A 57,343-nucleotide genomic window follows, 5' to 3' on the forward strand; every position below is an offset into this window, starting at 1 on the left:
GGGTGGATGTCGGACATCGCGTGGCATAGGTGCTAACCAAAGCTGGGACGCACCGACCGGAGTTATGATCTTGAGAGCCCTTGGCATAGCCTTGGCAAGTCTGGCCGTGCTGTCGATCAGCTACGGAACGGCATCCGCCCGGAAGTGCGTCGAGATTGGCCCCCTAGCTATCCGAGAAGGATGGACAGCCGAGTTTCGATCCGAATTCCAAAATGCGAATGCTGTATATCTCGTCCGAGTGTCTGAACCTGGACCTCCCCGAGGTTGGGCCATGCCGTGCGACTATCTTCGCGCACCGCCGCCTCCATTGGCGCCTGGAACAAGCAGTGGTAAGGCGCTTGAGGATTATCGGAAGAAACAAAACGCCGCCGCACTATTAAATGGGTCCTGCAACCCTTCGTCGTCGGTCCGGTTTACAGTTTCAGAAGTCATTAAAGGTCCGCCAAAGCGAACCTGGGTGGAAAAATCCGCGCTTTTCGACGTTCGCAATGGACCGCCCCCTGAGCCATTTGACGTTTGGCCAGCATTTTCACTGTTTGCACGGCATGTTGCCGTCTCAAACGATTTCGAATGTGGGGTCAGAGCCAGACGCCTCAGCTTGAGCGCCTCCTACCTCGTGTTTGGTTGGGTCAATCCATCGCCGTCTCCTCAAGACCCACGCGAATTCCATGTGTCGCGGGTCTATCTGGCTAGCTCGGCTACCCCCTTCCTTGCGGAAGCCCGCGCTCTTGGCCGCAAAAGAAGATAGCCGGTCAGTGTCCGCACAGGGTCGTGAGCGGTCATTGTTGCCTGTCTGAGGACCGGACCTAGATCATCGCCGAGATCGAGTGTCGGTCTTGGTGACTTCCCGCCCCTGTGGCGTGAGCCCTCGCGGGGTGAAGAGAGCCCTCGCCACAAGGGCCTGAAGCGAGAACCCTAAACCGACACGCAGACTGTTTGTCGGTCTGGGAAACTGTGCGACCCCTCATCCGTCGGCTTCGCCGACACCTTCTCCCGCAAGGGGAGAAGGGTTGAGAAACGGCCTCTATCCCCGCACTTCGCCGACCAGACCTCAGCCTTATCAACGCCCTACACAAAAACGCACGTTTCCTGTCCCCACCCTCCAGGACGGCCGCACACTAGCGGCATGACCCAAGCCCAAGACATCCCCGCCTGGTGCCTGAACTTCCAGCTCAAGCTGATGGCCGCCCTCGACGCGGCCTGGAAGTCCATCGAGGCCACCAACGATCCCGCCGCCATCCGCCAGGCCCGCGACAAGGCCCGCGCCATCGGCGACCTGGCCGCCATGGCCCGCAAGGTCGCGCTGATCCTGCCGACGCCACGCGGCAAGCCGCAGCTGGCCGAAACGGCCGCCGCCGGCCTGCACGCCGCCCAGGGCGTGGCGAACGTGCGCGAGATGCTGATGGCCTCCAGGGCGGCCGCCGCCCCGGTGGACACGCCCGTGGCCGCCCCCGTCGCTGCTCAGGCCGAGCACGCCCGGCGGGCGCTGGACAAGCTCAAGGCCAAGGGCCGGCGCGGGCGGCTTTGAAGTCCACCCGTCAGGTCGGCGCATAGACCAGCCGGATCACCGACTCGTCCATCCGATCGCTGGCCACCAGGCGCAGCGGCGGCCGGGGGCCGGCGAAGAAGGGCGTGCCGCCGCCCAGCACCACGGGGTGGAGATAGATCCGGTACTCGTCGATCAGGTCCAGCTCGCCCAGGCTTCCCGCCAAGGCCGGTCCGCAGACGTCGACCACCCCGGCCACCTCGGCCTTCAGCCGGCGGATCGTCGCCTCGATGTCGTCCCCGACCAGCGTGGCGTTGGGGCCGACCGAGGTCAGCGTCCGCGACACGACCCATTTGTGCTGGCCCCGCCACGCCGCCGCGAAATCGCGTTCGTCCGGGGTCCACTCGGGCTGCTCGTCGTCCCAATACCGCATGATCTCGTACATCCGGCGGCCGTAGAGGCTGCCGGCCAGCCCGCCCACCTGATCGACGAAGTGCCGGAACAGAATGGGCCCCGGCGCGAACGCCGTGTGGTCGACGTAGCCGTCCAGCGACTGGTTCATGCCGAAGACGAACTTGGCCATGGCGGATCTCCTTTCGGGGTTCTGGACAGCCTGGACCGAGGTCGAGGCGGCTGTCCATCTTGACGAGGTCGCGCCTCTGACCCCCTCTCTTGGAGAGGGAGGGGTTCAGCCCCTCATCCCCTCGGCAACCCCACCTCGAACGCCGCGCCCCGCTCCGTCTCGACCAACCCGATCCGCCCCTGGCTCGCCGCCAGCAGCGACCGGGCGATCGACAGTCCCAGCCCCGTGCCGCCCGTCTCGCGCCGGCTGGTGAAGAACGGCTCGAACAGGCGGTCGCGGTCGGCGGCCGGGACGCCGGGGCCGTCGTCGCCGACTCGCAGGACGACCTCGTCGCCGACCGCCTCGGCCCGGACCGTCACCGTCCGCGCCCCGGCCTGGCGGCTGTTCTCCGCCAGGGTCGTCAGCACCGTCTCCACCGTCGCCTCGGGCGCGGCGACCAGCGGCAGATCGTCCGGCAGGTCCAGCACCACGGCGATGTCGCGCCCCTGGGCGTCGGCCACCCGCCGCGCCGCCGGCGCCAGCTCCGACGCCACCCCCGCCTGCGGCATGGCCATGTCGGCCCGGGCCAGGTCCATCAGCCGGCCGACCAGCTGCGACAGCCGGGCGCTGTCGGCCGAGATGTTGCCGAGGAACCGCCGGCGCTCGTCCCGGGTCATGGTGTCGAAATGGTCGTCCAGCAGCTCGACCGCCCCGGTGATGCCGGCCAGCGGCGTCTTGAACTCGTGGCTGACCGCCGAGGCGAAGTCGCGCAGGTAGCGCGAGCGCACGGCGATGGCCTGGGCCATCACCCGGAAGTCCTGGTAGAGGTCGCGGATCTCGACGGCGGCGGTGGCCGGGGTCTCCGGCACCGTCCCCTGCCCGCTGGCCACGCCGCGCGTCGCCGCGCTCAGCGCCTCGATCGGCCGGGTCACCCCGCGCGACACCAGGCCCGACAGCAGCACCAGCAACAGGATCGTCGCCCCGCCCCCGATCAGCAGCTTGCCGCGATCCTGGTAGACGCCGCGGAACAGCGCCCGGGGCGAGCGCGACAGCAGCAGCGCCCCGACCACCTGGCCGTTGACGACCACCGGCCGCGCATGATGCAGGCGCACGGCCGAGGCGCGGCTGAGCCACTCGAACGAATAGCGCGGGTGATAGGCCCCGTTGCGGCGCAGGACCGTGCGCGAACGGCCCTTCAGCGCCGCCTGGATCTCCGGCAGGGCCGCCAGGCTGCCGCCCTGCCCCAGGCCGCGCACCACCACGCCGTGGCGGTCGACGATCAGGATCGAGGCCAGGGTGCTGCGGCTGGTCTGGTCGAAGATCGGCTCCAGCACCTCGGCGGCCGCCTCGGCCTTGGGGTCGGCGGCCGGGCCGGGCGTCGCGGCCGGGCGCTCGGGCAGCAGGGGCGAGCTGCGCAGGTCGATGCTGGTCGACTCGGGACGGTAATAGCCGGGATCGTCGCGGGCGTCGGGATCGGCCGGGGTCAAGTCGCGCACGGCGCCGGGCCACAGGTTGGCGGCGGCCGAGGCCAGGGCCGCCCCCTGCGAGGTCAGCTCGGCCTCGGTCTGGCGCACCAGGGTGTTCTCGTAGGTCCGCAGGAACACCGCCCCGATGGCCGGCATGGCGGCGGCGAACAGCAGCACGGTCAGCAGGATGGTGCGCAGGCGCAGGGCCGGCCACCAGCGCCGCAGCCAGGGGCTCATCCGGCGACGCCCGTCCCCGGCAGACCCTGGCCCTGGCAGGCGCCGAGCCGGTAGCCGATCCCGGCCCGCGTCTCGATCAGGTCGTGCCCGCCCGCCGCCGCGAACTTGGCCCGCAGGTTGCGCACGTGGCTGTCGATGGTGCGGTCGGTCACCGCGAAGCCCGGGCCGCGCAGCCGGTCGATGATGGCGTCGCGGCTGAACACCTTGGTCGGGGTCGTGGCGAGGGTGCGCAGGATCGTGAACTCGGTGACGGTCAGCGACACCTCGCCGCCCGCCCAGGCCGCGCTCCAGGCCTCGGGATCGAGGCTGAGCTTGCCGCGCGCGATCAGGCCGTCGGCCGGGGCGGCCTCGGCGCCCTTGCCGCCGGCGCGGCGCAGGATCGCCTGGACGCGGGCCACCACCTCGCGCGGGCTGAACGGCTTGACCACGTAGTCGTCGGCGCCCAGCTCGATGCCCAGCACGCGATCGATCTCGTCGTCGCGCGAGCTCAGGAACAGGATCGGCAGGTCGCCCTGGGCCCGCAGCCGGCGGCAGACTTCCAGCCCGTCCAGGCGCGGCATGTTGATGTCCAGCACCACCAGGTCCGGCGCGCGCTCCGCAACGGCCGCCAGGGCCGCCTCGCCGTCGGCCGCCTCGCGGGTCTCCAGCCCGACCTTGGCCAGGGCGAAGACCAGAAGCTGGCGGATGTGGGGATCGTCGTCGACGACCAGGATCGTACGCGGCTGCATGGCGCTCATGTTCAGTGCTCCGGGCCTTGGGTCAACGGGGATGGGGTCAACTAGTCGGGGACGGGCTCGGCGGGCGTCAACGGCTCCGCGGGCCCGTAGGTGATCGACGGGGTGAGCTCCGGCGGCGGCGGCGCGACGGGACGACCGTCGCATTCGCGCTGATAGGCCGGCGCGCTGCGGACCAGGGGCCGCTGGCGCTCCAAGGCCTCGACCCGGGCCAGCCGCAACGCGTCGCGCGCGGTCCAGGCGCGCCAGTCGCCCTGCTGCGCCCGCAGGTCGATCAGCGCCCGCTCGCGCACCCAGGCGACGCGGTCGGTCAGCTCCGGCGAGGTCGAGCGGCGCTCCGCCTCGACCAGCGACACCAGGGCCGAGGGTCCCAGCCGCTCCAGGTAGCAGACGTCCAGCTCCGGCCCCCGGCCGCCGACGTCGCGGGCGTGGCGGACGTTCCAGGCGGCGGCCACCGCGCCGAGGTCGACGACGCTGGCGGCGACCAGGACCAGCACGGCGGCGGTGGCGTTGGCGTTGATCAGCCAGGCCCCGCTCTTGCCGCGCAGCATCCGCCAACAGATCAGCACCAGCCCCAGGGCGACCAGGCCCATCCAGACCAGGGCGGCGATTCGCAGGCGGGTCAGGGAATAGGCCTGCACGTAGTCGACGGTGCGCAGGATGCTGGAGGCGACCAGGAACAGGTTCTGGGCCACCCAGGCCACGACCAGCACGCGGATCAGCGGAACCTCGGCGGTCGGCCGGCGCGGGTCCAGGGCGACCAGCACGAACAGTCCGGCCAGCAGGGCCGTGGCGATCAGCGGATAGGCGCCGCGATGGGCGTACTCGGCCAGGGTCAGGCCGGCCGGCGGTCCGGCCCCGCCCCACAGGATCACCGCGTCCAGGCCGTTCTGCAGGGCGAACAGGGCGTTGAAGACGATCAGCGACAGGGTCATCGAGGCGACCGAGACGCCGGCCAGGGCGGCCGCCGGCCGGGTCTTGCCCGCCGGCAGGGCGCGGCGGCGGCGCGGCCGCAGCACGCCCCAGGCCAGGGTCCCCGCCGCCAGCCAGAACAGCGCCCGCCAGAACAGGTCCGCTCCGGCGTCGGGGAAGCGCAGGGCCGACAGGGCCCGGCCGATCACCGGATTGGCGGCGGCGAACAGGGCCAGGAAGATCGCCCCGCCGGCCACCGGCAAGGCCAGCAGCGGCGCGATCCCCCGCCAGGTCCAGCCCCGCGTCGACCGCCCCGCCTTGCGCGCCCGGCCAAGGTCGAGCCACGGCCCGGCCAGCCCGACCGCCGCCTGGGCGACCAGGCGCTGGCTCCAGCGCCAGGCGTCGTCGAAACGCGCCGTTCGGGGCAGCAGGACCGCCAGGCTGAGCGCCGCCCAGAACAGGATCCAGGCCAGCGGACTGGGCGCCCAGGCCAGGACCAGCGCCAGGACGGCGGCGAACGCCAGCGCCAAACCGGCCTTGCGGTCGCGGCGGACGGCGGGATGCAGGGCGGCGGCGGCCAGGGTCAGCAGCAGGGCGAAGCCGCCCAGGGTCGCGCCGATGTCGTGGCCCCAGAACAGCTGGTCGGCGACCGCCGCCAGGGCGAGCGCGGCGCTGACCTTGAGCGCGAAGGACAGGTCGCGCGGGCGACGGGAAAGCGGCATGGCGGGCTCCGACTGCGGGAGCCTGTCGAATGCCCGTGCGGGATGGAGACGCGCCGGGCCGAGCGGCGCTTTTCGCGTGCAGTTTCAGTGCAGACGAAAAGCCCTCTCCCGCCGGGAGAGGGAGCAAGTTTCCTAAGTCCCTCGCGCCGTGTCGGTCCACTTGGCGAACGGGGTGTCCGGCTCCTCGCCCAGGCTGGGCTGCAGCGAGCGCAGGTCGCTGGGACGGATGTTGAACGCCTTGCGGAAGCTGCGGCTGAAATGGGCCTCGCTGCTGAAGCCGCACTGGAAGGCGATCTCGCTGATCCGCCGGGCCCGCTTGGGGTCCAGCAGCGCCGCGCGGGCCAGGTGCAGGCGGCGCTCCCAGATATAGGCCGTCACTCCGCCCAGGGGCTCGAACAGGCGGTAGAGCGTCGAGCGCGACACGCCCAGCGCCTCGCTGATCCTGGCCGGGTTGAGGCTGGGCTCCAGCAGGTTGTGCTCGACATAGGCGCGGGCCCGCAGCAGCACCGGCGACTCGCGCGTACCGAGGTCGGCCCGCCCGGCCTCCATGGCCAGGCACGCCCCCAGCAGCTCGATGGTGGCGCGGGTGATGCCCGGCAGGGTCTCGGGCAGCAGCTGGGGGAACCAGCGGGTGACCGAGGTCAGGTGCTCGATCAGCAGGCCGGCGCGGTTGCCGTCCAGCACCATGCCGTGCAGCTCGATGTCGGGCACCACGGCCTTGACCTCGGCCCGCGGCAGGAAGGTCGACAGCACCTTGACCGCCGTGCTGTGCAGCAGCATCGGCCGCGACAGGTCGCAGATCCCGACCTCGCCCGGACCGAACGCGAACGGCACGCCGTCGAAGTCGCCGGTGTGCGAGCCGGCGATATTGAACTGGACGATGTAGTGGTCGCGGCCGTCGGCGGCGATCATCTCCGGCGTGCGGAACATGGTCTGGCCGCCGGTCTCGGTGACGTAGAAGGCGTGCGGCCCCAGGCGCAGCGCGGTGATGTTGGCGGTGAAGCCCGGTTCCGGATCGCGCGCGTCGAGCGCCGTCAGCACTTCCCGGCGATAATAGTCGTGACGTTCCTCGGGCGGGACGCTCCGAGTGCTGAAGTTCGTCCGCCCCAGCCGAAACACCGTTTCGGCAGGCGGGTCCAAAGGTTCATTCATGTGGCCTCCCCCAAGGCACAATCACGCATTCACTCTATCCGCCAATGCGGGCGTTCGTCGCACCAAGCGAGGGGGGCGTTTTCCTTTGAGACAAGGGATCAAGAAAATGGAACCGGCATGTAATGGTTGCGGCGCGCAAAGCCTTACTGGTGTCGGCTCCCGCGGACGAACGCCGGTCGACGACCGGCGCCGTCCGCGACTCTGTCCGCCGACGCCCGGGCGCAACGCCATCGGCTCGGAGAACGGCGCACCGCGAGGCCTGGGAGGCCGCGCGACCAGCGCCGCCCATGTCCCGAGGGGACCTAAAACTGAAGGCGGGCCTTGGGGGAGGCCCGCCTTTTATTTTGCCGATCCAAGTTTCGCATGCGCCTGGAAACCCGTCGCTCGTCAAGGCGCCTAGCTGGATCCTTACTCCCAAGAAAAGATTGTCCGCAGACCGCAGTCTGGAGGCGTCTCCCCTTCCTCGAACAAGGTCACTCGCCGGATGGCTTTCATCTGGCGCGCGGTGAGCGGCGCCGCCGAACTGAAATAGGCCGCGCCATGGCCGCCGTTCCAAAGGGCGACCACATAGCGCCCATCCTCGTCCCGGCGTTGCGCGAACCTCGCCGGCCTCGTGCTCGTCCGAGCCTCGACGATCTGTCCATTCGGCCGGGCGCCCCAACCGATTCCACGAACGTCGAGCATCCCGAACGGTCCCTCCCAACGGAAATTTCCCGCGTGGATGCCGCCTTCGAGCGTCGTGACCTTCTCGCCAGGCAACAGGTCGATGATCGGCGAGTAGCCGCAGAAGCGCGCCGGTCCCTCCAGATCAGCGGCTTGGACCGGCGTGCAAAACACCATGACCAGCGCCGCCGCCCCAATCAGCGCTCTCATGCCGGCGCCCCTAGTGCTCGCGGCCCATTCTCCAGAAGGTCTGGAACATCGGCTCGACCAGATAGGCCAGGGCCGAGCGCTTGCGCAGGGGGATCAGCACCTCGACGGGCAGGCCGGGCTGCAGGCCCGACTGGGCGCCGCGCACCTTGCGGACCTTGTCCAACTCCTCGGGCGGGGCGGCGACCTCGGCGCGGAAGTACTGCACGCCGGTCTTCTCGTCGGTGAAGCTGTCGGCCGACAGCTCGGTCAGGGTGCCGTTCAGCAGCGGCAAGTCGCGCTCGTGCAGCGAGGTGAAGCGGATCTGCGTCCTCTGGCCGGGCTTGAGGTCGTCGGCGTCGTTAGGCGAGACCTTGGCCTGGATCACCAGCCGGCGGTCCTGGGGCACGATCTCCATCAGGGTCTGGCCCGGGGCCACCACCCCGCCGACCGTGAAGACGTTGAGTCCCACCACCTTGCCGCCGGACGGGGCGCGGATCGTGGCCCGGGCCAGCTGCTCGCGGGCGGCCAGCACCTTGGGCTGCAAGTCGTCCAGCCGCACCTGCACGTCGCGCAGCTGGCCGGAGACCTCCTCCATCATCTGGCGCTCCAGCGACAGGGTCTGCAGCCGGGTCTCGCCGATCTGTTCGGCCGAGCGGGCGATCTGGGCGCGATAGGCGCCGTCCTCGCCGGTCAGGGAGGCGGCGCTGCGCTGCAGGGCCAGGACCCGGGTCTTGGGCGCGTAGCCCTTGGCGGCCAGCTCCTGCACCCCCTTCAGCTCCTCGTCGATCAGCTTCTGCTGCTCGCGGTTGGCGTCCAGCTGGCGCTCGGCGCCGCTGCTCTGCTGGCCCAGCTGCAGGATCCGCTGGTTCAGCACGCCGCGCTGGGTCTGCAGCGAGCTGCGGCGAGCCTGGAACTGCTGGCGCTGCAGTCGCAGGGCGTCCTCGGCCAGCGGCTTGTCCTCGGGCGCCAGGTCGGCGAACTCGGGCGGGGCGGCGAAGCTGGGCAGGCGGTCGCGCTCGGCGATCAGGCGGGCGCGCTGGGCCAGCAGGGTCAGGACCTCGCCGGTCATGCCGCGCTCGCTGGCCCGCAGCTCGGAGGCCGACAGCTCCACCAGGATCTGGCCCTTGACCACGCTCTGGCCCTCGACGACCCGGATGCCGGTGACCACCCCGCCTTCGCGGCTCTGCACCGACTGGCGGTTGCCCGCCACGGCGATCACCCCGTGGGCGTAGGCCCCGGCGTCCAGCGGCGCCAGGGCCGCCCAACCGAGAAAGCCGACGAAGAACAGCCCCGCCACCCCGGCCCCGACGCGGATGACCATGGCCGGGTCGTCCGACAGGCGCGGCGGGAGCTTGGCGGCCGCCTCGCCGGCGGCCCCGGCGGTTTGGCCAGCGGCCTGAAAGGTCGTGTCGGTCATGGCTTGGCGGCCTGCAGGGCGGTGGCGGTCGAGCCGGGCTTGGCGCCAGCCTGGGAAGCGGACTGGGCGGCGGCCATCTTGGCCACCACCTCGGCCCGGGGCCCGATCAGCTCGACCTGGCCTTCGCGCAACACCAGCAGGCGGTCGGCGATGTTCAGGATGCCGGTGCGGTGGGCGACGATCAGGATCGCCGCGCCCCGCGCCTTGGCGGCCAGGATGGCGCCGTTCAGCGCCGTCTCGCCGTCGGCGTCCAGGGCCGAGTTGGGCTCGTCCAGGATCAGCAGCGACGGCTGGCCGTAGAGGGCCCGGGCCAGGGCCACGCGCTGGGCCTGGCCGGCCGACAGTCCGCGCCCGCCCGCGCCCAGGGCGGCGTCATAGCCCTTGGGCAGGCGCAGGATCAGCTCGTGCACGCCCGCCGCCTGGGCGGCGGCCACCACCTCGGCGTCGACGATCGCCGGATCGGCGCCGGCCCAGATGGCGAAGCGCGAGATGTTGTCCCGGATCGAACCGGCCAGCAGGCCGGAGTCCTGGGGCACATAGCCGATATGGCGGCCCAGCCGGTCGCCGTCCCAGTCGGTTAGGTTGGCGCCGTCCAGCCGCACCGTGCCCAGGTCGGGGGTCAACGCCCCGGCCGCGACCCGCGCCAGGGTGGTCTTGCCCGCCCCGCTGGGACCGATGACGCCCAGGACCTCGCCCGGGGCCAGCTGCAGGCTGACGCCGCGCAGCAGCACCGGCCCCTCGCCAGGGGCGCGCACCGCCACCTGCTCCAGGGCCACGGCCCCGGTCGGGGCCGGCAGCTGGGTGCCCGAAACCTCCAGGCCCCGGCCGGGCGGGAACAGCTTGACCAGGTTGTTCAGCGCGCCGCGCGCCTGGCCGACCACGGCCCAGGAGCCGACCAATTGCTCGATCGGCTGCAGGGCCCGGCTCATCAGCACCGAGGCGGCGATGATCGCCCCGGCCGAGATCTGTTTGTCGACCGCCAGCCAGGCGCCCAGGCCCAGGGCCGCCGACTGCAGGAACATGCGGGTGAACTTGGTGGCCGCCGAATAGCCGCCGCCGGTGAACTGGGCCTTGGCCGACAGGTCCAGGCCGTTGCGGCGGTCGGCCAGCTGGCGCTCGCGCAGCGCGCCGCGCATGCCGAGCGCCCGCACCACCTCGCCGTTGGCGGCGGCGGCTTCCTGCGAGGCGTAGGCCTGGGCCTGGGCCAGGAACGCCTCGCGGGCCCGGGTCCGCGTGGCTCGTTCGTTGAGCACCGCCAGCGCCACCAGCAGGGCGCCGCCGGCGATGGTCATCGCCCCCAGGGCCGGGTGGATCATGAAGGCGACCAGCACGTAGATCGGCGTCCACGGGATGTCGATGGCGGCCGCCGCCACCGGACCCGACAGCGCCTGGCGCACGATGTCGAACTCGCGCATGCCCTGGGCCGAGGCCCCCGGCGCCATGGCGCTCATCAGCTTCTGCAGGATGCCGCCGGCCAGCAAGCGGTCCAGCCGCAGCCCGGCCAGGGTCAGCAGCCGCGAGCGCACCATCTCCAGCACCGCCTGGGTGCCCAGGGCGAAGGCCACCACCAGGGTCAGGTACAGCAAGGTCAGCCGCCCCTCGGTCGGCACCACCCGGTCATAGACCTGCATCATGTAGATGGTCGGCGCCAGCAGCAGGATGTTGATCAGGGCGCTGAACACGGCCGCAGCCATCAGGTGCGGCCGGCACGCGCGCAGGGCGGCGGCCAGCGGCGGCGGCAACGGAGCGTCCAGGAACTTCACGCGTCTCTCCTATGGGCCCACTTCGCCGCACGAAGGCCCCATACCCCCTGGCCATTACCTAACGTCGCGGCCCGCGATTATGCAAGAAGGTCGTTGCGCCGAAAGGTCAAGACCGGGAGCCTACTCCACGAAAGCGGGCGCCGCGACCCGCCGGCCCAGCAGGAAGGCGTCGACCACGTGGCGCAGCGGCGTGATGTCGACATCGGACGCGCCCGCCGCGATCAGCTCGGCGAAGCGGGCGTAGAGGCCCGGATACTCGGCCTCGGGCTGCTCGTGGACCAGGGCGCCGTCGATCCACAGCCGGGCGCCGCCGTGCGACAGCCGCAAGGCCCCGCCGTCGGTGTCGACCTCGATGTCCCAGCTCTGCGGGCCGGTCTGCAGGAAGTCGAACGCGGCGGTGACCGGCATGCCGATGGTGTCGACGAAGGCCAGCTCCGCCTGGATCGGCGACTGGCGGTTCTCGGGCACGTGCAGGGTGGCTTCGGTCAAAAAGAACGGTCGCGGCAGCACCGCGGTGGCGATCGACAGGGCGTTGATCCCCGGATCGAACACCCCCAGCCCGCCCGGCTCCCAGATCCAGTCCTGGCCCGGGTGCCAGACGCGGACGTCCTCGCGCCAGTTGATCCGGGCGGCGGTGATCGTCCTGCCCGCCAGCCAGTCGCGGGCCGGGGCGACGGCGGGGGCGTAGCGCGAATGCCAGGTGGCCTGCAGGGTGACGCCCGTCGCCTCGGCGACCTGACGCAGGTCCTCGACCTCGCTCAGGGTCGCGCCGGGCGGCTTTTCCAGCATCACGTGCTTGCCGGCCTCCAGGGCCCGACGCGCCAGGCCGTGACGCACCTGGGGCGGGGTGCACAGGGCCACGGCGTCGAAGGCGACGTCGCCGGCCAGCAGGTCGTCCAGCGTGTGGAAGCTGGGCAGGCCGGGCTGGGTGGCGTGGCGGCTGACCACGGCGACCAGTTCGAAACGCGGATCGCCGGCCATGGCCGGCAGGTGCTGGTCGCGGGCGATCTTGCCCAGGCCGATCAGGGCCACGCGGATGGGGGTGGCGACGGTCATGGACGACTCGCGACTCTGGAAACTTTTATTTGTAGGATAAATGCTCGGTCGAGCTTGGGATGTCAAACGTCATCCGAGATCCCTCTCTCAAAGAGAGAGGGAGGGGCCCGCCGCGAAGCGGTGGGAGGGTGAGGTTACAATCTGTCTGGACAAGGCCCGGCGGGCAACTAATGTTGGCGCGATCCATCAATACCGGCCGCCTCGGCGATGGCCTTTATTCGACGCCGAGCTTCTTGGATGTCTTCTACGGCCTGTTCAGCATGTTTCGCGTTAACCCGGCCTTGGGAATCGGCGTGGGCGCACGCATCCACGGCGCTCTTCAGGCTCGATTTCAAGAGGTGCAACGCAAAGTAACCTGCATTGCTCAACTCGTCGGATTGGAGGTTAGACGCGCCGGCCAGCTCGCCTGTCAGTTCTCTGGCTTCGTCTTGCAGAACGGCAGGGGATCGGGGTCGCGCTTCCATGGCTACTTCGATCAAGGAAAGGTTCCGCAGCACCGCAAGTCGTATGGCGTTGATTTGGCGACCAGCGGCCCGCTGCCGTTCAAACCGGGCCTGCCGTGTTGCGATCAGCACGCTGGCAACGATCGCTCCGGCGCTGAGGATTGCCTGGACGTAGGCCGCAGCCTCCTGCGAGGCGATGCCCTTCTCCTGCACGACGTAAGCCAGCAGCCCCACCAGTGCGGTCATGGCGAGAGCGGTTAGCAGTTGATTGCCAGGTTTTTCCATAGCGTCACCGTAGCGGCGCGTGATCAGACCGCAACCCGGCAAGAGAGGAGCCACTAAGCTGAAGCTATTGGCAGGCAGTCGAGAACTTGGTGTTCGGATTCAGGATTGAGTGCTCCGGAAACTCTTTTCCACCACTCTAAGGTACATGTCGCGCTTCATTACCGGCAAGGGTGAAACCCCTCACCCTCCCACCGCCTGCGGCGGCGGGCCCCTCCCTCTCTCAAAGAGAGAGGGATTTCTCTCAAGCGCCCAGCAGCTCGAAACTCGCCGCCAGCCCGTCGACCGCGCTGTTGGCCACCCACAGGTCGAACATCCCCGGCTCGGCGATCCAGCGGTCGTTGTCGCCGACGAACATCAGCGACCCGCGCTCGAGGCTGAACCGCACATCGCGCCGCTCGCCCGGCTTCAGCCCCACCCGCACGAAGCGCTTGAGCTCGCGCACCGGCCGCGTGCGGCTGGCCACCCGGTCGCGGACATAGAGCTGGACCACGTGTTCGCCGGCGAGCTTGCCGGTGTTGGCGACATTGACCGTGACGTACAGCTTGTCGTTCCAGGCCAGGCGCGTGGTCGACAGCCGCACGTCGCTGAGCGCGAAGCTGGTGTAGGACAGCCCGTGGCCGAACGGGTACAGCGCCTCGTTGCGCGTCGTGCGCCAGCGGGCCTTGTACTCCTGGCTGTCGTCGGCCTGGGGCGCGGGACGGCCGGTGGTCCGGTGGTTGTAGGCGTAGGGCTCCTGGCCGCTCTCGTGCGGGAAGCTGACCGGCAGGCGGGCCGACGGATTGACCTTGCCGAACAGCACGTCGGCCACCGCGTGGCCGGTCTCGGTGCCCAGGAACCAGGTGGCCAGCACGGCCGGGGCGGCCTTGACCGCGCCCTCCAGCACCAGGGCCCGGCCGTGGCGCAGCAGCACCACGGTCGGCTTGCCCACCGCTCCGACCAGCTCGGCCAGCTGCTGCTGCACGCGCGGCAGGCCGATCTCGGTGCGCGACTGGGCCTCGCCCGACATGTTCTGGCCCTCGCCGACCGCCAGCAGCACCACGTCGGCGGCCCGGGCGGCGGCGGCGGCCTGGTCGTAGCCGCCGGGGATCGTGTTCTCGACGTCGCAGCCCCTGGCGACGATCAGCTGCGACGGGTCGGCCATCGCCTCGCGGATCCCGGTCGCCAAGTCGACGCCCAGGCTCTTGTCGCCGAAGAAGGCCCAGGGCCCCAGGATGTTGTCGCGGTCCTCGGCGAACGGCCCGATCAGGGCGAGCTTCTTGCCTTTGACCGGCAGCGGCAGCAGGCCGCCGTCGTTCCGCAGCAACACGATGGACCGCGCGCCGGCTTCACGCGACAGCGCCCGCATGGCCGGGGTGGCGGTGTTGGCGGCCTGGGCCTGGGCGTCGATCGAGCGGAACGGCCGGTCGAACAGGCCCAGGGTCTCCTTCAGGCTCAGCACCCGGCGCACGGCGTTGTCGACCGTGGCCATCGGGACCAGGCCCTCGGCGACCAGCTCGGGCAGGTAGCGGCTGTAGAGTCCGCTCTGCATGCTGATGTCCACGCCCGCCAGGATCGCCAGCCGCGCGGCGTCCTTGTCGTCGGCGGCGTAGCCGTGGGCCACCAGCTCCTGGTCGGCGGTGTAGTCGGAGATGACCACGCCCTTGAAGCCCCACTCGCCGCGCAGGATGTCGGTCAGCAGGTGCCGGTTGGCCGTGGCCGGCACGCCGTTGATGTCGTTGAACGCCGACATCACCGCCAGGCAGCCGGCGTCGAAGGCGGCCTTGAACGGCGGCAGGTGGACCTCGCGCAGGGTCTCCTCGCTGAGGTCGACGGTGTTGTAGTCCAGCCCCGCCGCCACCGCGCCGTAGGCGGCGAAGTGCTTGGCGGTGGACAGCAGGCTGTCGGGCGCGGTCAGGTCACGGCCCTGGAAGCCGCGCACCCGGGCCTGGGCCATCACCTCGCCCAGGAACACGTCCTCGCCCGAGCCCTCGGCGCCTCGGCCCCAGCGCTGGTCGCGGGCCACGTCGACCATCGGGGCGAAGGTCCAGTGGTTGCCGTAGGACGAAGCCTCGACCGCCGCCGCCCGGGCCGTGCGCTCGGCCAGGACGGGATCGAAGCTGGCGGCCTCGGCCAGCGGGATCGGGTAGACGGTCTTGAAGCCGTGGATCACGTCGGCGGCGAACAGCAGCGGGATGCGCAGGCGCGAATGCTCGACGGCGGCCGTCTGGGCCAGCAGCGCGCCCTCGACCCCGACGCCGTTCATCAGCACGCCGATCCGCCCGGCGCGGACGTCGGCCAGGATCTGCTGGGTGTTGCGCTGGTTGACCAGCGGATTGATGTCGCCGACCGGCGGCCGGATCATGTCGGAATAGCACGACAGCTGGCCGGCCTTCTCCTCCAGGGTCATCTGGGCGATCAGGGCCTCGACCCGGGGCGAGGCGGCGCGGGCCGCCGCCGCTCCGGCCAGGGCGAACCCCGCCAGGCCCGTCGCGCCGGCCAGGACCGCCCGCCGGTCCACGCCTTGCCGCTCCGGACCCCGTCGCCCGCCACCCGTCGCCATGAAGCCTCCCCGCACTGGAATCGCCGCAACCTCGCCAGAAACGCCGTCGGGTGCAATGGTGCGTTATCTGAGGGGCGAACCCGCGCCTGAAACCTTGGAGAAACGCCCATGACCACCCTCTGGCGCATCGATGTCCGCCTCGGCGACGCCCCGCCGGAAGCCCCCCTGCGCAGGGCCGTGGTCGAGGCCCCGACCGAGGTCGAGGCCCTGCGAATCGTCCTGGCCCAGGCCGAGCAGGACCGGTCAGACGCCGAGGAGCTGCTGCAGGACGGCCAGGAGGAGGTGTTCTCCCGCACCGAGGTGCGCGAGGGGCATGTGGAGCATCAGGGACATACGGATTGACCGTCATGCCCCCTCTCCCAGAGGGAGAGGGAGGGGCCCGCCGCGAAGCGGTGGGAGGGTGAGGGGTTAAACCCTCGCCGTTTTCATTCAAGCGCCTTGCCGGCACGCCGGTTCGCTCAGAACCCCTCACCCTCCCAAGCTTCGCTTGGGCCCCTCCCTCTCCCCATGGGAGAGGGTTTTGTAGAGATAATCCCCCCGCAACCCCATCCTCAGGCACGCCTCCACCGCTGGCGAGCCCTTGATCGGCAGGCGGTCCGCCGCCGCCCCGGCCAGCTTCACCAGCCGTCCCTCGATCGGTCCCAAGTCCCATTCGCGCCCCAGCCCGACCACCGCCCGCACCTCGGCCGGCGTGATCGCCACCGCCGCCCGGATCAGCGCGCCCTGCAGGCCGCGCAGCGGGGCCGGCAGGATCGCGGTCCCGCGCATCAGGTCCAGGAACGCGAACACGATCTCGTGCCGCTCCAGCTTCGGCAGCATGGCCGCCAGCCGCGCCTCCCACTCGGCGACCGAGGCCGGGGCCCCGACCGCCCCGTACAGCGCCGCCGCCGGCCCGGCCTCGGCGTAGAACCGGTCGCGGTCGGCGGCGCTCAGCGGGCGGACATAGGCGTGATAGGCTTCCAGGAAGCCGAAGCTGGCCGTGGCCTGCACCCAATCCAGCAGTTCCACGTCGTTGGCGCGATAGGCCGCCCCGGCCGGGGTGTCGCCCGCGACCCTGTCGTGCATCCCGCGCACGCCGGCGATCATCCTCTCGGCGACCGAGCGCGCGCCGTAGACCGTGACCATCGCCGCCAGGCCGGTGCGCTTGAGGCGCGGCAGCGGGTCGGTTCGGAAGCTGGAATGCTCCCAGACGCCGGTGCGTACGCGCGGCTCGGCCAGCTCCAGGATCACCGCCGTCACCCCGCCGACGAACAACGAGACCGGGTTCTTGAACACCCGCCACGACACCGAGTCCGGCGCGGCCAGGGCCGGCTCGCCGGCGGGCTGGCGGAAGTCGACGCGCGGCCCGCCCTCGGGCTGGTACAGTTCCTGGACGAGTTGGGGGATCAGCCCGCCGGCCGCCATTCAGTTCACCCGTCGGCTCCGGCCCGCCCAGTACGGCTCGCGCAGCTCGCGCCGCAGGATCTTGCCCGAGGCGTTGCGCGGCAGGGCGGCGATGAAGTCGATGGACTTGGGCGCCTTGAAGCCGGCGATGCGGCCCCTGGCGAAGGCGATGATGTCGGCCGGGTCCTCGGGCGCGCCCGGCTTGAGGGCGACCACCGCCTTGACCGCCTCGCCCCAGGTGTCGTCGGGCACGCCGATCACCGCCACCTCGGCCACGTGCGGATGGCCGTAGACCGCGCTCTCGACCTCGGCCGGATAGATGTTCTCGCCGCCGGAGATGATCATGTCCTTCACCCGGTCGTGGATGAACAGGTAGCCGTCCGCGTCGAGATAGCCCGCGTCGCCGGTGCGCAGCCAACCGTCGGCGTCGATGGTCAGGGCGCTGGCCTCGGGCAGCTTCCAGTAGCCGGCCATGTTGGCGGGCGAGCGCACCGCCACCTCGCCGACCTCGCCCGGCGGCAGGGCCTGACCGTCCTCGCCGAGGATCTTCAGCTCGGCGCCGGGCATGGGCAGGCCGGCCGAGCGCATGCGGTCGTTGCCGGCCGGATCGTGGTCCTGCGGCGGCAGATAGACCACCGTGCCGGTCGTCTCGGTCATGCCGTACTGCTGGACGAAGCCGCAGCCGAACACCGCGATGCACTCGCGCAGCAGCTCCAGCGGGATCGGCGCGGCGCCGTAGAGGATGTGGGTCAGGCGGCTGTAGTCGACCTGGCGGGCGCGGGGCAGCCGCACCACGACCTGCAGGGCGGCGGGCACCATGAACATCTTGGAGACCCGGTCCTTCTCGATGAAGTCCAGCACCCGGGTCGGGTCGAACTCGCGGGCCACCACGCCCTTGGCGCCGTTGACCAACCCGACCACGCCCCAGCCCGTGCCGCCGATATGGGCCACCGGCATGGCCACCAGGCTGACGTCGTCCGGGCCCCAGCGATTCCAGTCCAGATCGGCCTGGGCCGCCAGCCGGCGGGTGGCCAGGATGTTGGCATGGGTCAGCATTGCGCCCTTGGGCCGGCCCGTGGTGCCCGAGGTATAGAGCTGCACGGCGATGTCGGCGGGCGTGATCTCCGCGTCCGGCCGGACGCAGGCGGCGGCGTCGCGCCAGTCTTCGAAGACCGGATGGCCGTAGTCGTTGGCCTCCATGGCGATGACCACCGGGTGGTCCAGCATCAGCACCGCCACGTCGCGGACATGGGCCAGCAGCTCGGGGCCGACGAACACCATGCGGGCCTCGGCGTCGCCCAGGATGTAGGCGATCTCGCGCGGGGCCAGCCGCCAGCCGATCGGGGCCAGCACCACCCCCGCCTTGGCCGCCCCGAACAGCAGCTCGAAATAGTGGTCGCTGTTCTTGCCGACATAGGCGATGCGGTCGCCCTTGACCAAGCCCTCGGCCAGCAGGGCGTTGGCCACCTGGTCGGTATGGCGGTCGAACGCCGCGAAGCTGGTCGCGCGGCCTTCGAACACCAGGGCCGTCGCCTCGGGCCGGACCTCGTGGTGATAACGGGCGACGTCGCCCAGGGTCGTCAGGCGATCGAAATCGACGGCGGGTCCGGACATGGTCGACGGGTCTCCTCGCGCGGTCCGAGGCGATCTGGCGTCGCCTTCGGGTTGAACGGACGCCAGGATGGGGGCCATTTCCGCCGCGCGGCTAGGGGAAAAACGCGGGATCGGCCCGGTCCTTCAAGCCTTCGCCCCCAGGCGGCGGGCGTTGGCCGTCGCGACGGCGTGGACCGGGGCCAGCATCGCCGACCACCCGGCCAGGTTCAGCGACATCATCCGCCCCCAGAAGGCCATCGCGCCCAGCGAGGCGTCCAGGGCGGGCGCGAGGCCGTGACGGGGCGCCTTCCAGGCCCCCGCCAGGTAGCGGTTGGACTCCGCCGCCAGGGCCAGCCAGCTCGGCGCGGCCGCGACTGCGCCCCGGGCGAAGGCCAGGGGCTTCTCGGAGACCATGCGCGTCAGTTCGGCGTAGTCGCCGCGCATCGGGTCGCCGACCGCCCTGACGATCATCGGTGTCCGGGCGTTGATCACGCGAAGGGAGGCGACGGCCAGTTCGGCGCTGGCGCTCGCCAGGGCGAAGGCGTCGGAGGGAGTCGCCGTGCGGCGGATGGTGGTCCTGCGGGTTCGGGTCATGCCGACAACAACGCGCCCGCGGCGGCCTTCGCTCCGCCGGCCTGAAAAAGGCCGGCCCCGCATCGCGGAGCCGGCCCGTTCACCTGAAGCGCGCGACGCCTGGTGGGCGGCGTCCCATGGTCACGATGCTCATGCTGTGAAATCTCCCTAAGTCCCCGACCTCTTCGCGTGGGTGCGCGAGAGAGCCCCCGGGGCCGCCGCAGGTCGTCGCGCCGTCGCGCCGAGGCCGCGTCCGCCCTAACCGCTTGACCCGGCGCGGCGGCGGCCTTCTCCTGGGGCCAGCCCGCAGGATGAGCCCGCCCGCCCTTGCAAGACCCGGCCGCTCCAGACCCCGCATCGCCTCCGCCCTCGCCCGCCGTCGGCACCGTGCGCCGGCGCCTGCTGCTGATGGCCTTGAGCCTGGTGGTGCCGGCCGTGCTGTTCATGGCCCTGCTGGCCCGCGCCGAGTTCGGCGAGAGCCGGGCCCGCTACGAGCGGCAGTTGATCGCCACGACCCGCGCCCTGGTGCTGGCCACCGACCGCCAGATCGGCCAGGGCCAGAGCATCCTGCAGACCCTGGCGGTGTCGCCGGCCCTGATCTCCGGCGACATCCCCGCCTTCGAGCGCCAGGCCCGCGCGGCCGTGCAGGGCGGAGACGGCTGGATCGTGCTGATCGACGGCGACAGGCAGCTGGTCAACACCCACCTCGCCCCCGGCGCCCCCCTGCCCCGGGTCCGCCTGCCGGACGACCGCTGGCGGACCATCCGCGCGGGCCGCACCTCGGTCTCGAACCTGATGCTGCCCAAGGACGGCGGAAAGGCCGCGGCCTTCGTGTCGATCGACATGCCGGTGATCGTCGACGGCCGGCTGCATGACCTGGCCTATGTCCAGACGCCGCAAGCCTTCTCGACGATCTTCACCAGCCAGACCATCCCGCACAGCTGGACGGCCAGCATCGTCGACCGCAACGCCGCGCTGGTGGCGCGCTCCAAGGACATAGACCGCTTCCTGGGCCACACGGTCACCGGCGATATGCGCGAGGCCATGGCGCGGGGCAACGAGGGGGTCACGCTGAGCCATACGCTGGACGGCACGCCCACCCTCTCGGCCTTCAGCCGGTCGTCCACCAGCGGCTGGGCCTTCATCGTCGGCGTGCCCCGGACCGAGCTCAGCCGGGCCAACTGGTCGTCGATGGGCGGCCTGACCCTGGCCAGCCTGATGCTGCTGGTCATCGGCGCGGCGGTGGCCCTGGCGGTCTCGCGCGAGATCTCGGCGGCCGTGCGCGGCCTGGGGGCGGACGCCAAGGCGGTGGCGGCGGGCGAGGAGATCGCCGTGATCCAGGACCGCTTCCAGGAGATCGCCGAGGTGCGCGCGGCCCTGCACGACGCCTCCGTCCAGCTGCGGGCCCGCGAGGCCCAGGAACTGCGGGCCCACCAGCGCCAGCAGCTGATGATCAACGAGCTGAACCACCGGGTGAAGAACAGCCTGTTCACGGTGCAGTCCCTGGCCCGGCAAAGCCTGGGCCGTCCCGCCGACACGCCCGGCCTGCCCGCCTTCAACGAGCGCATCATGGCCCTGGCCCGGGCCCACGACCTGCTGACCCGCAGCGTCTGGGAGGGCGCCGACCTCCAGGAGATCCTGGAGGAGACGCTCGAGCCCTATCTGGACCGGACGATCCTGGCCGGCCCGTCGGTGGCCCTGACGCCGAACGCCGCCCTGGCCCTGTCGATGGTGTTCCACGAGCTGGGCACCAATGCGGGCAAATACGGCGCCCTGTCGCTTCCCGGGGGCATGGTGACGGTGGTCTGGCACGTCGACCCCGGCGCGCCGCACCGCCTGACCCTGCATTGGGAGGAACGCGGCGGTCCCCCCGTGTCGCCGCCGGCGCGCAAGGGGTTCGGCTCGCGCCTGATCGCCGCCACCCTGAAGTCCGACCTGGCCGGCGAGGCGCGGATCGACTACCGGCCCAGCGGCCTGGTCTGCGTCCTGACCCTGTCGCTGCGCCGGACGGACGAGGAGGAGGCCGGGGACGAGGCCGACCGGCAGGCCGACATTTAGTAAGTTGTTTCTGAATTAGCCCAAGATTTGGGCGCCGTCCGGGACATTCTCGTCCCAAGCTCATATCGGCGTTCATCGATCGATTGCGCGCCGCTCCGCGATGGTCTTACCTGCGTCGCTCACCCCCGCGGGACGCTCCCGCGAAAGGATTGGGCCCATGACCACACCTGACGCCCTGATGCTGCCGGCCCGGCCCGAGCCCATCGCCCTGCCGGTCGACAAGACCGCGGTGATCGTCATCGACATGCAGAACGCCTACGCCTCGCCCGGCGGCTATCTGGACCTGGCCGGCTTCGACATCAGCGGCGCGGCGGCGGTGATCGACAAGATCAAGGGCGTGCTGGACGTGGCGCGCGGCGCGGGCATGCCGGTGATCTATTTCCAGAACGGCTGGGACAGCGACTATGTCGAGGCCGGCGGCCCCGGCTCGCCCAACTGGCACAAGTCCAACGCCCTGAAGACCATGCGCGCCCGGCCCGAGCTGCAGGGCAAGCTGCTGGCCAAGGGCGGCTGGGACTACGAACTGGTCGACGCGCTGAAACCCGTCGCCGGCGACATCGTTCTGCACAAGACCCGCTACAGCGGCTTCTTCAACAGCCAGCTGGACAGCGTGCTGCGCTCGCGCGGCGTGCGCCACCTGGTGTTCGTGGGCATCGCCACCAATGTCTGCGTGGAGTCGACGCTGCGCGACGGCTTCTTCCTGGAATATTTCGGCACCGTGCTGGAGGACGCCACCCACCAGGCCGGCCCCGAGTTCGTGCAGCAGGCGGCGCTCTACAACATCGAGAAGTTCTTCGGCTGGGTCTCGACCACGGCGGACTTCAAGGGGGCGGTGGGGCAGCGGGAACCTTAGGAACAAGACCCAAAACCGTTGTCCTCCCGGAAGCCTCGCAGAGGCTGTCCGGGACCCAGGGGACTGGGTGGATGCGGTGCGGTTCACCTGGGTCCCGGACAAGCGCTGCGCGCTTTCCGGGATGACAACCTGAATTGGAAGGGAAGCAAAATGCCCAAGACCGTCATCATCCCGCCCGGCACGGGCACGCCCATCGCGCCGTTCTCGCCGGGCACGCTGGCCGACGGCGTGGTCTATGTCTCGGGCACCCTGGCCTTCGACAAGGACAACAACGTCGCCTTTCCCGACGACGCCGAGGCCCAGACCCGGCAGGTGCTGGAGACCATCAAGTCGGTGATCGAGACCGCCGGCGGCACGATGGACGACGTGACCATGAACCACATCTTCCTGACCGACTGGTCCAACTACCAGACGATCAACAAGGTCTATGCCGAGTATTTCCCCGGCGACAAGCCGGCCCGCTACTGCATCCAGTGCGGCCTGGTGAAGCCCGGCTTCGTGGTCGAGATCGCCTCGGTCGCCCACATCGGCAAGAAGTAGATGATGCGCGGCGGAACCGTCGACGGCCTATACTACGAGGTCCACGGCGGACCGGCGGCCGGTCGCGCGACGGTGATCCTGTCCGCCGGCCTGGGCGGTTCCGGCGCGTTCTGGGCTCCGCAGATGGCGGCGCTGACGAGCCGCTTCCAGGTGGTGCTGTACGACCACCGCGGCACGGGCCGCAGCGTACGGACCCTGACCGACCCGCATTCAGTGGCGGCCATGGGCGACGACATCATCAAGATCATGGACGGGATCGGCCTGGACCGCGCCCACCTGGTGGGCCACGCGGCGGGCGGCAACGCCGGCCTGGCCCTGGCCCTGGACCACCCGGACCGCATCGACAAGCTGGTGGTGGTCAACGGCTGGTCGCGGCCCGATCCGCACATCAGGCGCTGCTTCGACACCCGCCTGGCCCTGCTGAACAACACCGGCATCGCCGCCTATGTGCACGCCCAGCCCCTGTTCCTGTACCCGGCCGACTGGCTCTCCGCCAACCACGCCCGCCTGGAGGCCGAGGAGGTCCACCACATCCACGGCTTCCCGGATCCGGACGTCATGCGCGCCCGCATCCAGGCGCTGCTGGAATTCGACATCGACGCCGACCTGGAGCGCATCGCCTGCCCGGTGCTGGTCAGCGCCAGCGCCGACGACATGCTGGTGCCCCTGGCCTGCTCGCGCCGCCTGGCCGAGCGGCTGCCCAACGCCGTGCTCGACATCGCGCCCTGGGGCGGCCACGGCTTCACCGTGACGGCGCCGGAAGCGTTCAACGCGGCGGTCGTGAACTTCCTGGAGGGGACGTGACGACGCGCTCCGCCCAGATCCTCCCCCTTTGGGGGAGGTGGCCCGAAGGGCCGGAGGGGGTCGGCGCCGCCGCTATTCCCCCTCAGTCGCTCCGCGACAGCTCCCCCAGAGGGGGAGCATCTTCATTGTCGCGCCTCACACCACACAGAAGGGGGCAATAGGTCCATGGAAATCGGCGTCTTCATTCCGATCGGCAACAACGGCTGGCTGATCTCCGAGGCGGCTCCGCAGTACATGCCCAGCTTCGCGCTGAACAAGGAGATCGTGCAGAAGGCCGAGAAGTACGGCTTCGACTTCGCGCTCTCGATGATCAAGCTGCGCGGTTTCGGCGGCAAGACCCAGTTCTGGGAGCACAATCTGGAGAGCTTCACCCTGATGGCCGGCCTGGCGGCCGTGACCGAGAAGATCAAGATCTTCGCCACCGCCGCCACCCTGACCATCCCGCCGGCCATCGTCGCCCGCATGGCCTCGACCATCGACTCGATCGCCCCCGGCCGCTTCGGCATCAACCTGGTGACCGGCTGGCAGAAGGCCGAGTACGACCAGATGGGCCTGTGGCCGGGCGAGCAGCACTATACCGACCGCTACAACTACCTGGCCGAATACGCGACCGTGCTGCGCGAGCTGCTGGACACCGGCGTCAGCGACTTCAAGGGCAAGTACTTCCAGATGACCGACTGCCGGGTCAGCCCGCACCCGGAACAGACCAAGCTGATCTGCGCCGGCTCGTCCAACGAGGGCCTGGCCTTCACCGCCCAATACGCCGACTACAGCTTCGCCCTGGGCAAGGGGACCAACACCCCCGCCGCCTTCGCCTCGGTCAACGACCGGCTGAAGGCCGCCGCCGACAAGACCGGCCGCGACGTGGCCTCCTACATCCTGTTCATGATCATCGCCGACGAGACCGACGAGGCGGCCATGGCCAAGTGGCAGGCCTATCGGGCCGGCGCCGACCAGGAGGCCCTGGCCTGGCTGACCCACCAGGCCGCGCCCAACGCCGCCGCCGGCTCCACCACCAACACCGCCCAGCTGGCGGCGCCGGAATCGGCGGTGAACCTGAACATGGGCACCCTGGTGGGCTCGTACGAGAGCGTCGCGCGGATGCTGGACGAGGTGGCGGCGGTCGAGGGCACGGCCGGGGTGCTGCTGGTGTTCGACGACTTCGTGGCGGGGGTCGAGAACTTCGGGACGCGGATCCAGCCGCTGATGAAGAGCCGGAACGTCTGAAGGGAGGGGCCCCTGCCCCTCTCCGTTCCCCTATGTTAGGCTCAGGCCATGAAGCCCGAACGGTCCATCTTTGACGAGATCGACGTCGACGCCGACATGGCCGCCGACGCCGAAGGCCGGGCCGATCTCGACGCGGGCCGGGTGGTCAGTCATGAGGCCATGAAGGCTTGGCTGCTGTCCTGGGGAACGGCCGAAGAGCTCCCTCCGCCGCAACCCGCCAAAACCTGACAGGCCCTCGGGTCGCGATGAGCGACGATGCAGGCCGCCTCTATCGCGTGATCTGGTCGGTCCGATCGCGGCGCGACATCGAAGGCATCTACGCCTACATCGCCCAGGTCGCGCCCATGGCCTGCATCACGCCTGATCGCCGCCGTCGAGAGCCTGGCCGACCAATCGCATCGCGGACGGGCGCTCTACGGCGACGTCCGCGAGATGGTGGCGATCAGGCCCTATGTCGTGCGCTATCGCGTGAAGGGCCGCGCCGTGCAGATCATCCGGATCAAGCACGGCGCTCAAGAATCCGACGAGGCTTAATCCACCGCCAGCATGTCGATCAGCTGCAGCCGGAACACCAGCACGCTGTTGGCCGGGATCGGGCCGGCGGCGCGTTCGCCATAGGCCAGGTTGGCCGGGATCCACAGGGTCCATTCGTCGCCGACATGCATCATCGGCAGGGCCTCCAGCCAACCCGGGATCAGGCCCTCGGCCGGCATGATCGCCGCCTGGCCGCGCTGGAACGAGCTGTCGAACACCGTGCCGTCCAGCAGCTTGCCCTCGTAGTGCACCTTGACGATGTCGCCCGGCTTCGGGGACTTGCCGGTCTTCGGGCCCGAGGTCGTCACCTTGTACTGCAGGCCCGAGGCCGTGGTGATCACGCCCGGCGCCTTGGCGTTCTTGGCCAGGAACGCCTGGCCCTCGGCCAGGGTCTTGGACGTGTCGACGGCGGCCGACAACTGGGGCGGGGCGGAAGCCTCCTGCGCCAGGACGGGGCTAGACAGCAGGGAAAGGCCCAGGACCAGGCCGGCGATACGGTTCATCGGAGACTCACAGTACAATCTGAAGGAGAAGACATCCGATCGGACGCCTCCGGGTTAACCTTGGGGCGGGAGTTTGAAGCTAGGCTGTCTTCCATGGAACCCGTGGCGGCATCAAGACCGCCCGGTCCGCGAAAGGGAGGACGCCATGGCCGGATATCCTGACCCATCGGCCGACCTGCGTCGCTGGTGGCAGCGCCATCCGTGGGCGGGCCTATATTGCGGCTGGTTGATGATCGGCGGGGCGGTGCTGGTGTTTTCGCGATTGTGGACGGGGTCGTAGGGGGAGCCCATGGATCTTTCCTTCTCCCCCTGCGGGAGAAGGTGTCGGGCCCCGGCTCGCGCGTAGCGCGCGCCCGAGGATAAACTCCGTCGACGGATGAGGGGTCGAAAGACCTATCCGATGGATTTGAGAGACCCCTCACCCGACCTCGCTTCGCGAGGCCCCCTCTCCCGCGAGGGGAGAGGGAAGCGCCGCCCGGCCCTACTTCCGCGCCGTATAGATGTCGTCCAGCCGCGCCGGCGTGCCCTCGATGCGCTCCAGGCGCGGGTACTTCAGGCCGCCGTGGTAGTCGATCTTGACCGTCCGGTAGCGCTCGCCGTCCTTGACCAGCAGCTCGACGACCGGGGCGTCGGCCTTGGCCGTGGCCTTGACCGCGTCCTTGATCAGGTCGTCGGAATAGGCCGTGCCGTTGACCGCGACGATCGTCTCGCCCGCCGTCAGGCCCGCCTTGAAGGCCGGGGTGTCCCAGTTGACGCCCGACAGCACGCCGCCGGCGCCGACCGTGATCCCCAGCGAATAGTTGAGGTTGACGATCTTGCCCTTGGTTTCGGTCGCCTTGAAATATTCGGTCGGGGTGTCGGTATAGACCAGCTTGTAGCCGCCGCGGGTCAGGCCATCCAGCGGGGCGTGCTCCGACAGGCCCTCCACGCGGGTCTTCAGGAAGGTCGCCCAGTCGTAGGGAACCACGCCGTTCAGGGTCTGGACCACGGTGTCGAAATCGTAGGTCAGCACCACGTACGAGCCGTTCTCGACGCCGAAGAAGGCCTTGGCGAAATCGTCCAGCGACTTCTTGCCGCCGGTCTTCTCGCGGATCAGCGTGTCGGCGTCGAGCCAGATCAGTTGGCCTTCCGAATAGTAGTCCTCGCTGCGCTGCCAGCTGGTCCACGAGGCCGGCTTGCGGTTGGCGATGATCGGGTCGTTGGTGGTGTCCAGCACGTTGCGCCAGTTGCGGCCGGCGCGGGTGTCGTAGAGGGCGGCGGTGGCGGCCAGGGCCTCCAGGCCCTGCTGCTTGGTGACCAGGCCCGCGCGCGAGGCCAGCACGTTGCCCCAGTACTGGGTCTGGCCCTCGTAGACCCACATCAGGCTGTCGCGCATCGGCTCGTTCAGCGTCGGGGTGTAGAGGTCCGCGCCGCGGCGGAACTTGCCGTTCCACGAGTGGGTGTATTCGTGGGCCAGCAGGTCGCGGCCGACATAGGTCTTGTCCCAGTCGGTGAAATACTTGGGGACCACGCCGTTCTCGCTGGAGCGGTGATGCTCCAGGCCGATGCCGCCCATCTTGTCGGTCAGGGCCAGCAGGAAGTCGTAGTGGTCGTAGTGGTGCGAGCCGTACAGCTTGTAGGCCTGCTGCACCAGGTTGCGGTGGATCTGCAGCTGCTCGGGCTTGATCTCCAGATATTCCGGCTTGTCGGCGACGATGTTCAGGCGCACCGGCACGGGGCCGTTCGGATCCAGGTCGACCTGCTTGTAGTAGCGGCCGGCGAACATCGGCGAGTCGACCAGGGTCTCGAAGGTCGTGGTCTTGAAGGTGGTGGCCTGGCCGCTGGTCGAGGCCTTCTCCAGCGCGGTGCCGAAGCCCCAGCCCTCCGGCAGCTTGACGGTCGGCTCGATCTGGATGCGGCGGGTGTAGTAGCCGGCCGGGTAGAAGCCCAGCTGCAGCCACTGCACGTTCAGCATGTCGTCGGTCACCTCGATGCGGCCGACGTCGGGCTTCACCGCGGTCAGGAACTGGAAGCTGACCTGGATCTCGGTCGCGCCGTCCGGCACGTCGAAGTGAAAGGCGTGGACGGCGACCGGATCGCGGGTCCACGGCAGGGTCTTGCCGTTGGCGGTGATCACCAGCCCGGCCAGCTTGTCCAGGTCGTTGCGGGGCGAGTGGCCGCCGGGAACCCATTGCGGATAGAGGATGGTCATCGGCCCGGCCTTGGCCACCGGGATCGTCTCGCGGACCTGGAAGATCTTGCGGTCAAGGTCGGTGGCGTCGACCGACAGCTTCAGTACGCCGGGATAGGCCACGTCCTGGGCGGCGGCGATCGGCGGGGTCGGCGGGGCCTGGACCGGAAGGCGCTCCTGGGCGAAGGCCGCCCCGAAGCTCAGCGACAGGGCGACGGCGGAGGCGGTAAAGAACAGCGTTTTCAAGAAACGACCCCAATGCGACGCGCGGGCGTCCTCCCGCGACGAAAGGCGGCATACTTCTCCTCTAAAGCAGGGCTTGTCGAGGTCGTCCGTCGCAGCGGTTGATCCATTGGCCGCTTTTTGGGGTGAGCTTGCCAGGCGGGCGCCGACTGACTTCGGGCGATCCGCGTTATCGGAGGGGATGATCACGCGATCAATGGGATGCTGATCGGCGGTAGGCCTGATCTCAGGGAGGCGGCTCCGCACTCAAAAGCCAACCGACTACCATCCGCTCGAAATCAACATAGGGTACGGTATCGGGGTCGAATTCCAGGTCAGCCGCGAGCATCGGAAGATCTGCCATGAATGACTGAAAGAGCCGCGACACACGATCTGCACTCGGGAGCTGTCGCCGCGAAACATTGGCCAGCCAGTCTCGCGTCTTGCGCAGTGCTGTAACGGCATCGCCGTCGTGACCATGGATGTCCATACCGGCGAGGTCGGAGATGAAGCGTTGATAACGGTAGCGCCCGACATCCAAGATCAGGAGGCGCTTGGCGCTTTGGCCTTGGCCACCGAACCGCTTGGCGCCTAGGAACAAGCCCAACTCCAAGGGCATGTTGAAGCGCGGGAGCTGGTAGACGTCGTCAAGCTCGGTTCGCGACAGGTCGTGGATGCCGTACCGGCATTCGCCGATCAAGCCATAGAGCTTATCGATCCGGGTTTGACCGCCGTCGTCGAGCTCCATCGCCGATCGAGGGCGGAAGCCGCAAGCGTAAATGGCGAAAATGATCGCTCTGAAGGTCGGATTATACGCGCGATCAAACGGACAATTGATGAAAACGTCATCGACCGATGTCCCCGCGCGCGGAGCCAAGAGCTACTTCTTTTTGCCTTGGATGTCCTGAGCAGCGCGGCTGGCTTCTCGAACCGTGATGGAACTGCCTTTCGATGCAGGACTTAAAATGAACCGTCCCGTAGCCGCACTGCGGCCAGCCACCATGCCGCCATGTTTTCCAGACTTCGATGGGGCCTGGTTGGTTCGAGTTGCCATACGAAGAATGTGCGTAGTCGATCTACAAACAGCAAGAGATAAATAGCTGGCTGTCTCCTGATGTCGCCGCGCCCAGCATGGGCATCCGCTGGGCTCTACGGCGGTCCGGCTTACTTCCGCTCATTCCTAAGCCGCCGCGTCGAACCGCGCCTCCAGCGCCCGCACCGCGCCCAGCAGGCGGCCGGGGGTGATCGGCTTTTCGAGGCGGGCGTCGCCGCGCTCGTCGTCCTTCAGCAGGTGCTCGTCGCGGGCCGAGGCCAGCAGCACGGCGGTGCGCGCCCCCCGCCGGCGACGCGTGGCCTTGATCAGCTCGCCGCCGTTCATGCGCGGCATGACGAAGTCGGTGATCAGCAGGTCCGGGTCGAAGGCGTCCATGGCCTCCAGCGCCTGCTGGCCGTCGCGGCAGATCAGCACGTCGAAGCCCGCTTCGCGCAGGGTGATCTCGTGAATGGTGGCCAGGAGGATGTCATCCTCCGCGACTAGGATCTTGTGCAACGCCCGCCCCGACATGCTTAACGACTGATTAAACACGATTAGCCCGGCCCTACGGCGCCGTCGCCGTGCGCTATCGTCGCAGTCGGCAACCCAGAAGCCCCTTTATTTTATGGGGAAACTCGCGCGTGTGATCATGATCGCGCGGGAAGGCTTGCTTTTGCAAGTCGTTCTCAAGTATGGGCTTGGAGCTCAGCCAAAAAGCCCTCGCGCCCCCGGATTTCGTGAAGACCGCACCCGCCCAGCAAAGCCGCTCGTTCTGGCTCAAGCAGCTGCACCAGTGGCACTGGATCAGCGCCGCGATCAGCCTGGTCGGCCTGCTGTGCTTTTCGGTCACCGGCTTCACCCTGAACCACGCCGGCCAGATCGAGGCCCAGCCCAAGGTCGTCGACCGCAAGGCCGCCCTGCCCGCCGACCTGCTGGCCCAGCTGGCCAAGGGCCCCGTGGAGGGCAAGCGCCCCCTGCCGATCCGGGTCGAGGCCTGGCTGGACAAGGCCGTCGACGCCGACATCGCCGGCCGCGAGGGCGAATGGTCGCAGGAGGAGGTCTATGTCGCCCTGGCCCGCCCCGGCGGCGACGCCTGGATCAGCATCGACCGCGCGAGCGGCGCGGTGGAGCACGAGAAGACCACGCGCGGCGTGATCAGCCTGCTCAACGACCTGCACAAGGGCCGCAACGCCGGCAGGGCCTGGGGCTGGTTCATCGACCTCTTCGCCGGGGCCTGCGTGGTGTTCGCGGTCACCGGCCTGATCCTGCTGCAGTTCCACGCCCGGGCCCGGCCCCTGACCTGGCCCCTGGTGGCCGGCGGGCTGGTGATCCCGCTGCTGCTCGTCATCCTTTTCGTCCACCTGTGAGGCGTCCCGCCATGAAGCGTTCCCCCCCGAAGCTTTCGATGTCCCTGCTGACCTTCGCCGGCGCCGCGGTCGCCACGCCCGCCCTGGCCGCCGACCTCGCCGTCACCGTCGAGGTCCCGCGCCTGACGGTCGCCGAGTACCACAAGCCCTATGTGTCGATCTGGATCGAGAACCCGGCCGACGCCACCGCCGCCGGCACCCTGGCGGTCTGGTACGACGCCGGCTCCAAGGAGGACAAGGGCGTCAAGTGGCTGAAGGACATGCGCCAATGGTGGCGCAAGGCCGGCCGCGCCATGAGCTTCCCGGCCGACGGGATCAGCGGCGCCACCCGCGCGCCCGGCCCGCAGAAGCTGCTGTTCAGCGGCGCCAAGGGCCCGCTGAAGGACCTCAAGCCCGGCCAGTACAACCTGGTGGTCGAGGCCGCCCGCGAGGTCGGCGGCCAGGAAGCCGTCCGCGTCCCGTTCGCCTGGGGCAAGCCGGGCAAGCCCGCCGTCGCCAAGGGCGCGACCGAGGTCGGCGCCGTCACCGTCGCCGTCAAATAGGATCCGAGAGAACCGCCATGCCCTTCAAGACGCGCCTTCTCGCCGTCGTCGCTCCCCTGACCTTCGGCGTCGCCCTGGCCCTGCCGCTGCTCGTCCCGTCGACCGCCAGCGCCCATCGCGGCTGGATGGTCCCCTCGGCCACCGTGCTGTCGGGCGAAGGCGCCTGGGTCGGGGTCGACGCGGCCGTCTCCAACGAGCTGTTCTACGCCGACCACAACCCGATGCGCCTGGACGCCGTGGTCGTGACCGCCCCGGACGGTTCGGTCGAGAAGATCCAGAACCCGGCCACCGGCAAGTACCGCTCGACCTTCGACGTCCAGCTGGCCAAGCCGGGCACCTACAAGATCGGCTCGGCGGTCAGCACCATCACGGCCAGCTGGACGCAGGACGGCCAGGTCAAGCGCTTCCGCGGCTCGCCGGAGGACTTCGCCAGGCAGGTCCCGGCCGCCGCCGCCGACCTGAAGACCATCAAGAGCTTCAACCGCAACGAAACCTTCGTCACCCGCGACGCCCCCACCACCACGGTGTTCGCGCCGACCGGCAAAGGGCTGGAGCTGGTCCCGGTGACCCATCCCAACGACCTGGTGGCCGGCGAGGCGGCGACCTTCAGGTTCCTGCTCGATGGCAAGCCGGCCGCCGACCTGGAGGTGACCTTCGCCCCCGGCAATTCGCGCTATCGCGCCGCGCCCGGCGACTTCAAGGTCAGGACCGGAGCCGACGGGTCGTTCAAGGTCACCTTCCCGGAAGCGGGCATGTACTGGATGAACGCCGTCGTTCGCACCGGCGAGACCGGTCGCGGGCCGGGCGGCCCGGGCATGGGCGGCCCCGGGGTCGCCCCCGGCGGCGCTCAGCCCCCCGCGACGCCCCTGGCCGGCGACGGCATGAGCGCCAGCTACACCGCCACGCTCGAAGCGCTGCTGCCGTAACCCCTACTGCTGTCATCCCGGAAACGGCGCGGCCGTTATCCGGGACCGACTTGGAGCGCCGCGCTTCGGGTCGGTCCCGGTTCCCCCCCCCCCCGGCCTTCGCCGGGGTCCGCCCAGGATGACAGGGATCGTGAAATGACCCGCGTCCTCGTCCCCCAGCTCGCCGAGCCCCCCGCCCGCCCGATCGGAGGCGCGGTGCTGGCGCTTGGCGGCCAGACGATGGGCACGACCTGGTCGGTCAAGCTGGTGGCCCCGCCGACCGCCGACGCCCGGGCCCTGACCGCCCTGGCCCAGCGCGAGCTGGACAGCGTCGTTCGGCAGATGAGCCCGTGGGATCCGCTGTCGGACCTGTCGCGCTGCAACCGCGCCGCCGCCGGCAGCTGGACGCCCCTGCCGCCGGCCTTCGCCCGGGTGCTGCGCCGCGCGCTGGTGGTCGCCGAGGCCACGGACGGCGCCTTCGATCCGACCCTGGGGGCCCTGGTCGACCTCTGGGGCTTCGGGCCCCGCCCGTTCTCCGGCGCGCCGCCGGAAGCCGCCGATGTCGCCAAGGCCCGCGAGGTCGCCGGCTGGCGCCACGTCGCCCTGGACGGCGACAGCCTGTTCCAGCCGGGCGGCCTGCGCCTGGACCTCAACGGCATAGCCAAGGGCTTCGCGGTCGACCAGGTGGCCGCCGCCCTCGACCGGGCCGGGGTCCGCTCGTACCTGGTCGAGGTCGGGGGCGAGCTGCGCGGAACCGGCGCCAAGCCCGACGGCCAGCCCTGGTGGGTCGAGCTGGAGCGTCCGCCGACGGCCAATGACGGCTTGCGCACCCTGATCGCCCTGCACGGCCTGTCGGCGGCCACCTCCGGCGACTACCGCCGGTTCTTCGAGCATGGCGGCCGCCGCTACGCCCACACCCTGGACCCGGCCGCCGCCGCGCCGGTCGCCCATCCCACGGTCAGCGTCACGGTGCTGGCCGAGAGCTGCATGGACGCCGACGCCTGGGCCACGGCCCTGACCGTGATGGCGCCCGACGCCGCCCTGGCCTTCGCCGCCGCCCACAGCCTGGCCGCGATGATCCTGGCGCGCGGCCCGGCCGGCCTGGAGGAGCGCCTGTCGCCGGCCCTGGCGGCGATGCTCGACCCATGACCGGCGGGTGGGAAGCCCTGACGCCCGAGGCTCGTCGCCTGTGGGCCGCCGGCGTGGTCGTCTGCGCCTATGTCCTGTTCTGCCTGGCCATCGCCTGGCGCGAGACCCTGCGCCGCCGCGCCGCCCGCCGCGCGGCCCAGGCCCTGGCGGCCGGGACCGGCGCGAGCGTCCTGGTCGTCCACGCCAGCCAGACCGGCTTCGCCGAGGAACTGGCCCTGGCCACCGCCCGGCTGCTGGGCGACGCCGGCGCCCGAGTGACGCTGAAGAGCCTGGCGGAGGTGACCCGGCCGGACCTGGCCGCCGCCGGCCGAGCCCTGTTCGTGGTCAGCACCACCGGCGAGGGCGACGCCCCCGACACTGCCCGCCGCTTCATCCGCGACGTGATGAGCGGCGAGCCCGCCCTGCACGGCCTGAGCTACGGCGTGCTGGCCCTGGGCGACAGCAGCTATGCGCAGTTCTGCGCCTTCGGCCGGACCCTGGACGCCTGGCTGGCCCGCCACGGGGCCGCGCCGCTGTTCGACCGGGTCGAGGTCGACGACGGCGATCCGGCCGCCCTGCGCCACTGGCAGTCGCATGTCGGCGTGCTGGCCGGCGTCACCGACGCGCCCGACTGGACTCGCCCGCGCTACGGCCGCTGGCGGCTGGCCGAGCGCCGGCGGCTGAACCCGGGCAGCCCCGGCGACGCGGCGTTCCATATCCGGCTGGAGCCGCTCGCCGCCGTCGCCTGGGAGGCCGGCGACATCCTGGAAGTCGGGCCGCGCAACAACCCGGCCGAGGTCGCGGCCCTGCTGGCCCGGCGGGGGCTGGATCCGTCGGCCCCGGTCGTCGCCGAGGAGGCCCCGACCCTGGCGCAGGCCCTGTCCTGGCGGCGCCTGCCGCACGACGACGGCCCGACGGCCGACACGGCCCAGGCCCTGGTCCACGCCCTGCCGCCCCTGCCCCACCGCGAATATTCGATCGCCTCGCTGCCCGCCGACGGCGGCGTCGAGTTGCTGGTCCGGGCGATGAGGCGGCCTGACGGCCGGCCGGGCCTGGGCTCGGGCTGGCTGACCGCCCACGCCGCCGAAGGGAGCGAGATCGCCGCCCGGGTGCGGACCAACCGCGCCTTCCACGGCCCGCCCGACGACCGGCCGCTGATCCTGATCGGCAACGGCACGGGCCTGGCGGGCCTGCGCGCCCACCTGAAGGCCCGCGCGGCGGCGGGTCGCCATCGCAACTGGCTGGTGTTCGGCGAGCGCACGGCGGCCCACGACTATTTCCACCGCGAGGAGATCGAGGCCTGGCGCGCCGAAGGCGTGCTGCAGCGCGTCGACCTGGCCTTCTCCCGCGACCAGGACCGCAAGGTCTATGTCCAGCACCGCCTGGCGCAGGCCGCCGACGCCCTGCGCACCTGGGTCGCCGACGGGGCGGCGATCTATGTCTGCGGTTCGCTGGAGGGGATGTCGGGCGAGGTCCACGCGACGCTGACGGCCGTGCTGGGAGCCGAGACGATGGAGCGGCTGGCGGACGAGGGGCTGTATCGGCGGGACGTGTACTGAGGGAAGGCGAGGGTCTCTCCAGCACCCCAAACCCTTGTCATCCCGGAAGCCTCGCAGAGGCTGTCCGGGACCCAGGGGACTGGGCGGATGCGGTGCGGTTAACCTGGGTCCCGGACAAGCGCTGCGCGCTTTCCGGGATGACAACGAAAAGGAACGCCGTTCGGGCTCCCCTTAGCGCAGCGCCGCCCGCTCCTCCGGCGTATTGGCCCCCCGCAGCCGCGTTCGCACCGCCTCGTCGCACGGCAGGGCCGTCAGCCCCGCCCGCTCGACCAGCCGCCGCAGCGGCCAGCCAGCCTCGGCGTCGGCCGGCAGGGCGTCCAACGTCACCACCATCGGCACGGGCAGACCCTCGTAGACCGCCCCCGGCTCGGCCGCCGCCAGCAAGGGCGCCAGGTCCTCGGCCGTCACGGTCGGCGCGTCGACCGCCAGCACCAGGGCCCGCGCCAGGCCGTGGGCCGCCAGGGCCCGGGCCCCGGCCAGCACGCCGCCGACCGGTCCGGCGCCGGGGGCCGGGTCGTCGACATGCTCCAGGCCCTGGTCGCGCCCCGCCGTCAGCACCCGCACCGCGCCGGCCGCCGTGGCCAGGGCCGCCACGCGGTCGACCGCCCGTTGGCCGTCCCAGTCCAGCGCCGCCTTGTCGGCGCCCATGCGGCGCGAGGCGCCGCCGGTCAGGATGATCGCTCCAAACGGAGTCGCGTACGAGGTCATGGCGCCAATCTAGGCCAGGCGAAGTTCGCCGTCTGCACCCGCCGGGCCGCGCCGGGTTCGGACGAAGGCCGGAGAAGACAGAAGCCGTGACCGCGCCGTCAGGTCCTCTGTTCGATCAAAGACTTGCGCCTCGTCTTCCAAGACATGGCCGAAACGGTCTAGTGTTCGCCGCGATCAAGGGACGACCATCCATGAACGACCGCAACGAGCGTCAACGCCGCCGCACGACCCAGAGCGCGACCATCCGCGACGTGGCGGCCCTGGCCGGGGTGTCGCCGATGACGGTGTCACGGGTGATCAACCGCGAGACGACGGTCAAGTCCGAGACCAAGGCCCTGGTCGACGCGGCGATCCGCGACCTGAACTACGCCCCCAACCCCGCCGCCCGCAGCCTGGCCGGCTCGGCCCCGTTCCGCATCGGCCTGCTCTACGACAACCCCTCGACCGGCTACCTGTCGGAATTCCTGGTCGGGGCGCTGGACGAGAGCAGCCGCACGGGCGCGCAAGTTGTGATCGAGAAGTGCGCCGAGCCCGAGCTGGCCGGCGCCACCCTGACCCGCCTGCTAAAGACCGGCGTCGACGGCCTGATCCTGCCCGCCCCGCTGTGCGAGAGCCTCACCGTGCTGGCCGAGGTCAAGAAGGCCGGCGCCGCCGCCGTGGCCGTGGCCCCCGGCATGGCCAGCGCCGACATGGCCACCATCCGCATCGACAACCAGGCCGCCGCCTTCGAACTGGCCCAGCACCTGCTGGCCCTGGGCCACAAGCGCTTCGGCATCATCAAGGGCCACCCCAACCAGACGGTCAGCCAGCAGCGTCTGGACGGCTTCCTCGCCGCCCTGAAGGCGGCCGGCGTGCCCGACGACAACGTCCGGATCGAGCAGGGCTATTTCACCTACCGCTCGGGCCTGGAGGCCGCCGAGCGGCTGCTGGGCGAGGACGACCGCCCCTCGGCCATCTTCGCCGGCAACGACGACATGGCCGCGGCCACCGCCGGCGTCGCCCACCGCATGGGCCTGGACGTGCCCGAGGACGTGTCGATCGTCGGCTTCGACGACACCTCGATCGCCGCCAACATCTGGCCGGCCCTGACCACCGTCCACCAGCCGATCGCCGCCATGGCCCGCGCCGCCGTCGACCTGGTGCTGGAAGAGATCCGCCGCAAGCGCGGCAAGGCCGGCGAGCCGCGCCAGCTGATGCATCCGCACACCCTGATCGTGCGGGATTCGACGGGGCCGGCGCCGGAGGGGTGAGGTCGGTGAGGGGTCTGGCCTAGGACCGCTTTCGACCCGCTGCGGACATTCACGATTATCATTGAGGAGCCGGCGGCCTAGGCGCGTCGGCTCCTCATCCTTGGTCATGATTAAAGAGAGCAACCACGCTGTGAGGCGCGGCGGGGCCGAAGAAGAGCTGGTGGTTGCGGGCGGTCTCATCGGCGACTTCCGCGCTTCGGGGAAACAGCTTGCCTTCATACGCCGCGAGCGCGGCGTCGATGTCATCGGGTGTGGCGATGATCGCTTCGGCGAGTTCGGCGCCGTCAAGCAAGGCGAGATTTGCCCCTTCCCCCGCAAAGGGGGACATCAGATGCGCCGCGTCGCCGACCAGGGTCAGGCCGGGCGCGCGCTTCCAGCTATGATCGACTGGAAGCGCAAAGATGGGACGCAGAATGGGGTTTGTGTCGCTTTCCGTAATGAGGGCGGTGAGTTGAGGCGCCCAACCTGCGAACTGTTCAGCAACATGGACAAGACCGGCCCTTGCGTCAGTGAAGTCTAGTGTGGCGAACCAATCCTCCGGCTTGTTCAGGGCGGCGTAGGTGCGAAGCGTTCCGTCTGCATAGCGGTGCGAGAGGATGCCTTTGCCTGGAGCCACGGCCATCAGGGTGCCCGCGCCGATCGCGTCGGCGCTGGCCTTGAGGCGCGTGTCGCCGTCGAACACAGTCGTTTCGATAAACGAGACGCCCGTGTAGCCGGGAGTCGCGTCCGAGAGCAGCGGGCGGACCTTCGACCAAGCGCCGTCGGCGCCCACGAGCAGGCCCGACATGGCCGTGGAGCCATTGGCAAAAATGATTTCGTGCCGCCCGTCTCCGCGCGGCGCGATGGCGGTGACCTTGTGACCCCATTTGATCGCTTGAAACGGGAGAGAGTCGATAAGCATCTGACGAAGATCGCCCCGGTCGATTTCAGGGCGATCCCCTCTGGGGCTCCCGGGCTTGTCGAACAGGATATGGCCGTCCTTTTCGACGATGCGTTTGGCGTCTTCACCGGGGCGAACAAGGCCGAGGAAGGTATCGAGAAGTCCTGCGGCCTTGAGGGCGATCTGGCCATTGTGCTCGTGGATATCGAGCAGTCCTCCCTGCGTTCTTGCGCTCGCGGAAACCTCGGCTTCATAGATCGTCGCCGAGATGCCGTGGAGATGTAGAACACGGGCAAGGGTCAGGCCGCCGAGACCGGCGCCGATGATCGTTATTGGGTCAGGCATAGTCGCGCTCCTGTCGTCGCTTGCCAGCAGCGCCAATAGTCGCTGATCGCAGCGGTGGCCTGATGGTTCAGGCGGTTGGTTTGGGAGACGCTGGCCTGGCCGCGCGAGACGCCTGGCGTGGATGCATGCGACGACCTGGGACAGGCTGTCATTTTCGCGACGGGACTGTCGTTACAGCAATCGAGAGTGCGAAACAATCAGGGCCGTTTTATCGATCCGGGCAAGGCGCGCGACAACGGAGGTGACGGACGTGAACTTCCGACAACCACCCTTCCCTGCCCCTCAGGACGTCCGATCCCAGGATCGGCAAGTTCTAATGGGGGCGCCGGGCGATCGCATCGGAGCTTCACGACCGCCCGATCACGCCGTCACTCCTCGAACGGTCCGGTCAGCCCTCTTCGACGATCCCGTCCACCCGATCCGGATAGAAGGCCAGGTGGTCCTGGATCGCCGCCACCGCCGGATAGGCCGACTCGTAGGTCCAGATCGCGTTGACCGACCGCGCGCCGCCCAGCGGGATGCTGAAATATGAGGCCTCGCCCTTGTAGGGGCAGTAGGTGGCGTGGTCGGTGCGCGCCAGCCGCGCCATGTCGACGTCCTTGCGCGGGATGTACTGCACCGGCGGATAGGACGCTTCCCGCAGCGTCAGAGCGTCGCAGGTGTCGGCGATCACCGCGCCGCCCAGGGTGACGACGACGCGCTTGGAATTGCGGGTGACGGTGATGGGGTGGTCGGGCCCCGGGATCTTGATCGGCCGGTCGGTCATGGCTTTATCCTGTTTGCGCTTGCGCCCTGGAAGTGGTTCCGCATACGCCCGTCCGCCAGGGCCACGCCCGGGAGGCGGCGAGATTCGCCCGTCGCGGCGGGGCTTGCGCTGAACGTCGTGTTAGCGCTAACAACGTGATCTGCGAGTAACGGGGGGCGTGGGCGGCGAGTTAAGACCGGTCCAGCGCGCCCGCCAGGGAGAGACGACCGGTGGCCCTTAGCGATTTCCTTCCCGACGATTGGCGCGACGCGACCCTGCTGGGCCGCATCGATTTCGGCCAGGGTCCGACCCCGGTCCTGGTCCGCGGCGGCCGCGTCGAGGACGTCAGCAAGATCGCCCCGACCACCTCCGACCTGATGAACGCCTTCGCCCCTGGCGCGACGATCCCGCAGGGCGAGGACCTGGGTCCGCTGGAAGCCCTGGACCTGCGCGCCGTGTGGGAGAATCCGGAAGGCGCGGCCGCCAAGCTGCTGGCCCCGGTCGACCTGCAGGTGCTGAAGGCCGCCGGCGTGACCTTCGCGGTCTCGACCCTGGAGCGGGTGATCGAGGAGCGGGCCCGCGGCGACGCCGCCGCCGCCCTGAAGATCCGCGAGCAGCTGTCGGCCAGCATGGGCGGCGACCTGCGCAGCGTGAACCCGGGCTCGGAGGGCGCCGAGCGCCTGAAGCAGACCCTGATCGCCGACGGCCTGTGGTCGCAATATCTGGAAGTGGCCATCGGCCCCGACGCCGAGATCTTCACCAAGGGCCCGACCCTGTCCTCGATGGGCTGGGGCGACCATGTCGGCGTGCGCAGCGACAGCCACTGGAACAATCCCGAGCCGGAGGTCGTGCTGCTGTGCGACGGATCGGGCCGGATCCGCGGCGCCTCGCTGGGCAACGACGTCAACCTGCGCGACTTCGAAGGCCGCTCGGCCCTGCTGCTCAGCAAGGCCAAGGACAACAACGCCTCGTGCTCGATCGGCCCGTTCTTCCGCCTGTTCGACGACGGCTTCAGCCTGGACGACGTCCGCAACGCCGAGGTCACGCTGAAGATCACCGGCCGCGACAACTTCGTGCTGGACGGCCACAGCAACATGAGCCTGATCAGCCGTGATCCCGCCGTCCTCGCGGGGCAGGCGTTCGGCAAGCAGCACCAGTATCCCGACGGCTTCGCCCTGTTCCTGGGCACCATGTTCGCCCCGATCCAGGATCGCGACGCCGTCGGCCAAGGCTTCACCCACAAGGTCGGCGACCGCGTGCGCGTGGCCACCCCGAAGCTGGGCGTTCTCGAGAACGAGGTGACCACCTGCGATCTCGCCGCCCCGTGGACGTTCGGCGTCTCCGCCCTGATCCGCAACCTGGCCGGCCGAGGTCTGCTGTGAACATCGAAGTGAAGCGTCCGCACGTGAGCACCACCTCCTCCTCAGCCATCTATCCCAGCCTGCAGGGCAAGCGCGTCGTCATCACCGGCGGCGGCTCGGGCATCGGCGCCGGCCTCGTCACCGGCTTCGCGCGCCAGGGCTCGGAGGTGATCTTCCTCGACGTGGCCGACGCGGATTCCAAGGCCCTGGCCGAGCAGCTCTCGGGCGCGCCGATCGCGCCGGTCTACATCCGCTGCGACCTGACCGACCTGGACGCGGTGGCCAGGACCTTCGCCGAGATCGGCCCCATCGACGTGCTGGTCAACAACGCCGGCAACGACGACCGCCACAAGCTGGCCGACGTGACGCCCGCCTATTGGGACGAGCGCATCAACGTCAACCTGCGCCACATGCTGTTCTGCACCCAGGCCGTGGCCCCGGGCATGAAGGCGCGCGGCGGCGGTGCGGTGATCAACTTCGGTTCGATCAGCTGGCACCTGGGCCTGGAGGACCTGGTCCTCTACGAAACCGCCAAGGCCGGCATCGAGGGCATGACCCGGGCCCTGGCCCGCGAGCTGGGCCCCGACGACATCCGCGTCACCTGCGTGGTGCCGGGCAACGTCAAGACCAAGCGCCAGGAGAAGTGGTACACGCCCGAGGGCGAGGCCGAGATCGTCAAGGCCCAGGCCCTGAAGGGCCGGCTGGTCCCCGACCACATCGCCTCGCTGGTGATGTTCCTGGCCTCCGACGACGCGTCGCTGTGCACCGGCCACGAATACTGGATCGACGCCGGCTGGCGTTAGTCGCACAAGATTGTCATAGCGGGGTCGACGCCCTCCTCGGTGTCATCCCGGAAGCCTCGTAGAGGCTGTCCGGGACCCAGGGGCGGCCGCACCGCATTCGCCCAGTCCCCTGGGTCCCGGCCCTACGCTTCGCTGCGGCCGGGATGACAACGGAGAGAGACTTAGATGCCTACCCCCACCTGCGTCTGGGATCTGAAAGCCACCCTCGGCGAAGGGCCGATCTGGTCCGCCGAGGAACAGGCCGTGTGGTTCGTCGACATCAAGAGCCACAAGGTCCACCGCTTCCATCCGGCCAGCGGCGAGACGGCCAGCTACGACGCGCCCGACCAGGTGACCTTCCTGGCGCCGCGCGCCGGCGGCGGCTTCGTGGCCGGGCTGAAGAGCGGCCTGCACCACTTCCATCCCGACAGCGGCTTTTCCTTCCTGGGCGAGATCGAGGACGCGGCCCTGGACAACCGCCCCAACGACGCCACCGTCGACGGCGCGGGCCGCCTGTGGTTCGGCACCATGCACGACGCCGAGGAAACCCTGACCGGCGCCCTCTACCGCCTGGACGAGGCCGGCCGCCCCGTTAAGCAGGACGACGGGATCTGCATCACCAACGGCCCCTGCGTCAGCCCCGACGGCAAGACCTTCTACCACACCGACACCCTGGGAAAGATCATCTGGGCCTACGACCTGGACGCCGACGGCGGCCTGTCCAACAAGCGCGAATTCTTCCGCCTGGAGATGGACGACGCCTGGCCCGACGGTTCGGTGGTCGACGCCGAGGGCTTCGTCTGGACGGCCCTGTGGGGCGGCCACGGCGCCCTGCGCCTGTCGCCGAAGGGCGAGGTGGTCGACCGCATCACCCTGGACGCCGTCAACGTCACCAAGCCGTGCTTCGGCGGCCCCGACCTGAAGACCCTGTATTTCACCACCGCCCGCAAGGGCCTGAGCGACGACCAGCTCGCCGCCTACCCCCTGTGCGGCGGCCTGTTCGCCCTGCCCGTCGCCGTCGCCGGCCAGCCCCAGTACGAGGTGCGCCTTGACCGCCCCTAACCGCCAACCCCGCCGGTTCCGCTCGCGCGACTGGTTCGACAATCCCGACCACATCGACATGACCGCCCTCTATCTGGAGCGGTTCATGAACTACGGGATCACGCCGGAGGAGCTGCGCAGCGGCAAGCCGATCATCGGCATCGCCCAGACCGGCAGCGACATCTCGCCGTGCAACCGCATCCACCTGGACCTGGTCACCCGGATCCGCGACGGCATCCGCGACGCCGGCGGCATCCCGATGGAGTTCCCGGTCCATCCGATCTTCGAGAACTGCCGCCGCCCGACCGCGGCCCTGGACCGCAACCTCTCGTACCTGGGCCTGGTCGAGACCCTGCACGGCTATCCGATCGACGCCGTGGTCCTGACCACCGGCTGCGACAAGACCACCCCGGCCTGCCTGATGGCCGCCGCCACGGTCAACATCCCGGCCATCGCCCTGTCGGTGGGGCCGATGCTGAACGGCTGGCACAAGGGCCAGCGCACCGGCTCGGGCACCATCGTCTGGAAGGCCCGCGAGCTGCTGGCGGCCGGCGAGATCGACGAGGCCGAGTTCATCCAGCGCGCCGCCGACAGCGCCCCCTCGGCCGGCCACTGCAACACCATGGGCACGGCCTCGACCATGAACGCCGTGGCCGAGGCCCTGGGCCTGTCCCTGACCGGCTGCGCGGCCATCCCCGCCCCCTATCGCGAGCGCGGCCAGATGGCCTATCGCACGGGCCAGCGGATCGTCGATCTGGCCTACGAGGACATCAAGCCCAAGGACATCCTGACCAAGAAGGCGTTCGAGAACGCCATCGCCCTGGTCGCGGCGGCCGGCGGCTCGACCAACGCCCAGCCGCACATCGCCGCCATGGCCCGCCATGCCGGCCTGGAGATCACCGCCGACGATTGGCGCGCGGCCTACGACATCCCGCTGATCGTCAACATGCAGCCGGCCGGCAAGTATCTGGGCGAGCGCTTCCACCGGGCCGGCGGCGCGCCGGCGGTGCTGTGGGAGCTGCTGCAACAGGGCCGCCTGCACGGCGACGTGCTGACGGTGACCGGCAAGACGATGGCGGAGAACCTGGAAGGTCGCGAGACCAAGGACCGCGAGGTGATCTTCCCCTACGCCCAGCCGCTGGCCGAAAAGGCCGGCTTCCTGGTGCTGAAGGGCAACCTGTTCGACTTCGCGATCATGAAGTCCAGCGTGATCGGCGCCGACTTCCGGGCCCGCTACCTCAGCAAGCCGGGCCAGGAGGACATCTTCGAGGCCCGGGCCGTCGTGTTCGACGGTTCGGACGACTATCACGCCCGGATCAACGACCCGGCGCTGGAGATCGACGAGCACTGCATCCTGGTGATCCGCGGCGCGGGTCCGATCGGCTGGCCCGGCTCGGCGGAGGTCGTCAACATGCAGCCGCCGGACGCCCTGCTGAAGCGCGGGATCATGAGCCTGCCCACCCTGGGCGACGGCCGCCAGTCGGGCACCGCCGACAGCCCCTCGATCCTCAACGCCTCGCCCGAGAGCGCGGTCGGCGGCGGCCTCTCTTGGCTGCGCACCGGCGACACCATCCGCATCGACCTCAACACCGGCCGCTGCGACGCCCTGGTGTCGGAGGTCGAGATCGCCACCCGCAAGGCCGAAGGGATCCCGGCGGTCCCCGAGACCATGACCCCCTGGCAGGAAATCTACCGCGCCCACACGGGCCAGCTGGAGACCGGCGGGGTGCTGGAGTTCGCGGTCAAGTACCAGGACCTGGCCAGCAAGCTGCCGCGGCATAATCACTGATCGGTAGGCTGGAAGGTCGGCGGGCGCCTCGCGCCGACCTTCCTTTTTTGAGCGTGTCCGTCGTCGGGACGGCCGGGTCGACGGGTCTGGCTCGGGCAGCGGGAATCGGTGAGCGCGGCCGAAGCCGTGAAGAGCTTGGCGCGTGGACGAACCGCCCAACGTGTCGCGATAAATCCTAGATTGACGAACAAACTTGGCAATACCTTGACGGCGCGCCGCGCGGCCCTAACGTGCACGTTGTATGTGCGCGCGGGTTTGGGGGACGTCGATGTTCGAATGGGTGAAGCAGGCCTTGGGCCAGGGCGCGCCAAGGTCCGCGGCGGGTATTGATCGATGGGACAGCGTCGCGAGGCGCTGGTCCGGGCGGTCACTTTGCGCCGCGTGGATGGTGCTGGGAACGCTCCTGATCACCCCGACGGCCATGGCGCAGACCGCGCCCGCCATTCCGGCCATACCGTCCGCGCCGGTGATGAACACCACGGACGAGAACGGCGTCGACATGGTGTCGGGTCAGCTGATGCTGCACGACATGCCCATCAGCGTCGGTAAGCCCGGCGAAGGCGGCCTGAGCTGGTCGTTCAGCGGTTACCGCAGCCGTGATGCTCTGCGCGGCTATATTGAGTTCTCCCGAGGCTCCCAGTCGGAGCAGTACGCCCGGCAATACCGGGTGGCCTACGGCGACGGCTCGGCGTTGTTCACCGCTCCAAGCAGCGGCCCAGTCGGGACATTCCAGCGCAAGAGCGGCCCGGGGAAGTCGCTCGCCTACACGCCCGGCGCGGGCGGCGCGCCTGGAAGCTACACCTATACGGCCTTGGACGGAACCGTGGCGACCTTCCTGGAGAATACCGCGAACACGCCAGGCGAAGGGGATGCGAGGCTCAAGACGCTCATCCGCCCCAACGGCGAGATCCTGACCTACGAGTACAAGCTCTACAGCGCCAGCTGCGGTGCAGCTTGCGGCTATAACATGCTCTCGGTGCGGAACAACCTGGGCTACATGATCAAGTACGACTGGGATCCGGCGGACTTGACCCGGCTGGCCAAGGTCACGGCGATCAACCTGGCCCAGGACACCTGTGATCCTACGGCCACCAGCTGCACCGTGGGTTCGCAATGGATGTCGGTGACGTTCACGGGCTCGCTCTACAGCGGCGCGGCGCTCCAGCTCACCGACAATCTCGGGCGCACCAACACCTACACCAGAGATGCTTACAGCAACGTCGCCGGGATACAGCGGCCTGGCCAAGCAGCGATCACCATCGCCTACAATCCGCCACGGCCGCCTCCGCCGCCTACAGGCGATATCGACAACCGAGTCCACGTCGAATACGAAAAAATCAACAGTGTAAGCATCGCCGCCGGACCCAACACCCCCGCGGCCACATGGTCGTACAGCTACGAATACTATTCGCTTACCCAAGGCTCGATGCCCTGGATCCGTGCGACGCGGAGCGATCCCACCTCGCGGCAGCGACTCTATGTCATCGACCCCTTCCTGGAGTTGGTGACATCCAGTTCCGAAGGACCAACGACCAGCGCCACCGATCTGGGCATGGCGACGAAATATACTTACCTCGCCGGCGAGACGAGCACGATCGTCCAACCCGAGGGCAACGGGGTCAGCTATGGCTACATCCCCCAGGGTCCGGTCAACCGCGTCAGCAACACCGCCAAGGACGGGACCACGACCAGCACCAGAATGACCGCCACCTACGGCTACGGGACGTCGATCTCCAACTGCACCAATCCTGTTCTGTGCGACAAGCCTGTAACGATCGTCGACGCCGCGAACGCCCAGACCGACATGACCTACGACCCGATCCATGGCGGCGTCGCCACGGTCCTGGCGCCGCCGCCGAACCTCGGGCAGGCCGTCAGTGCGACCAATCCTCGGCAACTGACCGCCTATCAGTACAGCCAGTTCAGCGCGGTCTATCATCAGGGCGGCACGGGCGCCCTGGAGGCCGATCTTGGCCACAAGGTCTGGCGGCTGACCAAGATCACCCTTTGCGACGCCATCACCGCGACCGGCGGCTGCATCGACGCCGCCGCCGCGCGACGGGTGACCAGCTACAGCTACGCCTCGGCCGACGGCGGCAATTTGAAACTGCCGCTGCAACTGGTTTCAGTCACCAAGCAACCCGACGATCCGGCGCTCGCCAACACGACCAGCTACACCTACAACGCCCTGGGCGACGTGCTCACGACCACGGGTCCGCTCGCTAGCCAGACGGTGCGATCCCGTTACGACGGCGCCCGGCGTCTGATCGGCAGTGTCGGCGTTGCGGTGGCCGGCCGGCCGTCCTTGGCCACCCGGATCACCTACCCGGCGCCGGCCCAGGACATAGGCCTGCCGGTCCTGACCGAGCAGGGTACGGTGCTCGACCAGACCGACGCGGCCTGGGCCAATTTCAGCCCGATCAGCTCGACCGCCGTCGCTTACGACGTCCGCGCGCGCAAGGCGCGGGAAGACGGCAGGGACAAGAACGGCGCCAGCGTCTCCGTCACCCAGTACGATTACGACGGAGCCAATCGGCTGGCCTACGAAACCGTGCGCATGAACCCGGACGTGTTTGGATCCCTGCCGGCGTCGGCGGCGACGCCCTGGACCGTCGGATCCTACGGGCCCGACCGGATCACCAGCTATCAGTACGATCCCTATGGCCGCCTCACCACGACGACCCGCGCCGTTGGCGTTCTGAACGCGGCCAGCACCACCGGCTATACGAACAACAGCAAGATCGCCACGGTCAAAGACGAAAACGGCAACCTCACCACCTACCGGTATGATGGTTTCGACCGCCCGACCTATACTTACTTCCCATCCAAAACGACGGCGGGGGTCAGTTCGGACACCGACTTTCTGCTGAACACCTACGACCCGGTCACCTGGAACCGTAGCCAGGAGCGCCGCCGCGACGGCCAGTTGGTCAACTACACCTACGACAGCCGCAATCGCGTGATCGCCAAGGATCTGCCGGCCGCCAGCTATGGCTTCGACAGCTTCGACCAGATGACGTCGGCGACGGAGGCCAGCCGGTCGATCACCCGCGGCTATGACGCGCTTGGGCGCCTGACCGCCGAAACCGGGCCGCTGGGAAAGGTCAGCTATGAATACCGTCTCGACGGCGCCCGCACACGGATGACCTGGCCTGACGACTTCTATGTCACCTACGACAACGACAATTCCGGCGCGGTGACCGCCATCCGCGAGAAGGGCGCCGCGTCCGGCCCCGGCGTGCTGGCCACCATCGCCTATGATCCGCAGGGCCGTCGCCAGAGCCTGACCCGCGGCAATGGGGTGACGACCACCTACGACTATGACCCGGCGTCGCGGCTGCAGACCTTGACCCAAGATTTGGCGAACTCGGCCAACGACCAGGTCCTTGGGTTCACCTACAGTCCCGCCGATCAGATCTTCAGCCGCTCAAGCAGCAATCCGCTCTACACCTGGACCACATTCTACAGCGGCCAGCGGACCTATGGGGTCAACGGCCTGAACCAGCTCACCAGCTCGGGCGCACAGACCCTCAGCTACAGCGACAACCGGGGCAATCTCACCTCGGACGGCGTGACCACCTACGGCTACGACATCGACAACCGGCTGGTCAGCGCTTCGCCCGGCGCCGACTTGGCCTATGACCCGGCCGGCCGGCTCTACCAAGTCACCGCCAACGGCGGCGCGACGACCCGGTTCGCCTATGACGGTTCCAACCTGATCGGCGAGTACGACGGCTCGGGAACCTTGCAGCGGCGTTACGTGCACAGCCCTGACGTGGACGAGCCGCTGGTCTGGTACGAGGGCTCGGGCGAGACCGACCGGCGCTGGCTGACAGCCGACCACCAGGGCTCGATCATCGCCGTGACCGACGGCTCGGGGGCGTCCATCGCCACAAACACCTATGACGAATACGGCGTCCCGGGCGCCGGCAACCGGGGCCGGTTCCAGTACACTGGCCAGACCATGATTCCCGAGTTGGGGATGTATTACTACAAGGCCCGGATCTATTCGCCGACCTTGGGGCGGTTTCTCCAAACCGACCCCATCGGATACGCAGACGGGCTCAACTGGTACGCCTATGTCGGCAATGATCCGCTGAATCGAAACGATCCGATGGGCTTGTCGAAATGCCCGCTAAATGATCCAAATTGCGTCGAAACGCCAGAGTCAGCAGCCGCTCCGGGTGATCCCCCACCGAAGACTGACGAGGTAACCGCTCTCGAAGGAATCGTCGTCACGGCGAGCAAACGTGGTACGGATTCTAGCGGCGGTTCCCTGCCGTATTCCGCTCCAGCGGAAACCGGATATGCCGTTGGGCCGAGTGGCCTAGACAAGTTGGTATTGAGGCACCTGAAAGATGTTGATTGCGGCGGCGGCAATACAGTCGTGGTCAATCGTGCCCAAGTCCCCAAAGGAGCGACTGCCGCACACATACACCCTGACGCATATGGACCTCCTGGCCGCATCCCAGGACCAGGTGATGGCGGGGCTGCGAGGTCGTCCTCCGCGCGTGTGGCGTTCATGCTTACCTCCACAAACGTCTTCACAATTGAAAGCTTCGCGGATGGTACTTTCCGTACAACTGTTTCGGGGGCTCCACTGAGCGATAGTCAGCGAACTGAATTGGGCTCTACGATGCAAGTCTGGGAGGGGCCAGCCGGCAGCGGCGCTAAGATGTCCGATAGAAAAAGATACTGCGGAAAAAATAGATGACCGCTAACCGATTGATTTTGTTAGCGTGTTCGATATTTTGGTTATCCGCTTGCAGCGCAAATCGAGACGGCCTGCGCGCTCCATCACTCATGAGTTTCGAGCAGTGCGAGAAATCTGATATCTGCAGTATCAGTGGAGCTATGGAACTTACAAATGACGGCCACGCCTATATTGGCAAAGTTGTCATGAGTGATGGAAGGTGCGTAAATGTCTCAGTTCCACTGGAGGCTTATCGAGATTACGAATCTGGCCGGGAAAAATTCCAAAACCAAGTTTCATTGAGAGGTAGAGTTTTTCCATATGCTTATGGAGATGGTTTTACGGAAACTTTGATAAATGGAAGAAAAGTTGGCTACGGGAAGTGTGGTAATTTCTATGTTTTTGTCAAATAGTGGGCAATATCTTTTTATCTAGATTGTGGAGAGGTCCTGCAACTGAACGGCGCCGTTCCTCGCCGGCCCGGGCCTCGCGCACGAGCTCAAGCTGGGACGGGAAACGGACACACACTCTTTTTTTGCGCTTTTTGCGATTAGAAACAGCGACACACCCCCGCTCCACTTCCCGCACCAACCGCCGACCAGCCTCGGCAACCTCACGCCCCTCCTCGCCCAATACCCCATGGCGCCGGTCCGACGTTTTGCGATAACCATGGCCGGCCTGGCGTCGCCAACGGCCGGCAACGGCCCGCTTGCGTGCTGATACCGGTAACACTAAGGTCGCCGCCAAGGAGAGGCTCGGTAAGGGCCGCTTAGGGATCAAACGCGGCCTTCGGGCCTCATCGGGGAAGAAACAGTGGCATCAGTTTTGAGCGCCGGACCCAGTCCTGGCATGAGCGCCGACGGCGCCAAGGTGAACATCGCCTTCATCGCCGCCATCGTGGCCGTCGCCACCATCGGCGGCTTCATGTTCGGCTATGACAGCGGCGTCATCAACGGCACCCAGGAAGGCCTGGAGAAGGCCTTCAGCCTGAGCAAGCTGGGCACCGGCCTGAACGTCGGCGCGATCCTGCTGGGATGCGCCGCCGGCGCCTTCGCCGCCGGCCGCCTGGCCGACGTCTGGGGCCGCCGCACGGTGATGATCATCGCCGCCCTGCTGTTCCTGGTCAGCGCCCTGGGCACCGGCGCCTCGCACACCTCGCTGGTGTTCATCGCCTTCCGCCTGCTGGGCGGCCTGGGCGTCGGCGCGGCCTCGGTGCTGTGCCCGGTCTATATCTCGGAAGTCACGCCCGCGAACATCCGCGGCCGCCTGTCGTCCGTGCAGCAGATCATGATCATCACCGGCCTGACCGGCGCCTTCGTGGCCAACTACATCCTGGCCCACACCGCCGGCAGCTCGACCGCCCCGTTCTGGCTGGGCCTGCCGGCCTGGCGCTGGATGTTCTGGATGCAGACCATCCCGGCCGCGATCTTCTTCTTCAGCCTGCTGTCGATCCCGGAAAGCCCGCGCTTCCTGGTCGCCAAGGGCAAGGAGGCCGAGGCCGAAAAGATCCTCTCGCGCCTGTTCGGCGCCGGTCAGGGCGCCGGCAAGGTCGCCGAGATCCGCGCCTCGCTGGCCGCCGACCACCACAAGCCCAAGCTGGCCGACCTGCTGGACCCGACCACCCGGAAGGTCCGCATGATCGTCTGGGCCGGCCTGGTCCTGGCCGTGTTCCAGCAGCTGGTCGGCATCAACATCGTCTTCTACTACGGCTCGGTGCTGTGGCAGTCGGTCGGCTTCACCGAGGACGACAGCCTGAAGATCAACATCCTGTCGGGCTCGCTCTCGATCCTGGCCTGCCTGGCCACGATCGCCGTGATCGACAAGATCGGCCGCAAGCCGCTGCTGCTGATCGGCTCGGCCGGCATGGCCGTGACCCTGGGCGTGATGACCTGGTGCTTCTCGACCGCCACCACGGTCAACGGCGCCCTGCACCTGGACGCCAGCATCGGCCCGATCGCCCTGATCGCCGCCAACCTGTACGTGGTGTTCTTCAATCTCAGCTGGGGCCCGGTCATGTGGGTGATGCTGGGCGAGATGTTCCCCAACCAGATGCGCGGTTCGGCCCTGGCCGTCGCCGGCTTCGCCCAGTGGATCGCCAACTTCGCCATCTCGGTCAGCTTCCCGGCCCTGGCCGCGATCAGCCTGCCGATGACCTACGGCTTCTACGCCGTCAGCGCCCTGGTCTCGTACTTCCTGGTCCAGAAGCTGGTTCACGAGACCCGCGGCAAGGAGCTGGAGGCGATGGAGGGCTAAACGCCGTCCACCGCGACCGACCATAAAAACGCCCGGGAGGTTCACCTCCCGGGCGTTTTCGTGTGCGGTATCCGCGTCGCGGGACGTCGCTTCCGGTGGCGGTTCCAGGTCTTTGAAATCAAGAATGACACCGGTGGACAAGAACGTTTCCTTGTCGCTAAGTGCCCCTCAACAAGCCGGGCGACACCCAGGTGGGGAGGAAGTTTTCATGGTCGACATCAACCGCCGCGGCGCCCTGGGCTCGCTGCTCACCGGCGCCGGGCTCGCCGCCGTACCGGCCGTGTCCCAAGCCCAGATGGGCGCCCTGCCCGCCGCGCCGGCCGCCGGCGCGGGTCCGACCTGGACCAAGGGCGTCGAGGGCCAGCGCAAGGCCGACCTGGGCGACGGAACCTTCCTCAATCCCATCCTGGCCGGCGACCATCCCGACCCGTCGATCCTCAAGGACGGCGACGACTACTACATGACCCACTCGTCGTTCGACGCCTATCCGGGCCTGCTGATCTGGCATAGCCGCGACCTGGTGAACTGGACCCCGGTCGGCCCCGCCCTGAAGACCAATGTCGGCTCGATCTGGGCGCCCGAACTCTGCAAGCACGAGGGCCGCTACTACATCTACCTGCCGGCCAAGTTCCCGGGCGCCAACACCAGCTACGTGATCTGGGCCGACCGGATCGAGGGGCCGTGGAGCGAGCCGGTCGACCTGAAGCTGCCGCGCTACATCGATCCCGGCCATGTGGTCGATGACGACGGCGTGCGCTGGCTGTTCCTGTCGGGCGGCGACCGCGTCCGGCTCGCGCCCGACGGCCTGTCGACGGTCGGCCGGCCCGAGCACGTCTACGATCCCTGGCGCTATCCCGACGACTGGGACGTCGAGGGCTTCTCGCCCGAAGGCCCCAAGGTGATGAAGCGCGGCGACTGGTACTACCTGGTCACCGCCGTGGGCGGCACGGCCGGTCCGCCGACCGGCCACATGGTCATCGTCGCCCGCGCCAGGTCGCTGGCCGGCCCGTGGGAGAACGATCCGAAGAACCCGGTCGTGCGCACCACGAACAATTCCGAGAAATGGTGGTCGCGCGGCCACGCCACCCTGGTCGAGGGCCCGGCGGGCGACTGGTGGACCGTCTATCACGGCTACGAAAACGGCTATTACACCCTGGGCCGCCAGACCCTGCTGGCCCCCGTGAGCTGGACCAAGGACGGCTGGTTCGAGGTCGGCGGCGGCGACCTGTCCAAGCCCCTTCCCAAGCCCAAAGGCGGCAAGCCCATGCCGCACGGCATGGCCCTGTCGGACGACTTCTCGAGCGACAAGCACGGCGTGCAGTGGAGCTTCTTCGATCCCAGGCCGGGCGAGCGCGAGCGGATCAAGCGCGAGGGCGGCGTCCTGACCCTGAAGGGCGCCGGCGAGGCCCCGTCCAGCGGCGCGCCGCTGATCTTCGTCAACGGCGACCAGGCCTACGAGATCGAGTGCGAGATCGAGGTCGACCCGGACACCCGCGCCGGCCTGATCCTGTTCTACGACCGCCAGCTCTATTGCGGCCTAGGCTTCGACGCCAAGGCCTTCGTCACCCACCAGTACGGGATCGAGCGCGGCCGCCCGGCCAACCCGCACGGGTCGAGGATGCTGATGCGGCTGCGCAACGACCGCCACATCGTCAGCTTCCATACCAGCGGCGACGGGGGAAAGACCTGGAAGCGGTTCGACCGCGGCATGGAGGTCTCTGGCTACCACCACAATGTGCGCGGCGGCTTCCTGATGCTGAAGCCGGGCCTCTATGCGGCGGGCCAGGGCTCGGCGCGGTTCAGGGGGTTCAAGTACCGGGCGCTGGCCTGAGGCCGCCGCCAAACAGCCCAACGGTTGTCACCCGGGAAAGCGCGCAGCGCTTGTCCGGGGTGACAACAAAATGGGCTGGGCCGGATCGGAACCACCGAAGGCTCAAAACGCGGAAGGCGGTTTTCGCCGTCACGTTTCGAGCCAATACTGCCGCCGGGTCGGGGTCACGTCTGGAGCGCGCCATGCGGTCGATCCCCGCCGTCCTGTCCACTCTTCTGGTTCTCGCCGCGCCGCTGGGGGCCCGCGCCCAGGACTTCGCGGGGCCGCTCAGCCCCGGCGCCTTCGAAGCCACGATGAACATGGGACCGATCGCCCAGACGATCCGCCAGCAGATGCGGGCGGGCCTGTACGGTCCCGAGGCCGCCGCTTCCGGCGTCCCGGCCCCGGCCCCGCCGGCCGACCTGCGCTACACGCCCTCCAAGGCTCGCCGCGCCGCCAACCTGGCCGACTTCGTCGCCCGCAGCCGACGGGTCGATCCCCAGGGGGCCGACGACCTGCAGGCCCTGTTCGCCAAGGCCGACATCATCGAGGCGATGCGCCAGCCCCTGGCGAAGTCGGGCCTGCGTGTCGACGACCTGGCCGACGCCTACGCCATCTGGTGGATCACCGCCTGGCACGCCAGCCGCGGCGGCAACGAGACGCCCGACCCGCGCACCGTCGCGGCCGTACGCGCCCAGGCCGCGCGGGCGTTGTCAGCCTCGCCCGTGGTGCGCGGGGCCGGCGACGGTCCCAAGCAGCAATTGGCCGAGGCCCTGCTGATCCAGGCGGCGCTGCTGGACGACGCGGTCGAGCGGTCCAAGACCAGGCCCGACCAGATGCGGGCCGTCCGCGTCGCGGCGGCCCAGGGCGCGCGCGGCATGGGCCTGGATCTGGCGTCCATGACCCTGACCGAGACGGGGTTCGCGCCCAGTTGAAGCCGGGGACACGCCGATGGGCATGTCCCCGGTCGTCAATGCGGCTACTGCGCCGCCGGCGCCGCCGGGGCCTTGGCGTCGGCCAGCGGCGGGCCGCTGAATTCGGCCTCGATGGTCACGTCGACCGCGTCGCCGACGCCCATGGTCGTGCCCGGGGCCGGGACGCCGAAGCCCATGCCGAACTCCGAGCGGTTGAACGTCCCCTTGGCCGAGAAGCCGATGCGGGCGTGCGGGTCCATCGGGTGGCCGGCGTAGCCGCCGTTGAAGGTGGCGTCCAGCACCACCGGCTTGGTCACGCCGTGCAGGGTAAAGTCGCCGGTGACCTTGGCGGTGTTGGCGCCGGTGACCTCGACCTTGGTCGAGCGGAAGGTGATGGCCGGATACTGGGCCGTGTCCAGCCAGGCCTTGCCGGTCAGCTCGTCCTTGAAGCCGGCCGGCGGGCTGGGCAGGGTCAGGGACTTGGGATCGATGGTCGCCTCGACGCTGGAAGCCGTGGGGTTGGCCGGGTCGAACTTCAGCTTGGCGTCAAAAGTGCTGAATCGCGCGGTGTAGTGCGAGAAGCCCAGGTGGTTGACCTTGAACTCCAGGCTGGCGTGGGCCGGGTCCAGCTTGTAGTCGCCGGCCGGCACCTGCGGCATGACGAACTTGTCCGCCGCCAGGCCGGTCGCGGCGGGCGAAGACGCGGCCGACGGGGCGGCGGGGACCTCGGCCTTCTTGTCGGCCGGCGGCGAGCAGGCCGCCAGGGCCAGGGCCAGGGCGGCGCCGGCGGTCAGCCAGAAAACCCGGCGCGCGTGCGGACGGACGGTCGAATAGGTCATGACGTCTTCCCTTTTTGCATTGGCGGCCACGAAGGCCGGCGCGCGGTTTCCGGTCAAGTCCGAGGCGCGCCATCCCACGAAGGACGCACGAGGACGCAGGTTCCCGACAGCGGGCCGCTATTTTCTCATCACGACTTGACGTTGCGGAAGTCGTGACGATCCTGTCAACCGTCACGCCGACGGATCCCGCCCCTTGTGGAGACGGTTCTTGAACAGTCCCGCGACCCTAGCCCAGCAGGTGCCGGATCGTCGCGGCCAGCACGCGCGTCAGGGGCTCGCGGTCGGTGTCGGGGTGGTTGACCGCCCGGATGATCATGCCGTCGAACAGCAGGCCCACGGCCTCGCAGCGGGCCTGGAACTCGGCGTCGCTCCATTCGGGCTTGCGGCCCCGGTCCAGCATGGTCTGGGCGTAGACCCGCTCCTGGGCGTCGGCGGCCCGCAGGATGGCGGCGACCTTCGGATTGCGGCTGGCCTCGGCCAGGACCTCCAGGGTCAAGGCCGCGCGGCCCAGGTCGAAGCACTTTTCGACGGCCTCGGGCAGGTGCTCGGTCACCGCGTCGACCAGGTCGCCGGGCCGGCTCTCCATCTCGGCGAACTTCTCGCGCATCTCGGCCAGGTCCTGGGCGACGATGGCGGCGATGATCGCCTCCTTGTTCTCGAAGTAGCGGTAGATCTGCCCCACGCTCAGGCCGGCGGCCTTGGCGATCTCGGCCATGCTCGCGCCGTGGAACCCCGCCTGGCGCACGCAGTCGCACGCGGCGTCCAGGATCTGCTGCCGCCGCGCCTCAGGCGTCGGCCGGAGCGTGGTGTTGGCGTCGTCGCTCATCGAAGGCTTCGCTTCCCAATTAAATTTCCGTCACGTCCAGCTGGACGGAACCCCCGAGGTTGACTTGCGACAACCTCGGACCTATGTCCAGCCCCGTTGAGAATGAACGTTCATTCTCATGTTGGTCACCAACGGGGCGTCGTCAAGGCTGAAGGCCTGCGACGCCCTGTCGCTCCTGGGGTTTCTGCATGTCCTTCGACCGTTCTCGCGCCGTGCTTTCGGCGGCCGCCCTGGCGGCCATCGCTCTGACCCTGGCGGCCTGCAGCCAGGCCAAGGGCGGCGCCGGCGGCATGGGTCCCGGCGGGCCGACGCCGGTCGGCGTCGTCGTCGCCAAGACCGAGCCGGTCACCCTGACCAGCGAACTGACCGGCCGCACCTCGGCCTATCTGGTCTCGGAGGTGCGTCCGCAGGTCGGCGGCATCGTCAAGGCCCGCCTGTTCCAGGAAGGCGCCTATGTCCGCGCCGGCCAGCCGCTCTACCAGATCGACCCCGCCACCTTCCAGGCCGCCTACAACAGCGCGGCCGCTGGCCTGGCCCAGGCCCAGGCGACCGCCACCGCCGCCAAGCTGAAGGCCGACCGCTACAAGGAACTGGTCGCCATCAACGCGGTCTCCAAGCAGGACAACGACGACGCCCAGGCCGCCAGCCTGCAGGCCATCGCCAACGTCGCCGCCCAGAAGGCCGCCGTCGACAACGCCCGCATCAACCTGGGCTGGACCAAGGTCGTCTCGCCGATCTCGGGCCGCATCGGCAAGAGCTCGGTCACGCCGGGCGCCCTGGTCACCGCCAGCCAGGCCACCGCCCTGTCCACGGTGCAGGACCTGTCCAAGGTCTATGTCGACCTGACCCAGTCCTCGGCCGACATGCTGAAGCTGCAGGCGGCGCTGAACAGCGGCCAGCTGGGCCGCTCCGGCTCGGCCCAGGTGACCCTGAAGCTGGAAGACGGTTCGACCTATCCGATCCCGGGCCGCCTGGAGTTCTCGGACGTCACCGTCGACCCGACCACCGGCTCGGTCGGCCTGCGCGCCACCTTCGACAACCCCAACGGGGTGCTGCTGCCCGGCATGTACGTCCGCGCCGTGCTCGGCAAGGGCGTGGCCAGCAACGGCATGCTGATCCCGCAGGCCGCCGTCAGCCGCGACCCCAAGGGCAACGCCACCGTGATGGTGGTCGGCGCCAAGGGCGCGGCCGAGCCCCGCCAGATCGTCACCACCCAGACGGTGGGCGACAAGTGGCTGGTGAGCTCGGGCCTGCAGCCCGGCGACCAGGTCATCGTCGAGGGCCTGCAGAAGGTCCGCCCCGGCGCCCCGGTGAAGCCGGCCGTCATCACCGCCCCCGCCCCCGCTGCTCAGTAAGGCCGGTCCGCCATGCTTTCCCGTTTCTTCATCGACCGGCCGATCTTCGCGTGGGTCGTCGCGATCGTCATCATGCTGGCGGGGGCCCTGGCCATCCGCAGCCTGCCGATCGCCCAGTATCCCAACATCGCCCTGCCCCAGGTGTCGATCAACGCCATCTATCCCGGCGCCTCGGCCAAGACCGTCGAGGACAGCGTCACCCAGGTCATCGAACAGAAGATGAAGGGCTTGGACGGCCTGGACTACATGTCGTCGACCAGCGACAGCTCGGGCGCGGCGACCACCACCCTGACCTTCAAGGCCGGCACCAACATCGACATCGCCCAGGTGCAGGTGCAGAACAAGCTGCAGACGGCCACCGCCCTGCTGCCGCAGGAAGTGCAGCAGCAGGGCCTGACCGTGGCCAAGTCGGCGCGCAACTTCCTGCTGATCATCGGCATGTATTCGGATGATCCGAAGACCACCAACACCGACCTGGCCGACTACATCGCCAGCAACCTGCAGGACCCGCTGAGCCGCGTCGACGGCGTGGGCGAGGTCCAGCTGTTCGGCGCGCAGTACGCCATGCGGATCTGGCTGGATCCCAACAAGCTGGCCAGCTACAGCCTGACCCCCGCCGACGTGATCGCCGCCATCCGGGCCCAGAACGCTCAGGTTTCGGCCGGCCAGCTGGGCGGCGTGCCCAACCTGCCGGGCATCGGCCTGAACGCCACGATCACCGCCCAGTCGCGCCTGAGCACCCCGGCCCAGTTCCAGGAGATCATCGTCAAGAACAGCCCCGGCGGCGCCATCGTGCACCTGCGCGACGTCGCCCGGGTCGAGCTGGGCGCGGAAAGCTACGGCTTCGGCGCCAAGTACAACGGCAAGCCCGCCGCCGGCCTGGCCATCCGGCTGGCCCCCGGCGCCAACGCGCTGAACACCGCCGACGCCGTCAAGAAGCGGGTCGAGCAACTGTCCAAGACCTTCCCGGCCAACTACCGGTACGTGGTCCCCTACGACTCCACGCCGTTCGTGAAGCTGTCGATCGAGGAGGTGGTCAAGACCCTGATCGAAGCCATCGTGCTGGTCTTCATCGTCATGTTCCTGTTCCTGCAGAACTGGCGCGCGACCCTGATCCCGACCATCGCCGTGC

At 69.1% G+C, this 57,343-nt stretch carries 50 protein-coding genes and 1 pseudogene (1 of these 51 cut by a window edge); 27 read left to right on the top strand and 24 right to left on the bottom strand.

Annotation, left to right across the window (positions count from 1 at the left end):
• Positions 1–1,126 precede the first annotated feature (1,126 nt).
• Entirely contained in the window at positions 1,127–1,528 is a 402-nt protein-coding gene (locus BM066_RS02510) for a hypothetical protein (RefSeq protein ID WP_018061515.1), read from the top strand.
• A 10-nt stretch (positions 1,529–1,538) separates the two neighbouring features.
• Here the strand turns inward: BM066_RS02510 and BM066_RS02515 are convergent, their stop codons facing one another.
• The 11 genes from BM066_RS02515 to BM066_RS02565 all read right to left on the bottom strand — a co-directional run bounded on the left by BM066_RS02515 (position 1,539) and on the right by BM066_RS02565 (position 15,626).
• On the bottom strand, positions 1,539–2,069 hold the full coding sequence (locus tag BM066_RS02515; protein ID WP_018061514.1) for a dihydrofolate reductase family protein: 531 nt from the start codon (positions 2,067–2,069) through the stop codon (positions 1,539–1,541).
• A gap of 113 nt (positions 2,070–2,182) precedes the next feature.
• A complete protein-coding gene (locus BM066_RS02520) occupies positions 2,183–3,751 on the bottom strand; it encodes a sensor histidine kinase (protein ID WP_089924148.1) in 1,569 nt (522 codons plus the stop codon).
• Positions 3,748–4,488 carry a response regulator transcription factor gene (locus BM066_RS02525; RefSeq protein ID WP_089924150.1) on the bottom strand — a complete coding sequence of 247 codons (741 nt, stop codon included), beginning with the start codon at positions 4,486–4,488 and terminating at the stop codon, positions 3,748–3,750. Before BM066_RS02525 ends, BM066_RS02520 begins: the two co-directional genes overlap by 4 nt.
• A 41-nt stretch (positions 4,489–4,529) precedes the next feature.
• On the bottom strand, positions 4,530–6,119 hold the full coding sequence (locus BM066_RS02530) for a DUF4153 domain-containing protein (RefSeq protein ID WP_089924153.1): 1,590 nt from the start codon (positions 6,117–6,119) through the stop codon (positions 4,530–4,532).
• Positions 6,120–6,251: 132 nt separating this feature from the next.
• Positions 6,252–7,271 (bottom strand): helix-turn-helix domain-containing protein, encoded by a 1,020-nt coding sequence (locus BM066_RS02535; RefSeq protein ID WP_049801024.1) that lies wholly within the window; start codon positions 7,269–7,271, stop codon positions 6,252–6,254.
• A 408-nt stretch (positions 7,272–7,679) separates the two neighbouring features.
• Complete coding sequence (locus BM066_RS02540; protein ID WP_018061139.1) at positions 7,680–8,144, bottom strand: hypothetical protein; 465 nt, start codon at positions 8,142–8,144, stop codon at positions 7,680–7,682.
• A 10-nt stretch (positions 8,145–8,154) separates the two neighbouring features.
• Entirely contained in the window at positions 8,155–9,540 is a 1,386-nt protein-coding gene (locus BM066_RS02545; protein ID WP_018061140.1) for an HlyD family type I secretion periplasmic adaptor subunit, read from the bottom strand.
• Positions 9,537–11,303, bottom strand: coding sequence for a type I secretion system permease/ATPase (locus tag BM066_RS02550; RefSeq protein ID WP_089924156.1), 1,767 nt, complete (start codon positions 11,301–11,303; stop codon positions 9,537–9,539). The genes BM066_RS02545 and BM066_RS02550 overlap by 4 nt, the downstream gene beginning before the upstream one ends.
• 120 nt (positions 11,304–11,423) lie before the next feature.
• The gene (locus BM066_RS02555) at positions 11,424–12,359 is read right to left on the bottom strand and encodes a Gfo/Idh/MocA family protein (RefSeq protein WP_018061581.1); all 936 of its coding nucleotides are present in this window, start codon (positions 12,357–12,359) and stop codon (positions 11,424–11,426) included.
• A 167-nt stretch (positions 12,360–12,526) separates the two neighbouring features.
• A complete protein-coding gene (locus BM066_RS02560; protein WP_018061582.1) occupies positions 12,527–13,048 on the bottom strand; it encodes a hypothetical protein in 522 nt (173 codons plus the stop codon).
• A gap of 280 nt (positions 13,049–13,328) precedes the next feature.
• Positions 13,329–15,626 (bottom strand): glycoside hydrolase family 3 N-terminal domain-containing protein, encoded by a 2,298-nt coding sequence (locus BM066_RS02565; RefSeq protein ID WP_026176490.1) that lies wholly within the window; start codon positions 15,624–15,626, stop codon positions 13,329–13,331.
• A 108-nt stretch (positions 15,627–15,734) separates the two neighbouring features.
• Here BM066_RS02565 and BM066_RS02570 point away from each other — a divergent pair, with 108 nt between their 5' ends.
• Entirely contained in the window at positions 15,735–15,968 is a 234-nt protein-coding gene (locus BM066_RS02570; RefSeq protein ID WP_018061584.1) for a hypothetical protein, read from the top strand.
• On the opposite strand, the pseudogene BM066_RS27310 reads toward BM066_RS02570, so the two are convergent.
• The 4 genes and pseudogenes from BM066_RS27310 to BM066_RS02585 all read right to left on the bottom strand — a co-directional run.
• Positions 15,961–16,038, bottom strand: a pseudogene (locus BM066_RS27310) (hypothetical protein); the annotation flags it as partial. The gene BM066_RS02570 and the pseudogene BM066_RS27310 overlap by 8 nt on opposite strands.
• Before the next feature lie 56 nt (positions 16,039–16,094).
• Positions 16,095–17,030, bottom strand: a complete 936-nt coding sequence (locus tag BM066_RS02575) for an oxygenase MpaB family protein (protein WP_018061585.1) — start codon at positions 17,028–17,030, stop codon at positions 16,095–16,097.
• Entirely contained in the window at positions 17,031–18,623 is a 1,593-nt protein-coding gene (locus BM066_RS02580) for a fatty acid--CoA ligase (RefSeq protein ID WP_018061586.1), read from the bottom strand.
• A 123-nt stretch (positions 18,624–18,746) separates the two neighbouring features.
• On the bottom strand, positions 18,747–19,196 hold the full coding sequence (locus tag BM066_RS02585; protein WP_018061587.1) for a hypothetical protein: 450 nt from the start codon (positions 19,194–19,196) through the stop codon (positions 18,747–18,749).
• Positions 19,197–19,583: 387 nt separating this feature from the next.
• On the opposite strand from BM066_RS02585, the gene BM066_RS02590 reads away from it, so the two are divergent.
• The 7 genes from BM066_RS02590 to BM066_RS26785 all read left to right on the top strand — a co-directional run bounded on the left by BM066_RS02590 (position 19,584) and on the right by BM066_RS26785 (position 25,191).
• A complete protein-coding gene (locus BM066_RS02590) occupies positions 19,584–21,233 on the top strand; it encodes a sensor histidine kinase (protein WP_177218369.1) in 1,650 nt (549 codons plus the stop codon).
• A 157-nt stretch (positions 21,234–21,390) separates the two neighbouring features.
• Positions 21,391–22,086, top strand: coding sequence for a pyrimidine utilization protein B (rutB, locus tag BM066_RS02595; protein ID WP_026176492.1), 696 nt, complete (start codon positions 21,391–21,393; stop codon positions 22,084–22,086).
• A 150-nt stretch (positions 22,087–22,236) separates the two neighbouring features.
• Positions 22,237–22,626 (top strand): pyrimidine utilization protein C, encoded by a 390-nt coding sequence (gene rutC, locus BM066_RS02600; RefSeq protein WP_018061590.1) that lies wholly within the window; start codon positions 22,237–22,239, stop codon positions 22,624–22,626.
• 3 nt (positions 22,627–22,629) lie between these two features.
• Positions 22,630–23,430 (top strand): pyrimidine utilization protein D, encoded by an 801-nt coding sequence (gene rutD, locus BM066_RS02605; RefSeq protein WP_026176493.1) that lies wholly within the window; start codon positions 22,630–22,632, stop codon positions 23,428–23,430.
• A 165-nt stretch (positions 23,431–23,595) separates the two neighbouring features.
• A complete protein-coding gene (rutA, locus tag BM066_RS02610) occupies positions 23,596–24,657 on the top strand; it encodes a pyrimidine utilization protein A (protein ID WP_018061504.1) in 1,062 nt (353 codons plus the stop codon).
• Positions 24,658–24,705: 48 nt separating this feature from the next.
• The gene (locus tag BM066_RS02615; RefSeq protein WP_018061503.1) at positions 24,706–24,885 is read left to right on the top strand and encodes a hypothetical protein; all 180 of its coding nucleotides are present in this window, start codon (positions 24,706–24,708) and stop codon (positions 24,883–24,885) included.
• A 153-nt stretch (positions 24,886–25,038) separates the two neighbouring features.
• Entirely contained in the window at positions 25,039–25,191 is a 153-nt protein-coding gene (locus BM066_RS26785) for a type II toxin-antitoxin system RelE/ParE family toxin (RefSeq protein WP_255367456.1), read from the top strand.
• Here BM066_RS26785 and BM066_RS02625 read toward each other — a convergent pair.
• Positions 25,188–25,694: an FKBP-type peptidyl-prolyl cis-trans isomerase gene (locus BM066_RS02625; RefSeq protein ID WP_089924157.1), complete on the bottom strand. Its 507-nt coding sequence runs from the start codon at positions 25,692–25,694 to the stop codon at positions 25,188–25,190. The two genes, BM066_RS26785 and BM066_RS02625, sit on opposite strands and share 4 nt — an antisense overlap.
• Positions 25,695–25,839: 145 nt before the next feature.
• On the opposite strand from BM066_RS02625, the gene BM066_RS26790 reads away from it, so the two are divergent.
• On the top strand, positions 25,840–25,974 hold the full coding sequence (locus tag BM066_RS26790) for a hypothetical protein (protein ID WP_255367449.1): 135 nt from the start codon (positions 25,840–25,842) through the stop codon (positions 25,972–25,974).
• 201 nt (positions 25,975–26,175) lie between these two features.
• Here BM066_RS26790 and BM066_RS02630 read toward each other — a convergent pair whose 3' ends face one another.
• The 3 genes from BM066_RS02630 to BM066_RS02640 all read right to left on the bottom strand — a co-directional run bounded on the left by BM066_RS02630 (position 26,176) and on the right by BM066_RS02640 (position 29,635).
• Positions 26,176–28,110 (bottom strand): M61 family metallopeptidase, encoded by a 1,935-nt coding sequence (locus tag BM066_RS02630; protein ID WP_018061500.1) that lies wholly within the window; start codon positions 28,108–28,110, stop codon positions 26,176–26,178.
• Positions 28,111–28,333: 223 nt separating this feature from the next.
• Positions 28,334–28,963, bottom strand: a complete 630-nt coding sequence (locus tag BM066_RS02635) for a hypothetical protein (RefSeq protein WP_026176468.1) — start codon at positions 28,961–28,963, stop codon at positions 28,334–28,336.
• Positions 28,964–29,266: 303 nt separating this feature from the next.
• Positions 29,267–29,635, bottom strand: coding sequence for a response regulator (locus BM066_RS02640; protein ID WP_089924160.1), 369 nt, complete (start codon positions 29,633–29,635; stop codon positions 29,267–29,269).
• Positions 29,636–29,856: 221 nt separating this feature from the next.
• Here BM066_RS02640 and BM066_RS02645 point away from each other — a divergent pair, with 221 nt between their 5' ends.
• From BM066_RS02645 to BM066_RS02665, 5 genes are all read left to right on the top strand, one after another.
• On the top strand, positions 29,857–30,486 hold the full coding sequence (locus tag BM066_RS02645) for a PepSY-associated TM helix domain-containing protein (protein WP_026176399.1): 630 nt from the start codon (positions 29,857–29,859) through the stop codon (positions 30,484–30,486).
• Positions 30,487–30,497: 11 nt separating this feature from the next.
• Positions 30,498–31,028 (top strand): DUF2271 domain-containing protein, encoded by a 531-nt coding sequence (locus BM066_RS02650; protein WP_018061171.1) that lies wholly within the window; start codon positions 30,498–30,500, stop codon positions 31,026–31,028.
• Positions 31,029–31,045: 17 nt separating this feature from the next.
• The gene (locus BM066_RS02655; protein WP_018061172.1) at positions 31,046–31,954 is read left to right on the top strand and encodes a DUF4198 domain-containing protein; all 909 of its coding nucleotides are present in this window, start codon (positions 31,046–31,048) and stop codon (positions 31,952–31,954) included.
• 135 nt (positions 31,955–32,089) lie between these two features.
• A complete protein-coding gene (locus BM066_RS02660; RefSeq protein ID WP_369823219.1) occupies positions 32,090–33,082 on the top strand; it encodes an FAD:protein FMN transferase in 993 nt (330 codons plus the stop codon).
• Positions 33,079–34,620 carry a flavodoxin domain-containing protein gene (locus BM066_RS02665; protein WP_018061820.1) on the top strand — a complete coding sequence of 514 codons (1,542 nt, stop codon included), beginning with the start codon at positions 33,079–33,081 and terminating at the stop codon, positions 34,618–34,620. The genes BM066_RS02660 and BM066_RS02665 overlap by 4 nt, the downstream gene beginning before the upstream one ends.
• 171 nt (positions 34,621–34,791) lie before the next feature.
• Here the strand turns inward: BM066_RS02665 and BM066_RS02670 are convergent, their stop codons facing one another.
• Positions 34,792–35,328, bottom strand: a complete 537-nt coding sequence (locus BM066_RS02670; RefSeq protein WP_018061821.1) for a molybdenum cofactor guanylyltransferase — start codon at positions 35,326–35,328, stop codon at positions 34,792–34,794.
• A 191-nt stretch (positions 35,329–35,519) separates the two neighbouring features.
• Between BM066_RS02670 and BM066_RS02675 the strand changes: the two genes are divergently transcribed.
• Positions 35,520–36,578 carry a LacI family DNA-binding transcriptional regulator gene (locus BM066_RS02675; RefSeq protein ID WP_018061822.1) on the top strand — a complete coding sequence of 353 codons (1,059 nt, stop codon included), beginning with the start codon at positions 35,520–35,522 and terminating at the stop codon, positions 36,576–36,578.
• Between the two features lie 94 nt (positions 36,579–36,672).
• Here BM066_RS02675 and BM066_RS02680 read toward each other — a convergent pair whose 3' ends face one another.
• Together BM066_RS02680 and BM066_RS02685 are read right to left on the bottom strand one after the other, a co-directional pair.
• A complete protein-coding gene (locus tag BM066_RS02680; protein WP_018061823.1) occupies positions 36,673–37,803 on the bottom strand; it encodes an FAD-dependent oxidoreductase in 1,131 nt (376 codons plus the stop codon).
• A 388-nt stretch (positions 37,804–38,191) separates the two neighbouring features.
• Entirely contained in the window at positions 38,192–38,569 is a 378-nt protein-coding gene (locus BM066_RS02685) for a DUF427 domain-containing protein (RefSeq protein ID WP_018061824.1), read from the bottom strand.
• Positions 38,570–38,778: 209 nt separating this feature from the next.
• Between BM066_RS02685 and BM066_RS02690 the strand changes: the two genes are divergently transcribed.
• The 9 genes from BM066_RS02690 (at position 38,779) to BM066_RS02725 (ending at position 53,212) form a co-directional block, all read left to right on the top strand.
• Positions 38,779–39,930 carry a fumarylacetoacetate hydrolase family protein gene (locus tag BM066_RS02690; RefSeq protein WP_018061825.1) on the top strand — a complete coding sequence of 384 codons (1,152 nt, stop codon included), beginning with the start codon at positions 38,779–38,781 and terminating at the stop codon, positions 39,928–39,930.
• 23 nt (positions 39,931–39,953) lie between these two features.
• Complete coding sequence (gene xylB, locus BM066_RS02695; RefSeq protein WP_049801079.1) at positions 39,954–40,712, top strand: D-xylose 1-dehydrogenase; 759 nt, start codon at positions 39,954–39,956, stop codon at positions 40,710–40,712.
• 165 nt (positions 40,713–40,877) lie between these two features.
• Positions 40,878–41,753 (top strand): D-xylonolactone lactonase, encoded by an 876-nt coding sequence (locus tag BM066_RS02700; protein WP_018061827.1) that lies wholly within the window; start codon positions 40,878–40,880, stop codon positions 41,751–41,753.
• Positions 41,740–43,521, top strand: a complete 1,782-nt coding sequence (gene xylD, locus BM066_RS02705) for a xylonate dehydratase XylD (protein WP_089924163.1) — start codon at positions 41,740–41,742, stop codon at positions 43,519–43,521. The genes BM066_RS02700 and xylD overlap by 14 nt, the downstream gene beginning before the upstream one ends.
• 268 nt (positions 43,522–43,789) lie before the next feature.
• On the top strand, positions 43,790–48,235 hold the full coding sequence (locus BM066_RS02710) for an RHS repeat domain-containing protein (protein ID WP_177218361.1): 4,446 nt from the start codon (positions 43,790–43,792) through the stop codon (positions 48,233–48,235).
• A complete protein-coding gene (locus tag BM066_RS25785; RefSeq protein ID WP_143093636.1) occupies positions 48,232–48,627 on the top strand; it encodes a hypothetical protein in 396 nt (131 codons plus the stop codon). Before BM066_RS02710 ends, BM066_RS25785 begins: the two co-directional genes overlap by 4 nt.
• Before the next feature lie 400 nt (positions 48,628–49,027).
• A complete protein-coding gene (locus BM066_RS02715) occupies positions 49,028–50,467 on the top strand; it encodes a sugar porter family MFS transporter (RefSeq protein ID WP_049801077.1) in 1,440 nt (479 codons plus the stop codon).
• Between the two features lie 208 nt (positions 50,468–50,675).
• Positions 50,676–52,298: a family 43 glycosylhydrolase gene (locus BM066_RS02720; RefSeq protein WP_018061831.1), complete on the top strand. Its 1,623-nt coding sequence runs from the start codon at positions 50,676–50,678 to the stop codon at positions 52,296–52,298.
• A 182-nt stretch (positions 52,299–52,480) separates the two neighbouring features.
• On the top strand, positions 52,481–53,212 hold the full coding sequence (locus BM066_RS02725) for a DUF6683 family protein (RefSeq protein WP_018061832.1): 732 nt from the start codon (positions 52,481–52,483) through the stop codon (positions 53,210–53,212).
• 44 nt (positions 53,213–53,256) lie between these two features.
• On the opposite strand, the gene BM066_RS02730 is transcribed toward BM066_RS02725, so the two are convergent.
• Entirely contained in the window at positions 53,257–54,030 is a 774-nt protein-coding gene (locus tag BM066_RS02730; RefSeq protein ID WP_049801078.1) for a YceI family protein, read from the bottom strand.
• A gap of 226 nt (positions 54,031–54,256) precedes the next feature.
• Positions 54,257–54,856, bottom strand: coding sequence for a TetR/AcrR family transcriptional regulator (locus tag BM066_RS02735; protein ID WP_018061834.1), 600 nt, complete (start codon positions 54,854–54,856; stop codon positions 54,257–54,259).
• 188 nt (positions 54,857–55,044) lie between these two features.
• Between BM066_RS02735 and BM066_RS02740 the strand changes: the two genes are divergently transcribed.
• Together BM066_RS02740 and BM066_RS02745 are read left to right on the top strand one after the other, a co-directional pair.
• Positions 55,045–56,211 (top strand): efflux RND transporter periplasmic adaptor subunit, encoded by a 1,167-nt coding sequence (locus tag BM066_RS02740; protein ID WP_018061422.1) that lies wholly within the window; start codon positions 55,045–55,047, stop codon positions 56,209–56,211.
• 12 nt (positions 56,212–56,223) lie between these two features.
• Positions 56,224–57,343, top strand: partial view of an efflux RND transporter permease subunit gene (locus BM066_RS02745; RefSeq protein WP_018061421.1) — the start only. 2,075 nt of this gene lie beyond the right edge of the window; 1,120 of the gene's 3,195 nt are visible here — the first part of the coding sequence; it begins with the start codon at positions 56,224–56,226; its stop codon lies off the right edge, out of view.

This window comes from Caulobacter sp. UNC279MFTsu5.1, from assembly GCF_900114015.1.
Lineage (GTDB): Bacteria > Pseudomonadota > Alphaproteobacteria > Caulobacterales > Caulobacteraceae > Caulobacter.

Excerpts from the sequence above, each read along its gene's own strand:
- BM066_RS02625 (WP_089924157.1), bottom strand. The coding sequence starts at position 25,694 with ATGAACCGTATCGCCGGCCTGGTCCTGGGCCTTTCCCTGCTGTCTAGC.
- BM066_RS02615 (WP_018061503.1), top strand. The coding sequence starts at position 24,706 with ATGAAGCCCGAACGGTCCATCTTTGACGAGATCGACGTCGACGCCGAC.
- BM066_RS02590 (WP_177218369.1), top strand. The coding sequence starts at position 19,584 with ATGGCCTTGAGCCTGGTGGTGCCGGCCGTGCTGTTCATGGCCCTGCTG.
- BM066_RS02510 (WP_018061515.1), top strand. The coding sequence starts at position 1,127 with ATGACCCAAGCCCAAGACATCCCCGCCTGGTGCCTGAACTTCCAGCTC.
- rutA (WP_018061504.1), top strand. The coding sequence starts at position 23,596 with ATGGAAATCGGCGTCTTCATTCCGATCGGCAACAACGGCTGGCTGATC.
- BM066_RS02515 (WP_018061514.1), bottom strand. The coding sequence starts at position 2,069 with ATGGCCAAGTTCGTCTTCGGCATGAACCAGTCGCTGGACGGCTACGTC.
- BM066_RS02735 (WP_018061834.1), bottom strand. The coding sequence starts at position 54,856 with ATGAGCGACGACGCCAACACCACGCTCCGGCCGACGCCTGAGGCGCGG.
- BM066_RS02740 (WP_018061422.1), top strand. The coding sequence starts at position 55,045 with ATGTCCTTCGACCGTTCTCGCGCCGTGCTTTCGGCGGCCGCCCTGGCG.
- rutC (WP_018061590.1), top strand. The coding sequence starts at position 22,237 with ATGCCCAAGACCGTCATCATCCCGCCCGGCACGGGCACGCCCATCGCG.
- BM066_RS02525 (WP_089924150.1), bottom strand. The coding sequence starts at position 4,488 with ATGAGCGCCATGCAGCCGCGTACGATCCTGGTCGTCGACGACGATCCC.
- BM066_RS02700 (WP_018061827.1), top strand. The coding sequence starts at position 40,878 with ATGCCTACCCCCACCTGCGTCTGGGATCTGAAAGCCACCCTCGGCGAA.
- BM066_RS02720 (WP_018061831.1), top strand. The coding sequence starts at position 50,676 with ATGGTCGACATCAACCGCCGCGGCGCCCTGGGCTCGCTGCTCACCGGC.
- BM066_RS02575 (WP_018061585.1), bottom strand. The coding sequence starts at position 17,030 with ATGGCGGCCGGCGGGCTGATCCCCCAACTCGTCCAGGAACTGTACCAG.
- BM066_RS02660 (WP_369823219.1), top strand. The coding sequence starts at position 32,090 with ATGACCCGCGTCCTCGTCCCCCAGCTCGCCGAGCCCCCCGCCCGCCCG.
- BM066_RS02725 (WP_018061832.1), top strand. The coding sequence starts at position 52,481 with ATGCGGTCGATCCCCGCCGTCCTGTCCACTCTTCTGGTTCTCGCCGCG.
- BM066_RS02570 (WP_018061584.1), top strand. The coding sequence starts at position 15,735 with ATGACCACCCTCTGGCGCATCGATGTCCGCCTCGGCGACGCCCCGCCG.
- BM066_RS02560 (WP_018061582.1), bottom strand. The coding sequence starts at position 13,048 with ATGACCGCACTGGTGGGGCTGCTGGCTTACGTCGTGCAGGAGAAGGGC.
- BM066_RS02520 (WP_089924148.1), bottom strand. The coding sequence starts at position 3,751 with ATGAGCCCCTGGCTGCGGCGCTGGTGGCCGGCCCTGCGCCTGCGCACC.
- BM066_RS02655 (WP_018061172.1), top strand. The coding sequence starts at position 31,046 with ATGCCCTTCAAGACGCGCCTTCTCGCCGTCGTCGCTCCCCTGACCTTC.
- BM066_RS25785 (WP_143093636.1), top strand. The coding sequence starts at position 48,232 with ATGACCGCTAACCGATTGATTTTGTTAGCGTGTTCGATATTTTGGTTA.
- rutB (WP_026176492.1), top strand. The coding sequence starts at position 21,391 with ATGACCACACCTGACGCCCTGATGCTGCCGGCCCGGCCCGAGCCCATC.
- BM066_RS02730 (WP_049801078.1), bottom strand. The coding sequence starts at position 54,030 with ATGACCTATTCGACCGTCCGTCCGCACGCGCGCCGGGTTTTCTGGCTG.
- BM066_RS02665 (WP_018061820.1), top strand. The coding sequence starts at position 33,079 with ATGACCGGCGGGTGGGAAGCCCTGACGCCCGAGGCTCGTCGCCTGTGG.
- BM066_RS02675 (WP_018061822.1), top strand. The coding sequence starts at position 35,520 with ATGAACGACCGCAACGAGCGTCAACGCCGCCGCACGACCCAGAGCGCG.
- BM066_RS02535 (WP_049801024.1), bottom strand. The coding sequence starts at position 7,271 with ATGAATGAACCTTTGGACCCGCCTGCCGAAACGGTGTTTCGGCTGGGG.
- BM066_RS02650 (WP_018061171.1), top strand. The coding sequence starts at position 30,498 with ATGAAGCGTTCCCCCCCGAAGCTTTCGATGTCCCTGCTGACCTTCGCC.
- BM066_RS02545 (WP_018061140.1), bottom strand. The coding sequence starts at position 9,540 with ATGACCGACACGACCTTTCAGGCCGCTGGCCAAACCGCCGGGGCCGCC.
- BM066_RS26790 (WP_255367449.1), top strand. The coding sequence starts at position 25,840 with ATGGCCGGATATCCTGACCCATCGGCCGACCTGCGTCGCTGGTGGCAG.
- BM066_RS02685 (WP_018061824.1), bottom strand. The coding sequence starts at position 38,569 with ATGACCGACCGGCCGATCAAGATCCCGGGGCCCGACCACCCCATCACC.
- BM066_RS02540 (WP_018061139.1), bottom strand. The coding sequence starts at position 8,144 with ATGAGAGCGCTGATTGGGGCGGCGGCGCTGGTCATGGTGTTTTGCACG.
- BM066_RS02680 (WP_018061823.1), bottom strand. The coding sequence starts at position 37,803 with ATGCCTGACCCAATAACGATCATCGGCGCCGGTCTCGGCGGCCTGACC.
- BM066_RS02530 (WP_089924153.1), bottom strand. The coding sequence starts at position 6,119 with ATGCCGCTTTCCCGTCGCCCGCGCGACCTGTCCTTCGCGCTCAAGGTC.
- BM066_RS02670 (WP_018061821.1), bottom strand. The coding sequence starts at position 35,328 with ATGACCTCGTACGCGACTCCGTTTGGAGCGATCATCCTGACCGGCGGC.
- BM066_RS02565 (WP_026176490.1), bottom strand. The coding sequence starts at position 15,626 with ATGGCGACGGGTGGCGGGCGACGGGGTCCGGAGCGGCAAGGCGTGGAC.
- BM066_RS02555 (WP_018061581.1), bottom strand. The coding sequence starts at position 12,359 with ATGACCGTCGCCACCCCCATCCGCGTGGCCCTGATCGGCCTGGGCAAG.
- rutD (WP_026176493.1), top strand. The coding sequence starts at position 22,630 with ATGCGCGGCGGAACCGTCGACGGCCTATACTACGAGGTCCACGGCGGA.
- BM066_RS02585 (WP_018061587.1), bottom strand. The coding sequence starts at position 19,196 with ATGACCCGAACCCGCAGGACCACCATCCGCCGCACGGCGACTCCCTCC.
- BM066_RS02710 (WP_177218361.1), top strand. The coding sequence starts at position 43,790 with ATGTTCGAATGGGTGAAGCAGGCCTTGGGCCAGGGCGCGCCAAGGTCC.
- BM066_RS02580 (WP_018061586.1), bottom strand. The coding sequence starts at position 18,623 with ATGTCCGGACCCGCCGTCGATTTCGATCGCCTGACGACCCTGGGCGAC.